The organism is Acinetobacter sp. B-6, assembly GCF_056930735.1.
In genome coordinates this window covers 1-55,027 of sequence record NZ_JBXPBY010000012.1, presented here as the reverse complement: position 1 = coordinate 55,027, position 55,027 = coordinate 1, and the positions used below count along the sequence as shown (strand labels likewise).

Below are 55,027 nucleotides of genomic sequence, written 5' to 3'. Positions count from 1 at the left end.
AGCACTATTAAAAAATCCATGTGCAAATTGAATACGTGCAGGCTGGTCTTTTGTTGCAGGAAAATATTCAGGTTCAAAATCACCACGAACAAGTATTACATTTAGGTGGGAAAACCAACGATTAAAGTGTAAGATAAGCCAATCTACTTGCTGGGCTTCTGTTTGCAAATTCTCCCATTGGGAGCGTTGCACATCGGTCACTTCCAATGTGTTTTCAGAGGTTAAGCGGGTGTTAAATTGTAATGAAGTAGTGACTTCAGGTTGCGGCTGCAACTGATGCATGGCTTGTATTACTCAAGAGATCTGTCTAAATAAGTACAAAATTGTATCTTAATCTTTGACAGAGTACCTATGAATTTGTAGAATTGCCGCCTTAATTATGTCAGCAAATACCTTTCCGGCACAGATAGAGCCGTTTAAATGGGCTGAACAAGGCTTTACATGGTCAGGTACACTGCCATTGTCTCGCTTTGTTCGTATTTCCCGTGAAGCTGTTGGATCAATTGATGATCAATTGATCAATATAGACTGTAAGCTATCAATGGATGCGTATCATCGTATCGTATGGTTGGATGGTCATGTAGATACTAAAGTTCCAATGGAGTGTCAGCGTTGTCTGGATTCTGTTGAAATTCCTCTGGTTTCTGATTTCCATTTGGCTTTAATAGATGATGAGTCACTGATAGAGCGCTTGGATGAGGATGCTGATTTCATCGTATTAGGTGAAAGTGAAGCAACAACCAAGGGAGATTATTTAACCAATACTCCTGCAACTGTTGATTTACTCGCGCTTTTAGAAGATGAATTGTTATTGTTGATGCCTTTGTCTCCTAAGCATGACGCTTGTGAACATAAGCATCAGCCAGCCGTTCAGGACATTGTTGAAGAAAAACGGGATAACCCGTTTGATGTTTTGGCAAGTTTGAAGGGTAAACTTAACTAAATTTTGTGTTATACTGTTAAGTTAAGACAACCGAATTTGTTCTGATCCATTTTTTCGATTTGTAAGGAGCCATCATGGCCGTTCAGCAAAACCGTAAAAGTCGCTCTCGCCGTGACATGCGCCGTTCACATGACGCTTTAACCGAGAATGCATTAACTGTAGACCAAACTTCAGGTGAAACTCACCGTCGTCACCACGTGACTAAAGATGGTTTCTACCGTGGTCGTCAATTATTCGCTAAAGCAGCTGATGCTGAATAATTGTTGACGCATTAGGCGTAAGCTTAGTGAAAAAATGGGAGCGAAAGCTCCCTTTTTTTGTTTTGTATAAGCGTATTTTTTGTTGTATTTCGCAATTAAATAAATTTTTTTTTTCTGTAAAATTGCCGCATCGGAAACGATCAAGATTAAATAAGGGACTTTTTATATGTCTGCCAAACGACTCGAACAAGCAGCTCAAGCAACAAAAACTGCATTTTTGTTTCCAGGTCAAGGGTCACAAAAAGTAGGTATGCTTGCTGAACTTGCAGAACAGTTTAGTGGTGTACAAGAAACCTTTGCTGAAGCTTCAGATGCCATTGGTTTTGATTTATGGCACATTGCGCAAAGTGGTGAGGGTTTAGATCAAACTGAAAACACTCAACCTGTACTATTAACAGCCAGTATTGCGCTTTGGCGTGTATGGTTGGATCTTGGTGGTGTTGCACCAAAGTATCTTGCAGGTCATTCATTGGGGGAATACAGCGCCTTGGTTGCTGCAAATGCAATGACATTAGCTGATGCAGTTAAATTGGTCAATCTACGTGGTCAGTTGATGCAATCTGCAGTACCTCAAGGGCAAGGCGCAATGGCTGCGATTCTCGGTTTGGAGGATGCAAAAGTCATTGAACTGTGTGAACAAGCCAATGTGCAAGGGCGTGGCTCAGTTGAAGCGGCAAACTATAATGCACAAGGTCAAGTTGTGATTGCAGGGGATAAGACGTTGGTTGAAGCGGTTATGGTTGCGGCAAAAGAGAATGGTGGCAAAGCGATTGCTTTACCAGTATCCGTACCATCTCATTGTTCGTTGATGAAACCTGCTGCTGAACGGTTTGCAGAAGCTTTGGAACAAACTGCCATTGAGCTTCCAAGTATTCCTGTAATACAAAATGTCAATGCTGAAATTGCCACAGATACCACACAGTTACGTCAGGCGTTAACAGCGCAATTGTACCAATCTGTACAGTGGACCAAAACCATGCAATTCATACAAGATCAAGGTATCCAGTATGTTGCAGAGTGCGGACCTGGTAATGTACTGGCAAATTTGGCAAAACGTTTACCTAATATTGAAAAAGCATTTCCACTTGATACGCAAGCACGTATGGAAGATGCACTGAATGCTATCTTAGTGGCTGAAGGGAAAATTGCATGACACAAGAACGTAAAGTTGCATTAGTGACAGGCGCAAGCAGAGGAATTGGTGCTGCCATCGCTCAACAATTAATTCAAGATGGTTATTTTGTTGTCGGTACAGCAACATCTGAAGCAGGTGCAGAAAAACTTTCTGTGACTTTTGCAGAGCAAGGTGTAGGCGCAGTACTTGATGTACGCGACGGTACAGCCATTGATGCATTGGTATCTGACATTGAACAAAAATATGGTTCAGTGATGATATTGGTCAATAACGCAGGGATTACCAAAGATAATTTATTATTGCGTATGTCTGAAGATGATTGGGACGATATTCTCAACATTCATCTCAAGGCTGTTTTCCGTTTGTCTAAACGTGTATTGAAAGGTATGACCAAAGCTCGCTTTGGACGTATTATCAATATTAGTTCTGTGGTTGCTCATTTTGCTAATCCAGGTCAAGCCAATTATTCAGCGGCAAAAGCAGGTATTGAAGCGTTTAGCCGTAGCCTTGCAAAAGAGATGGGTAGCCGTCAAATTACAGTGAACTGCATTGCTCCAGGTTTTATTGCGACTGAAATGACTGAGCAGTTAAGCGAAGACATTCGTAAAAAAATGAGTGATCAAGTTGCCTTAAACCGCTTTGGTCAACCACAAGACATTGCGGATGCTGTGAGTTTCTTGGCTTCTGACAAAGCTAGTTACATTACAGGCACAGTATTACACGTAAATGGTGGTTTATACATGGCGTAATGCGATGTATAAACTTTGAAAAAAGTAAATATTCAATTAAACTATCAGGCAATTAAAAGCCGCCACAAGCAATGAGGAGAATTCCTGTGAGCGATATCGAACAACGCATTAAACAAGCTGTTGCAGAACAATTAGGTATTAAAGCTGAAGAAATCAAAAACGAAGCATCTTTCATGGATGATTTGGGTGCGGATTCTTTAGACCTAGTAGAACTTGTTATGTCTTTCGAAAATGACTTCGACATCACTATTCCTGATGAAGATTCTAACGAAATCACGACTGTTCAATCAGCAATCGACTATGTAACTAAAAAACTTGGTTAATGTGTTGATTGTATAACACGTCGTTGTTATGCGTAAAAACCACCGTAAAGGTGGTTTTTTTATTGCTGGATATTTTTAAAGATGAAATCAAGCTTAATCACCTAAACAAAATATTTGATCATGCTGAAATAATTCTAAAATCAAAAAAATAGTGGTTACATACGGTTACTTTTCTGTCACTAATGACTACGCATTTCGCTGTGTTTTTTCGCTATAAAAATAGAGTTTATAATTTTTTATAAAAGTTCACAGTAAAAACAAGTTCCAAATAAAATATGGAGAACATAAATGGGTCTTTTTGATTTCGTAAAAGGTATCGGTAAAAAAAATACAGCGCCTGCTGAGCCCCAAGCTGCACCAGCAACACCAGCAGAACCTTCTGCACAAGAAGTTGCGAACAAACTCCTTGGACTCGTGAAGAGTTTGGGTCTGTCTATTGACGGTTTATCGGTGAGTTATAATTCTCAAACAGACTTAGCTACTGTTCGTGGACAAGTACACAGCCAAGCAGATAAAGAGAAAATTGTTCTTGCGATTGGTAATGTTGATCATGTTGCTCAAGTGGATGATCAAATGACTGTTGCTACACCAGAGCCAGAAAGTAAATTCTATACGGTGAAGTCAGGTGATAATTTGTCAAAAATTTCAAAAGAATTTTATGGTGATCCAAATCAATACAATAAAATTTTTGAAGCAAACCGCCCATTACTGAAAAATGCAGATGATATTTTTCCTGGACAAGTTTTGCGTATTCCAGCTTAAATGCTGTCGATAGAATTAAAGGCACTTCGGTGCCTTTTTTTGATTTTAGATTCAGTCTGGTTTTAATAAGGAGTGTCTTGGACTTGAATAGAAAAATGGCATAAAAAAGATCACATATAAAATGTGATCTTTTGAAAGAGTAGTTAGTTTAAATAAATGACGTAGTTGCGGGTTATTTTATTTGTTCGGTTGTGGTGTAAGACGTAAATAAGGTTTAACCGCCGTATAGCCTTTTGGGAAGCGCTCTTTCAACTCCGCTTCATCTTTGAGTGAAGGCACAATGACAACATCCTCACCATCTTGCCAGTTGGCGGGTGTTGCTACTTTATAGTTGTCTGTCAGTTGTAATGAGTCAATCACCCGCAAAATTTCATGGAAATTACGCCCAGTTGATGCTGGGTAGGTAATAATGAGGCGTACTTTTTTATTGGGATCAATAATAATTAAAGAACGAACGGTTAAAGTTTCACTGGCATTGGGATGGATAAAATCATAAAGCGTTGAAACTTTACGATCTTTGTCTGCAAGTATCGGAAAGTTCACCTGAGTATTTTGTGTTTCGTTGATGTCGTTAATCCATCCGCGGTGTGATTCAACATCATCTACTGAGAGGGCAATAGCTTTTACGCCACGTTTTTCAAATTCACTTTTTAACTTTGCAGTATAGCCAAGTTCAGTAGTACATACAGGTGTGTAGTCTGCTGGGTGCGAAAACAGAATTCCCCAACTCTCGCCCAAATAATCATAGAAGTGAATGGGTCCTTCACTGGATTCTTGGGTGAAATCTGGTGCAATGTCACCTAGTCGTAGCGTCATGATAAAAACCTCAAAATTAAAAAATCATCTGTTATTTAGCTCGTCCAAAATACTATTGCGCAGTTTTTTTATAATTAAAAATAGTGTTTTTTTATTTCTTTATGAAAAAAACAGATATGTTGGTGTGTTGATGTGAAAAAAACACAGAATTGCGCACGACCTCGCTGTAAATATCGGTTAAATTTGCTACATTAAGGCGCTTTAACTCATGCGTACCCAACTGGTCGTCAGATTTTTTTGATTGGATTTGTGCAAAACCCTTGTACTTCAAATTTCTAACACCATAATATCGTCTGAGAAAAATTTATTTTACAAGATTTAGAGAGTTTATATGTTGGCAAGTCTGATCGGAGGAATCTTCGGTACTAAAAACGAGCGCGAACTAAAACGTATGCGTAAAATTGTCGATAAGATCAATGCGCTCGAGCCGACGATATCTGCACTCAGCGATGCAGACTTATCTGCAAAAACTGAAGAATTCAAACAAAGATATAAGAATGGTGAAAGCCTAGATAAATTAATGCCAGAAGCATTTGCCGTATGTCGTGAAGCAGCAAAGCGTGTTATGGGTATGCGTCATTATGATGTGCAGCTCATTGGTGGTATTACTTTGCACGAAGGTAAAATTGCTGAGATGCGTACAGGTGAAGGTAAAACCCTGATGGGAACTTTGGCTGTTTATCTCAATGCAATAAGTGAGCAAGGCGTTCACGTTATTACGGTTAACGATTATTTGGCACAACGTGATGCTGAATTAAACCGTCCGCTTTATGAGTTCTTAGGTTTAACGGTTGGCGTGATTTATTCAATGCAATCACCAATCGAAAAAGCTGAAGCTTATCGTTCAGATATTACTTATGGTACTAATAACGAATTTGGTTTCGATTATCTTCGCGATAACATGGTTTTCTCTATGGCAGAGAAAAAGCAACGTGGTTTAGTTTATGCGATTATTGATGAGGTCGATTCGATCTTGATTGATGAAGCGCGTACTCCGTTGATTATTTCTGGTCAAAGTGATGACTCATCACAATTGTATGTCGCAATCAATAGTATTCCACCTAAGCTTCATGCACAGAAAGAAGAAAAAGTTGCAGATGGTGGGCATTTCTGGATTGATGAAAAACAACGCCAAGTGGAAATGACTGAAGTCGGTTATGAAACTGTTGAAGATGAATTGATCAAAATGGGCTTGTTGGCTGAAGGCGAAAGCTTGTATTCACCATCAAATCTTAACCTTGTTCATCATGTCTCAGCAGCAATTCGCGCGCATTTCTTGTATCAACGCAATGTTCACTACATCGTACATGATGGTGAAGTGATTATTGTTGATGAAAATACAGGTCGTACCATGCCGGGACGCCGTTGGTCAGAAGGTCTACATCAAGCAGTTGAAGCAAAAGAAGGCTTGGATGTTCAACCTGAAAACCAAACTTTAGCGACAACAACTTTCCAGAACTATTTCCGTTTATACAAAAAGCTTTCAGGTATGACAGGTACTGCTGATACTGAAGCTGCGGAAATGAAAGAAATTTACGGCTTGGATGTTGTACTTATTCCAACGCATCGTCCAATGATTCGTAATGACCAGAACGATTTAATTTATTTAAACCGTAATGGTAAATACAACGCGATTATTGAAGAGATTCAAAAAATCCATGAAGCTGGTGTTGCTCCAATCCTGATCGGTACTGCAACGATTGAAGCTTCTGAAATTTTATCGGATAAGCTTAAAGAAGCGGGCATTGCGCATGAAGTGCTGAATGCTAAACAGCATGAACGTGAAGCTGATATTATTGCACAAGCAGGTTCACCACGTGCTGTTACGATTGCGACAAACATGGCAGGTCGTGGTACAGATATTTTGCTTGGTGGTAACTGGAAAGCTAAATTAGCCAAAATTGAACAACCTACTGCTGAAGATGAAGCACGTCTAAAAGCAGAATGGGAACACAATAATGAAATGGTGTTGAGTTCAGGTGGTTTACATATCATCGGTTCTGAACGTCATGAATCTCGTCGTATTGATAATCAGTTGCGTGGTCGTTCTGGTCGCCAAGGTGACCCTGGTGTTTCACGTTTCTTCTTGTCTTTAGAAGATGATTTGATGCGTATTTTCGCAGGTGATCGTGTTGTTGCAATGATGCGTGCAATGGGTTTACAAGAAAACGAAGCTATTGAACATAAGATGGTTTCTCGTTCGATTGAAAATGCGCAGCGTAAAGTTGAAGCACGAAACTTTGATATTCGTAAAAATTTATTGAAATATGATGACGTCAATAATGAGCAACGTAAGATTATTTACTCTCAACGAGATGAGATTTTAGAAGAGAGTTCACTTCAAGATTATATTGAAGAAATGCATCGCGAAGTTGTAAAAGGTTTGATTGAGACTTATATTCCACCAGAATCCATCCATGATCAATGGGATATTGATGGTCTGGAAAATGCATTAAAAGAAGATTTAGGTATTGATCTTCCTGTTAATCGTTGGTTGGAAGAAGACCGCCGTCTTGATGAAGAAGCTTTGGTTGAGCGTATTTCTGATGAGATTGTTGAACGTTATCGTGGTCGTCGTGAGCAAATGGGTGCTGAAACAGCAGCGACTTTAGAACGTCACTTCATGTTGGGTTCATTAGATCGTCATTGGAAGGATCATTTGGCTGCGATGGATTATCTACGTCAAGGCATTCACTTACGTGGTTATGCACAAAAGAATCCTGAGCAAGAATACAAGAAAGAAGCATTTAACTTATTCGTTAATATGTTAGGTGTAATTAAGTCAGATGTGGTGACTGATATTTCTCGTGTTCATATTCCAACACCTGAAGAGCTTGCTGAAATGGAAGCTCAACAACAAGCACAAGCAGATGCAATGCGCTTGAACTTTGCTCATGATGAAGTAGATGGTTTAAGTGGTAATGTGACCAATGATATCGTTGATGCACAATTTGCAAATGACGATGTGGTTGAGCCACCAGAAAGTCGCAATGCACCATGCCCATGTGGTTCTGGACTGAAATATAAGCAGTGCCACGGTAAAATTAATTAAACCGACTGAAAATTCAATAAAAAAGCAGAACAATTGTTCTGCTTTTTTTACAAGTTATTACGGTGAGTTAATTTTGATTGCAGGAAATATAATAAAATGGTATTAAGTTGCTCAATTGAATAGATATTCGGAAAGACAATGAAAAAACTATTACAACCTTTATTTGTTGCAACTTTAGCCCTTCCAGTATTGGCATTTGCAGATACAGCACCACAAACCACCACTGTAGAAAAAGTACAAGCAGCGACAGGTGCGGTAACAGCGCAAGCAGAAGTTAAAAACGAAACAACCACAGTGATTAGCCCACGTACGGGTATTCGTTATACGTTGGGGAATACGGGTGGACGTCCAATTATTCTCAAAACAGCAGCAATTGCGGCAGTGACACCTGCGACAGTAAATCGAGTTGTTGCATCAAATCCAGCACTTTCAGCATCTAGTCAAGAAAAAGTGAAACAAGCGTTATTGGCTGTGGATACCACAGCTCCAGCGCAACAATAACAAGCGATAGCAAGTATGAAGCCAGTAAATTTACTGGCTTTTTTATTTTATATTCAAATGAATAAACATTTCTTATAGTAAAAATAAATAAGCTTTTTAATAAGCTCGATTTTTAGCGAGAATTCTAATAAGCTGTGGTTCTTATTTAACTCATATGGACATTTAAAAATGGCTGTTGGTGACGTGTCTATGCCACATATGCATGTGGTGCAAGGTGTAAAAATTGGCTCTGCTGAGGCGTATGTCCGTTATCCAAATCGACGAGATTTAGTTATTTTTGAATTTTCACAAGGTACCAATGTTGCTGGGGTATTTACCCAAAATGCATTTTGTGCAGCACCTGTTCATGTCTCTAAAGCGCATTTGGCACAGGCGAATCCTCGTTACCTCGTGATTAATACAGGTAATGCCAATGCGGGTACGGGAAAATTAGGTATGCAAAATGCTCAATTGACCTGCTTAAAGCTTGCTGAATTGGCACAAGTAGAGGCTTTTGAAGTCCTGCCATTTTCTACAGGTGTTATTGGTGAACAATTACCAATTGAGCGCCTAACTCAAGGATTACAACCTGCTTTAACGAGTTTGAAGGGGGATGCTTGGAACGATGCCGCAACTGGAATCATGACCACGGATACCACACCTAAAGGTGCTTCAGAGCAATTTGAGCTGGATGGTATTACTTATACCATGACCGGCATTTCTAAAGGTGCAGGTATGATTCGTCCAAATATGGCAACCATGTTGAGCTTTGTAGCAACAGATATGCCTATTGCACGAACACTTGTACAAAAGATGCTGAAAGTTAGTGCAGACCAATCATTTAACCGTATTACGGTGGATGGTGATACATCAACCAATGATTCATGTATTTTTGCAGCAACTGGATGTGCTGGTGGTGTAGAAATCACTACAGAAGATGATGTCCGCTATACGGTAGTGCTTGAGGTTTTATCCCGTGTAATGAAGCGTTTGGCGCAACTGATCATTCGTGATGGCGAGGGAGCAACCAAATTTATTACTGTGGCGGTTGAGGGTGGTCATAATACACAAGAGTGCTGTGATATTGCATATAGTATTGCGCATTCACCACTTGTAAAAACGGCAATTTTTGCATCTGATCCAAACTGGGGACGTATCCTTGCAGCAATTGGTTATGCAGGTGTGAAAGATCTAGATGTTGAAAAAATTCAAGTTTGGTTGGATGACGTACAGATTTGTAAAGATGGTGGTGCTGCAGAAGATTATACTGAAGAAGCAGGCGCGCGTGTGATGTCACAAACTGAGATGACTATCCGTGTAGATCTTGGGCGAGGACCAGCCAAAGATACCGTCTATACCTGTGATTTATCCTATGACTATGTAAAAATTAATGCAGACTATCGCTCTTAAACATTGATATTTGAATTGAGCCTCATTCGTGAGGCTTTTTTATAACAAAACATTTTTCGAGGTGAATTTGTGTGCAGTAAAAAGTACAATAAATTCACACAGGTATACCGCTAGCATGATGCCAGCGACAAGGGATGAGAAGACCTCTTATGAATGATGCGAATAATTTAATTGCCAACGAAGCAAAATCGATTGTGCAAGCGCATTTAGATCGTTTGGGTGAGCCAAAGGACAATCGTTTAAGTCCAGAGCTGAAACAACAAAAGTTTGATCAAATCAAGGCTGAACTGGAAAAGCAAAATGCCGTTTTAGTGGCGCATTATTACTGTGATCCAGAAGTGCAAGAACTTGCAGAAGCGACTGGGGGATGTGTTTCAGACTCTTTAGAAATGGCACGCTTTGGTCGAGATCATGAGGCATCCACACTGGTTGTCGCTGGTGTTAAATTTATGGGAGAAACTTCAAAGATTCTTTCCCCTGAAAAAAGAGTATTAATGCCAACACTAGAAGCGACTTGTTCACTGGATTTAGGTTGCCCAGTAGATGAGTTCACAGCATTTTGTGATGCACATCCTGAGCACACGGTTGTGGTTTATGCCAACACATCGGCAGCAGTTAAAGCACGTGCAGATTGGGTTGTGACTTCAAGTTGTGCTGTTGAAATTATTGAACATTTAGATAGTCTGGGTGAAAAAATTATTTGGGCACCAGATCAACATTTAGGACGCTATATTCAAAAGAAAACGGGCGCTGATATGTTGTTGTGGGATGGTGCTTGTATCGTGCATGAGGAGTTCCGTGCGCGTGGTATCGAAAAGATGAAAGCCTTGTATCCAAATGCTGCTGTTTTGGTGCATCCTGAGTCACCTGAGTCGGTGATTGATATCGCAGATGCTGTAGGCAGTACTTCACAATTAATCAAAGCAGCGCAGACACTACCGCAAGATACCTTGATTGTGGCTACAGATCGTGGCATTTTCTATAAAATGCAACAAGCCGTACCTCATAAAACATTAATTGAAGCACCAACAGCAGGTGAAGGAGCCACATGTCGTTCTTGTGCACATTGTCCTTGGATGGCAATGAATGAACTCGATGGAATCTTGGCAGTTTTACAAAATGCTGATCAAGAAATATTTATTGATCCAGCCTTAGCAGAGCGTGCAAAATTGCCATTAGATCGTATGTTGAACTTCAGTGCGCAATTGAAACGTTAAAAATTGTATAAAAAACACCTGAAATGCTTGATTAATATACATTTGACTTGTTTTTTTAACTTTTTTTCAAGATAGGTGTTGACGTCTTGTGGCGTCACGCCTAGAATGCACACCGTACCGCACGATGTGCGATACACTAAAGCTGAGATGAACGGAGCATAGCACAGCCTGGTAGTGCACCTGGTTTGGGACCAGGGGGTCGTAGGTTCGAATCCTACTGCTCCGACCAATTCTTCAAGGCAAGGTAACGGTGATATCAGTATCATTGGTCATGCGCCTGTAGCTCAGTTGGATAGAGCATCCGCCTTCTAAGCGGATGGTCACAGGTTCGAATCCTGTCAGGCGCACCATATGTTGCTTGATATTGTAGAGCCTAAAACTTAATGTGACGGTGGATGTAGCTCAGTTGGTAGAGCCCCGGATTGTGATTCCGGTTGTCGTGGGTTCGAGCCCCATCATTCACCCCAATTCCTTAAGTTCGTTGTAAATTCGGAGCATAGCACAGCCTGGTAGTGCACCTGGTTTGGGACCAGGGGGTCGTAGGTTCGAATCCTACTGCTCCGACCATTTATTTGATTTTAATAACAAAATATTCAATTTTTTACCTTCACTATATTCACTACTGTTTTTATAAATGTTTTTTAATTTATTTATGTGAGTGAATTAGCCTTACTAACACGTTCCCATATCACTCCCAGACTAAAATTCATAACAGAGTGAAAAAACATCGAAATCCCCTATTTTAAGAGTGATAGAAATAAAATGGTGGTATCTAATTTTTGAAGTAATAAAGTAATATTTTATAATTAACTATTTATTTTCAATTATTTACTAGCATTTTTAAAAGCAATTTTGAAGTAATAAGATAGTAATAAAATACTGTATAAAAGAGTATTCTTTTTAATAAATCACTATCAATTAAATCAACCACTTATAAAATATTACTCTTGAAATTACAAAATATTACTAATTTATGTAAGGTTTTTATAATATAAAATTCAATAGCTTAGATTGAGTTATTACTTTATTACTTCAATGTTGAGCGAAAACATATAAAGACTTAATTTTTGTTCTTTTCTAAATATTGCGGTGATTCATATATTCGAATTATTCAGATGTAAAATTCTTTGATATATTGTCAAAAATGCTAATGGATGAAATATGATGATCATGTGTATTGGAGGGAAAAATGATGGGAAATTAATCTCATATATGGATTCATATATATCAATTCCTATTCCAGAGCCAATGCCAGAAAAAATGAACCTTGATCCGAGTCCTCCTATATCTCCAGTTATTAGTAACGATGAGCGTTATCGTTTGGAAAAATTCAGATTTAATAATGAATCAAAATTCGTATATATATTTTCAAAATTAACGAACGAAGAAGTACTGGATGAAGTCCAAAAAAGATGGCATCAAATGGATTTGTCTTGAATTGTATTTTTTGCAGTGAAATGCAGTATTAAAAAATTAGCCTAAGCATTGAAACAACCTAATAACAACGCACATTGGCATTATTATTTATTTTGACTGTCTTTGTAGTAAAACAGGCACATTTAGAGTGGGCAGGTGGGGTGGGGCAACTGCGCGCCGAGAGGCTGACCTTAGATTATTGTAAATGATAATTATTATCATTTATTCAATAGATATAAAAAAACCTGCGATTGCAGGTTTTTTTATATCTGATTTATTTAAGCAATAATGACATCGATCTCTTTGCCCAATGCATTGAAAGCATTCTCCAAAGATTCAATTTTTGTTGAATGCTTCAAAGATAATAAGCGATCTGCTTGTTTCTGAATCCAACCTAATCGTCTAGCTAATTCAGCCTTAGTTACATTCTGTTCAAGCATTTCATTATAGAGCTGAATTTTAGATGCAACCAAAACAGGAAGAGCAATTAAATACTCTCCATCTTCTGCAGCCGTTGGTAAAGGAATAGCCTTACGATCTTCCATATAGATCATAAAAGTTGTTTCAATACCATCTAACGCTTGTGTTAATGCATCTTCTAATGAATAGCCGACACTATTCAATTCAGGTAAATCCCTACTGGTAATAACGAATGCATCGCCATCAGGTAAAATCTGCACAGGATATTTCATTTTTATCTACTCCAAGTTTGCAACCGTGTGTTGCTGTTCGTAGTACAAAGAGTTTGAGCTTAAAGGTCTGGGGGCTTAAAGCCCCAAGTCCTTTTTGATTTTTAAACGGGTGGGTTCTGGTATTTCTTTACTACCATGATTCGGGAAAACACTTCGTCTATCGTTTAACTGAATGATCCAGTGAGATCCCTTACCTTTTCTCACAAATATTACACCTTGTGAGATTAGCCACCGTTTAAACTCGTTATAGCTCATTGCTAACTCCTTGTTTAAACAATAAATATATAATAAGACAAATATGTCTTATTGTCAATTAAAATAGGACATATTTGTCTTAATAATTACAAAAAATAAGACAAAAATGTCTCATATTTTGCTTGCATTACTGTATCGTTCGAGCGAAAATAATTACATAAGATATTAATTTAAAAGGGTTAATTATGAAATCAGAGCATAAACAAGTCGTATCAGAAGGTATTTTGAGAGCACAAATGAAATTAGTAAAAATTAATGATGATTTAATGAAACTCAAAGAAAGCAATTGCGACAGTATATTTGCAGAAATGGCTATGAATCATATCAATGAAGAATTAGCCAAAATTATGAAATTTATAAATCCATAAATATAAGCCCTCAATCGAGGGCAAGTTTTTAAAAATCAATTATTGAAAGGACGTTACAATGGAAATTATCAAAATCTCAAGACCATTTGCAAAAACATTTGAAGTTTGGGCTGAAGGTCCTGTTTCTTACTCACCTCGAGCACTCAAAATTGCGATTGGGCTTGAGGCATTTAAAGTTTCAAAAGAAACAATGGATGAGATTGTTAATACTTCGAATTTTTATGGTGAACAATTTTCGTTAGTTGTTAAACTTTGGAATAATGCTTATTGGACACTACAAGATAAGTTGAACGAACAAAATAGCTAGATTGATTAAAGCCCTCAACTGAGGGCTTTTCCTATTTAGAATTTATTAGTTCATATTCTTTGAATCTTATCACTTCATCACCGACTAGCTCGTTTAACTGAAGCATCTTTGCTTTCAATGGTCCACCCTCATTAAAATTATAGGCTTCAGATGCAGACTTAATATCACCAAAACCGCCAGCATTATTTGGAATAATGCCTAATAATTGAGGATAGACTCGCATCGATGCAAGCATGTCATCTCGGCTTGTACCTTTGATACTGACAAAATCATCTTTTGCAGCAATCTCGGAAGTTGGGATGACTTGGATTCCATCTTTTTTCCCATTTGGACTATAAAAAAATAAATTTCTAAAGTTCCCTGGTCCTTTACTTTCTTTCAAGGCTGTTCGTAATGATGTAATGTCATTTGGATCTGAAGCAGGGTCATTCACATATAAGATAAAACCAGCATGCGACCCATTGTTATAGTATTTACGACGGAACAAAGTAGCAGAATCATTAAGCCAAGCACTTTGTAATGCAGACAGATACTCGGGAACACCATAAATTTCCTGATCTATATCAGTTTCTCGAACATGAAATATTCGACCATTCATAAATTCATATTCAACATAACCCTTGTGATCATTTGACAGATAAAAATATTGACCAGGTAAATCACCGACTCGAGTATATTTAGAAAGTGCTGCTTTTAACTGAATACGATTATTTAAACGAGATCGAATATCTTCTAAGTAAAAATTTCCGCTCCAGAGAATATCTAAAGCAATTTGATCAAAATCTTTTTTACTTAAATGAGGATGAGGAATAAACAAATTAGATAAATAATTCTTTTTAAAATTTATCGCACTGCTTAAATACGGTGTGCCTTTTACAGTTCGTGAAAGCCCATTAAGATCGGCTTGAGGTTCATACCAACGCCCATTGAACCAACATTCCATATAATTTGATAAATCATGACCATCCAATATTGGAGTTGCATCACCAAAAGTAAAAGCTTCAGTCTTAGAACCCGATAGCATAGGTACATTAGGGTTCGGTAATAATTTTAAGGCATTTGAAGCAATGCTCATTGCTTTAGAAAATGGATTCATGAATATATCTCGATCATAGATGTGTTGGATTCAGTAATTCCAGCCAGCGGTTCATTGTAAATTGCATGCATGAGTGCCCACGCTAGATCTGCGTGTCCGACTTCATCAGAACGCCCAGCTGTAAATGTGATTTGTTTTTGAGAAGCGGTTAATGTTTTTTTAATGCTCATAAGTGATTGAGCGAGATCTTTGTTGCCTGCATCAAATTCGAGGCGACCATTTCGAGTGACATCTAATGTTTTATAGACAAGATTCGATTTGACCTCAGGTGAATAAGTAAATGTTGTGAGTGCAGGGAAAAATTGCCGTACAAGTTCGGCTACCCCATAACCCATACCAGTTACATCTATGCCGATGTAGGTGACGTTATACCGAAGAGTTATATTCTTTATATGTTCGGCTTGTTGAGCAAAGTCATCACCTTTAAATTGATGACTTTCTAAAACTCGAAATTTACCGCCTGCTACAGCTGGAGGAGCAACGACAACCAATCCAGCATTATCACCAGTTCTTGCAGGATCATAACCGACCCAAACAGGCTTATTACCGAAAGGTCTATTGTGGAACGGTTTGAAATCATTCCAGACGTCCCATGTATCAACCATACAAGATAGCAACATACCAAGTGGGAACATGGATTGACCATCATCCACGAACTCACACATAAACAAGTTTCTAAAGTCTTCAGGGGAATATTCAAACTTCAAACGATCAATATTAAATAAATTACAACCGCCTGCCTGAGCATCTTCAACAGTAACAATCTGACGCCACATGAGATCTTCACACACTCGACCATCTTTTAATGCCTCATGACTAATATCGATTTTTAAATGTTGATCTTTGGGTTTTCCCTTATTAAATCGTGTACCCGTCCAAAACTCATAGGCTTCATGGGTAATGGAGGATGGTGTAGAAAAGTAAGTTTTTCGCCAAATATCATGAGTTGCCATTGCTGAAGCAACTTTTTCTAATTCAGCGAAACCATGCGTCCAGAAAATTTCATCAAAATATAAATTGCCGTGATGACCTTGTGCTGTACGATAATTTGTACCTAAAAATCTAAGTTCTGCCCCATTCGATAGAACGATTGGATCTCCTGTAAGTTCGACTCCGCAAATTTCTTCAGCGTATGTTTTGATGTAGTGTTTAAAAATATGTGCTTGGGCTTTAGATGCCGATAAGAAAATTTGATTTCGTCCAGTTTTAAGCGCATCGATCAAAGCTTCAAAAGCGAAATAATAAGTCGCACCAATTTGACGACTTTTTAAAATCATACGAGAGCGTTGATCCATTGCTCGATACCAAGTCCATTGGTATTCGAACAAACGTTCTTCAAACGCAAGTACCATTTCTTCAATCTGTTCTTCAGTAAAATGATTGGGTACTTTTTTCCGTGGTGCTGTATTTCTTTTTCTGATTTCAGGATTGAGATCTGCTTCAGATCCATCCAGTCGATATTTTTCAATTCGAGCAAATTCTTTGTAGGCTCGCATTAACATATCGATTTCTTTGATATCGCCAGATGTTTTTTTATTTTTTAAAATTAATGTCATCAAGCGAACAGTGAGCGCATTTTCAACACGGTTTTCGGGTTTTTCTTTTTCCCATTCTTCTCGTGTTTTCCATGCTTGAACTGTTCTTTCATTTTCCTCAAGTACTTCCGCAATATCGACAATCTTCCACCCGAGCCAATAAAGGAACTTGCCTTTTAGCTTGTTGTCCATGATCAAATGTAGATTTGCGATAGGGGATAGATCGTTCATTACCAATTACGATTGCTTTTTCGCAAACATTGGCAGTCATCTTTATTTTTATCAGTCTTATTCCGTTGTAGTGCTTAGGTCTACAACTCCCTTTCATTGATAGATACATGCTTCATTGCCCATTCTGCACTTATTCAAAACGAGATTGTTATCCGTCCATTTTTATGAATAGGTTTGCAAATGAGCAAAGATGAAAAGAAATATAAATCGAAGTGGTTTCGTATCGCTGTAGCAGGCGACACCACTGACGGTCGTGAAATTCAAGCCGATTGGATCATCCAAATGGCACAGAACTATGACCCAAACACATACGGTGCTCGTATCAATATTGAGCACTTCCGTTCTGTTTTCCCCGATGGCGTTTTTGGTGCTTATGGTGATGTACTGGCATTAAAAACTGAAAAAGTCACCATCGATGGCGAAGAAAAAGATGCTCTCTTTGCTCAAATCGAACCGACTCAAAGTTTGATTGAACTCAATAAGAAAAAACAAAAAGTTTATACATCAATTGAAGTTGATGAAAACTTTGCAAATAAAGGTTCGGCTTATTTAGTTGGATTAGCTGTGACTGATTCCCCTGCTTCATTGGGTACCGAAATGTTGGCATTTGCTGCAGGCGCAAAAGTCAATCCATTTGCAGACAAAAAGCAACGTCCTGAAAATTTATTCACTGCAGCAGTCGAAACCACACTCGAATTCGAAGAAGTAAAAGAAAAACAGTCTTTTGCTCAGGGTTTGAACGAAAAAATCAAAAGTATTTTTTCAAAGCAAGACAAAGCAGAGAAAAAAACGGCTGAATCTTTTTCTGAACAAGAACAAGCCATTTTAACCATTGCAGATGAAACATCGAAGCAAGGCGAAGCGGTGACGGACTTGGAAAACAAGTACAACGCTTTGAATGAAGAGCACACACAGCTCAAAAAGGATTTTAACGAATTCAAAACCAAGCTAGATGGCGAACCTGATCATCAAGAACGTCCAAAATCGGGCAATTCGAAATTCACTGAAGTTGTTGACTGTTAATTCAACGCTATAAATATAAAGAGTAATTCACATGCTTTTAAATACACGTAAAAAATACAATGCTGCAATGGTTCAACTTGCATCAGTCAATGGCGTTGAAACAGTGAGTACGCAATTTAATGTGTTGCCCTCAATTCAACAAAAGTTAGAAACCAAGATCCAAGAATCATCAGCATTTTTGAGTCTCATCAATGTATTTCTTGTTGAGCAAATGTCTGGTGAACGAATTGGAATGGGGATTTCGGGTCCGATTGCATCTCGTACCAATACAGACAAAGAAGACCGCCAAACCAATGATCCTACAACACTCGATAGCCGTAAATACTTGCTTCAAGAGACTGATTTTAATACTCACATTAAATACAGCAAGTTAGACCAGTGGGCTAAGTTCCAAGATTTCTACGTTCGTTTCCGTAGTGTCATCGTTCAACGCCAAGCTTTGGACCGTATCATGATCGGTTTCAATGGTGTAAAAATTGCCGAGAAAACCGATATTGTTGCGAATCCAATGCTTCAGGATGTCAACAAAGGCTGGCTACAAAAGCAACGTGAGGAAAACCCTCAGCGTATTTTATCTTCAGGTGCAACGGTTGGAAAAATTACGGTTGGTAAAAATGGTGACTTTAAAAACTTAGATGCATTGGTGATGAATATTACCGATGAATTTATTGCACCGTGGCACCAAAATGCGGATTTAGTCGTGATTTGTAGCCGTAAATTACAGTCAGACAAATATTTCCCATTGGTCAATAAAGATCAAGAAAACACAGAAAAATTGGCTGCAGACATCATTATCAGTCAAAAACGTATGGGTAACTTACCTGTCTATGCTGTGCCGTTCTTCCCTGAAGATGCTTTGCTTGTAACAACGTTTGATAACTTATCAATCTATGTTCAAGAGGGTGCTCGTCGACGCACAATTATTGACAATGCAAAACGTAAACGTATCGAAAATTATGAATCTTCAAACGAAGATTACATGATCGAAGATCTCGAATTGTGTGCAATGGCTGAAAAAATCGAAATCTTGTCAGAGTAATTATCATGAAAAACTTTGCTCGAGAACATTATCAAAAGCATTGTGCAAAAGCAGCTGCAGAAACAGCAGCTGCTTTTGGTGAAATGCAAAATATGACCGCTTTTGAGTTACAGATGGTTCAATTGAACAATGACCGCCAACGACTCAAACAAATACAAGCAAATGCTGGCAAGATCGTCCTTAAATCTGCTTTGTTACCGAACTATTTACCTTATATCGATGGAATTCTTGAAGCAGATAAATCCAATCAAGATGAAATCTTTATGACCATTCTCGTTTGGTGTATCGATGTAGGTGACTATAGCAAAGCATTAGAAATGGCTGAATTTGCATTGCGTCATAACATGCTTATGCCTGACGCATTTAAACGTAATACAGCAACCTATGTTGTCGAAACTATTTCAGAAGTATTTCTTAAACAGCTCAAAACCAATGTCTCGGTCGATACTTCAGTATTAGAACAAGTTGAACAATTGATTCTAAATCCTGATTTAGATCCTAACGTTTTGGATATGCCCAACCAAGCCAAAGCAAAACTTTATGTTGCTTTAGGTAAAGCACAAAGCAAATCAATTCTAAGTCCAGATGATCCAAGTGATGCAGATTTAGTTTTAGCGCAATCTGCGCAGGCTTATTTAACTTTTGCTTATGACCTTGACGAAAAATGTGGCGGTTTAGGAGATCTAAAATCGATTAATAAACTGTTAGACAAATTTGCAGATCGATTACCTAAAACCGAAACCAACACAGAACAGAATGCTGGAGAGCAATCTCCAACATAAGAGTGCCCACGCACCGCATGGGCGAACAATGGTGATGTCATTACAAAGTAATACACATTAAAGCCAGTGTTCCCACCCATGCACTAAATATTCAAAGAAAACACGGCAGGGGACAGCATGGGATTTGTAGCTAATGGCAATTCATCAAAAAGCGGAATCAAAATCGAAAGTGACTCGTTTTATCCGATTATTGAGCTTGATCAAATCCGAGAGATTGTGCGCATCGATGGGGCAGTTACAGATCAACGTCTTCAACAAATCATCATTGAAGAAGTCATCGATGTAAATCGCCTATTGAGTCGTTTAAAAGAAAAAGCGTCTTCACTTGCTGATTTAGCAACAACGTTTATCAATGATGAACCTGATACCGATTACCTGTATTTGTCTGCAGTTTCGAATGGTGTGTCTGCAAAGGTTAATGAAAATTATCGCAACTATGACAGTTCGAATTCGGGTGCGAATAAAGCAGAAAAAGCCGAGTTGACTGTGGATGACTATCGTCGAAACAAACAATGGGCGATCCAGCAATTATTAGGTGAAAACCATACGATTGTGGAGCTGATATGACCAAAACCATCATCGCAATTCAAAACGACACCATTGATTCAATATGCTGGCGTGAATACGGACGTAGTTCTGGTGTTGTTGAATTGGTTTTAGAAGCAAATCCCAAACTTGCAGCACTTGGAGTATTTCTCCCTATGGGAACTCAAGTCATTCTGCCTGAAATTGAAACGCCAACACAAACCAAACAAACCATTAATTTATGGGACTAAAACAAATGGCAGAACCTACAGCAACAACAGCAGTGACCTTTGGCGCAGTATTTTCCCTTTTACCTTTTGTAAATGGTAATGCGCTGTTGGGTGCTGTTTTTGGTGCAGCATTATTCGCAACAACAAGAAAAGATTTAAAGCCGATGCAACGCTTAGTCACCATGCTTTTAGCAACAGGCATTGGCTACTTGCTTTCTCCAGAAGTTACATCACGTACATTTATTTCAAATGATGCAACTGCAGGCATGATTGCTTCGATTTTCTCATTACCCATTATTTTGAAGATTATTGTCTGGGTAGATCAATCAAGCCTATCTGACATTCTAAACAAAATTTTTCGTGGTGGAGGGTCATCATGATTGAACTATTCTTTCAAATCATAGCTTTGATTGCTTATCTCATTTGCGGATTTAGAATCATCTGCTTTGATGCAACAGGACTAAGACATCGCCAAGGTTATTCAATCTTGGCGACAATTCTGATAGGGGCATTTTTAGGACAAAGTGTTCATATTCTATTTTTTAAAGATCCTGTGACACTTTGGGATGCCATATTTTCAGTTCTGCTTGCTGTTCTGATTTGGAAAAGTAAAGGCAATGTAGCAAAACTGATCTGGAGTACATCATGACAATTATAAAATTTGGTGCAAAGGGTGATGTTGTCATCACAATACAGAAGCAATTAATCAGATTAGGCTATAAAGGTCTAAATGGAAAGCCTTTGAACCCTGACGGTGATTTTGGTAATAACACAGAATATGCGGTCATGCAGTTTCAGAAAAAAACTGGACTTGTCGATGATGGCAAAGTCGGTGACAAAACACGGATTGCCTTACAAGGTGGGAACACAGATAAATTCTTAAAGGGTTCTGACTATATAAAAGCAGCACAGCGTCTCAATGTTCCTGAACTTAATATTCGTGCTTTTGGTGCAACAGAATCTCAAGGTGTAGGGTTCTTGCCAAATGGAAAAGCAAAAATTTTATTTGAACGCCATAAAATGTATGCGTACCTGGTCAAGTTCAAAGGTAAAGCATTTGCCAATGAACAAATGAGACTTTTTCCGAATCTAGTCAATACGGTTACTGGTGGATACAAAGGTAAAGAAGCCGAATATACTCGTCTCTCACTTGCTAAAAATATCCATGAAGAATCCGCCTTGATGTCTTGTTCTTGGGGACAATTTCAAATCATGGGCGAAAATTGGCAGGATCTAGGCTATAAATCTGTCTTTGATTTTGTTGAACAAATGCAAACATCTGAAACCTTACAGTTAGAAGCATTCATCCAATTCATTGAAACCAAAAAAGGCTTATTGGCAGCACTACAAAAAGAAGATTGGGACACCGTTTTTCGCTTGTATAACGGTCCAGCATATAAAAAGTTGGGTTATGAAGCGAAGTTCATCAAAGAGCGTGCACACCTAGAACCGATATATGGAGTTCAAAAAAGCGCATGAATATTTTGAATTTACTTAAACCCTTTGCGAAGCCTATTTTGACTTTGCTTGTGCTGATCTGTTTATATTTTGCCTTTCAGTATTACAACCATATTCAGCAAAAAATCGGTCAGCTAGAACAGCAACTTATACAAAAACAAGAGCAGCTGCAAACGCAAAACCAAAACATTGAAAATATCCGCACTCAAGTGTTGAAACAAAACCAAGCGATCGCAGATTTACAGAAAGTACAAAGCGAAATACAAACAAGCGCAGGACAACGCCAAGTCATACTTAAAGAGATTTTTTCAAATGATGAAACCAGTAAAATTTGGGCTAGTCAGCCTGTGCCTAATGCTGTTCGTGGCATGTTCAACAGCCCCAAAACAACAACTTCAGCAACTTTATCCAATGCTTACACCATGCCTTAAACCAATTTTTATCATCAACATCAATCAAGACTTGGTTTTTGCTTTGGAGCAGACTGAGCTTGCACGTTCATTATGTGCAGCCCAAGTCGATGCGGTCATCAAGATTCAGCAGGATCAATTATGAAAAAACCTGACAGTCTAAAAACACACATGATCAATGCTGTAAAAGAATTACAACGTGATCCTGATCGTATGCTTATTTTTACAGATAAGGGCAATATTCGTTGTACCTTGGCAAACGGACTGTCATTTGAGTATGTATATGATTTAAATTTTATTTTGACTGAATTTGCAGGCGAATTGGATGCTGTCATGATTCCTTTGCTAGATTGGATTCGATTCAATCAACATGAACTTTTAGCAAATTTAGAAAAAAGCGAAGACGCATTTAAATTTGAAACGGTGATTTTAGACAACAACACAGTCGATTTATCACTCACATTTACTTTAACCGAGCGTGTGATTGTAAAGCGCCAAGACGACGGTAATTTGAAAGTAACATTTCCAGATGAGCCACAATACGACAAAGCCACACCACCACAGCCGTATAAAATGATCGATCATAAAACTGGTGAAGTACTGGCTGAATGGATGTCGGCAGAACCTGAAGAGAGATATTTCTAATGGCAGAACTTCAAGCTTTAACGGATCATTTAAACGTGATGCTGAATCAACTCAGTGAAGCTGAACGTCGTAAGCTTGAAATGGATATTGCCCGAAAACTTAGAACAACTCAAAAAACAAGAATTACCAAACAAACAAACCCGGACGGATCTGCTTATATTCCTCGAAAATTCCGTCTCCGGGACAAGAAAAATAAAATCAAAAATAAAATGTTTAATGCCATCAAAAATGCAAAATATATGCGTATTGAACGTACACCCGAGGGGATCGCTATAGGCTTTACAGGTCGAGTGGCATTTATTGCGAAAATTCACCATTTTGGTTTAAGAGGTAAAGTCGATAAAGATGGTCCGACAGTCCAGTATGCCCGTCGTGAACTTTTAGGTTTTACCCCCGAAGAAATCAACATGATTGAAAATGAAGTGCTCAACTACATCTCAAAAAAATAAAAATCGAGTTGTAAACATAACCACTACAACAGCAAAAGCATGAAATAAACAAATGACTGCAACACGATTGCAGACATGAATGCAGATATCTTACGACGTCTTGAAAACCTGATTCGTTTGGGAACCATCAAGACTATAAATCCGTCTGAACCTTACCTGACTGTGACCGTCGAAACTGGCGAGATCACAACGGGTCAGCTTCGCTATGTCAATTTAAGGGCAGGGGATGACAAAACATGGGATCCTCCATCAATTGGTGAAGAAGTCATTATTTTTAGTCCGTGCGGTGTGCTTGAAATCGGTTTTGTTTTGGGTGGCTTAAATAATCTTACACATCCCGTAATTTCCAAAGATCTCAATAAAAATATTCGATTATTTGCAGATGGTTGTTCAATTTCTTATGACACCAAAAATCATGCTTTAGATGTCATTTTACCAGCCAATGGAACTGCCGTGATCACTGCACTAGGTGGATTAACCATCAATGCAAATACAACCATAAATGGCAATGTTCAAGTCAATGGTAGTACCGCAATGACTGGAAATAATACCGTTGGCGGTAGCCAATTGGTGCAAGGCAGCAGCCATTCAACAGGTGAATTCAGTACAGATGCAGACGTCAAAGCAGGGAATATCAGTTTAAAACAACACAAAACATCGGGTGTCAAATCTGGTGGCGATACTTCAGGAGTGCCAATTCCATGATGTCACGTTATGACGCTTCAACTTTGACAGAACAACAACATATAGAGCAGTCGCTTGAAGACATTGCTACAACCCCGATCGGATCTCGAACCCATCGTCGAGAGTACGGTACCAGTTTAGCCGATTTGATCGATCACCCTTTGAATGAAGTCCTGATTTTAAAGTGTTACAGCACACTCTATAGCGCATTTACACGTTGGGAAGATCGTATAGAAATCAATCAAATCCAAGCTGTAGAAATTGGCGAGGGGAATTTGATGATGGACATTTCAGCCATTTATTTAAGTACAGGAAATCCAATGAATTTCAAAGTACCGTTCTATCTCGGAGCTATAGCATGAGTGTTGTTGACTTTTCACAGCTTCCTGAACCAAAGCTGATTAACGATCTTGATTATGAAAAGCTGTTCAATCAACGCAAAGAAAATTTCATCGCTTTGTATGAAGAAAAAGACCAGGAGAAATGGCGGTTAATTCTTAGCCGTGAATCAGATCCAGTCGTCAAACTCTTACAAGAAAATACGACTCTAGAACTCAATTACAAAGCCAAATGTAATGAGGATGCTCGTTCATTATTATTGGCTTATGCAACAGGCGCAGATTTAGACCATTTAGCACTGACTGAATACGGCTTAATTCGCTTAATTGTTACCCCTGCAAACAATACTGTCGTACCGCCATTGCCTGCGGTTTATGAATCAGATGAACGACTTAGAGAACGTTGTTTATTGTCATTTGAAGCAATGAATACCGCTGGATCTGCAAACGCATATCGATTCTTTTCGTTGTCTTCAGATGGGCGTGTTTATGGTGTTAAAGTTTATTCACCTGAAGAAAATCCATATTTGCTGGACATCATCATTTCACAGATTGATAGCTTTAACGCTGAAGCTTCAGTCGAGTTAATTAATATTGTTCAAAAAGCTTTAGATCCTGAACATGTACGTCCTGTATGTGATCGTCCCATTGTTAAATCTTCAATAGCCACCCCATTTCAAATTGTAGCCAGACTGTTTATGGGGAAAAATGCTGAAGATTCTTTGATGCTTGAAGCAGCCAACATTCGGATTAATAAATACATTGAACAAGTCAAAAAGAATGGATCAAGCATTCGATTATCCGCAATTTATGCTGCATTGCATGTCGATGGGATAAGTCGAGTCATCATCGATCAACCCACTGCAGATATTGAAATTGACACTTGGCACCATGCTTATTGCAATTCCGTCAATATCAGCATAGGAGGTACAGAATGAAATCATTACTTCCACCAAATGCGACTCAACTTGAAAGAAATCTAGCTGAAGTCAATAAAAAAGCTTTTGACATTCAATCAATTCGTATCATCAAAGATATTGATCACGTTCCTCCGCAATTTCTTCCATTTATTGCATGGCAAAGGTCCGTTGATTATTGGGATGACAATTGGCAAGACAGTTTAAAACGTACAGTAATTAAAAATGCCAAAGAACAGCACAAAATTAAAGGCACAGCGACATCGATTCGTCGAGCACTTGAGCCATTCGGCTATGAAGTCAAATTAATTGAATGGTTTAAGACAACGCCAAATCTTAGACCAGGAACATTCAATTTAGAACTGGACCTGATTGGTAAAAGTCTCAGTTCAGAAGTGTTTTATGAAGTTAGACGTCTTGTCAATGATGCAAAGTCAGCCTCGCGCCATTTAGCGAATTTAACGATTACATCGAATCCTGTGTTGATTGTAACGAATACGCTTGTACACCAAACCGCACTTACTTATTCAAGTCTTCCGAGAAATTAATAATGGCAGAATACTATAATGTCACCACAACGATAGGTGATGCAGAAATTGCAAAAGCGATTGCAACCAATACTAAATTAAATATCACCCACATTGCCTTTGGTGATGGTAATGGTGCAGTACCAACACCATCCAAAACTCGATCAACTCTAGTGAAAGAAGTACATCGGCAAGCGGTCACAAAGTATGAACGTCATCCAACAGTAGGTAACTGGATAGTTGTAGAAACCATTATTCCCTCAAATATTGGAGGGTTTTGGATTCGTGAAATGGGGGTCATTGCAGATGGAAAATTAATTTCACACGGTTCGCATGCCCCATTTGAAAAAGTTGCAGATCCATCTGGCGTTTCAGAATATCGCTTAAAATTCACCCTTGATATTCGAGATGGCAATGTTGTAGCGATCACTTTAGATCAATCATTGATTTATGCTACTCAGGCTTGGGTGGAAGAAAACTATATTAAACGTGCCGAGATTGTAGATAATCTGACTACAGATGCCTTTAATAAGCCTTTATCTGCAAAACAAGGGAAATATTTAGAGGAGAATAAACTTAATCGGGCTATTAAAATTCCTGAAAATGCTGATTTAAATGATTACCAAGCTCAAGGAAGTTATTTAGTCGATTATAATCTTACTGCAGAAACGATAAAAAATAGCCCAACAAAGTTAGCTTTTTCTTTGAATGTAGAAATAACTGCTGGCTGTATTCAGCGTTTAACGACTTATAAAGATGCTGGTACACTTCAATATATTCGTTCTCAATATACTGGTGGATGGACACCTTGGTACAAGATCTATAGTGAACTAGATCCACAACCATTGGTTGCAGAGGCAAAACAATTACAAACAGAATTGACAGCCTACACAAATGATCAAGACTTTGTTAAACATTTTTCAGGAAAATCGAAAGCATTTTTTGATAATGGCGCAGGAAAGTTTTTTACTCAGTATTCAACAGGACTAGTATCATCTTTTTCTGAAGGTGGTACATTCATGATTGCTTGTGATGTACTGACTGGTAAGACAAAAATTATAAATTGCGTAGTGCGTCAGAATGGTAGTGTAGATAACCTAATAAAAAAAGAACTTGCATATACAGATTCAAATATAACTGGAAATGCAGCTACTGCTTCTAAATTACAGATTGCCAGAAATATCACGATTGCAGGCGATGCAAATGGTACAACTTATTTTGATGGAACATCTAATGTAACTATCAATATGGTATTGGCAGTGGCAAATACCAGTGCCGGGACTTATGGAGCGAACTCATTACAAATTCCCGTTTTCACTGTTGATCAAAAAGGGCGAATTACAAGTGCCGGCAATAGAATTTTGCCTTCAGCGTCAACGACAACGCAAGGAGCTGTACAACTAAACAATACACTAACCAGTACGTCTACAACTGAAGCACTCACTGCAGCACAAGGCAAAACCTTATTTGATACTAAATTGTCAAAATCAACAAAAATATCCAGTGGTGATTTAAATAATTATCAAGAGCCAGGACTGTATTGGTGTGATGCAGATGCTGAAGCTATAACTATGTTAAATTTACCCACACCATATGCTTTTTCACTCTTTGTTGAGCGCCATGCAGGTACAAAGCAAACATTTACTGAATACAGCACAAATCGCACTTTCATTAGACGGTTTTATAATGGATGGTGGACATCTTGGAAAGAAATAGCATTTACCGAAGACCAGATATTTAAAGGAACCAGTAAGTTTAATGGTGATATTCAAGTTACTGGGCAAATATATGCACAAAAGTTTAGATGTGAAGGTGACTTTTGGTTTACTTCAAATGATGAAAATACTGCTAAAAGATTATTAACTGGTGGTTTACTTGCTTCAAATAACTATTCAGATGCAGACAAAATACCTGAGTTTGGGATTTATTCTAAAGGTCTAATTCAAACTGCAAAAGGCTTTTATAGTTCAAGTAATGAATTGAATATTTTTCACGGAATTTCAGGTCGGTATTTATATTTACATGGTGAAGCTTGGGGGTGTTACTCTCCTCAAGGCATTGTTCCACTTTTGGTCCAAAATGGAGGAACGGGAAATACTGAAGGAATAGCACCATCAGCAAATAAGTTACAAAATGCAAGAAATATCAATAATGTACTTTTTGATGGTACGGGCGATATTAATATTACAGCACCTATGCGTTATTTAGGTAATGTAAATACATCAAGTATTAATGATGCGATCAGTGATGGTTTTTATCTAGTTGCAGATGTGAATATTTTAGGTCTTTATCCATATGGCATTTTAGAAGTAAGAGTTTCAGGAAATACAATCCATCAAACTTATTATTCACATAATGACAGCCTGAATGGATCTGTAGCGGTGCGTCAAAGTTGGGGTGGGAAAGGTGCATTTACGCCTTGGCGAGTCCTCGACAGCCATGTTGCTGAAGTTTCTCCCATTCCATTTGCTGGAGATGCCATTCCTACAGGTTACATCGCAATGATGGGGCAAGCAATTTCTCAATCCAGTTATCCAATTCTTTATTCAGTCTATGGGGCTTATTTACCTGACATGCGCGGTGAGTTTATTCGTGGTTGGGATGCTGGGCGAGGTGTGGATGCAGGTCGTGGTTTAAGAACTTGGCAAGGTGATGCTATGCGTAATATTACAGGCACTGTGGGTGGCGGTGCTAATGATTATAGTAGTGGCGTTTTTTATGAATCTTATAAAAGTAATGATGGTCAAGAAGGTTCACGATTTAGACAAACAGTTTACGGATTAGATGCTTCGCGCCAAGTTCCAGTAGCAAACGAAATTCGACCACGTAACATTGCATTCAATTATATTGTTAGAGCGATTTAATTATGAGTATTAAGTTTTCAGAAAAAGATCAAGTCGTTACAGTCTATTCTTATGATTCAGATATGATTTTTTGTGGTTCATTTGAATATAAATGGTTAAAAGATACTGGGCTTGCTGCAAATAGCACGGACATTAAACCGCCGAAAATCCCTAAGTCTAAAATTGCAGTTTTTGATTTAAGTGCCCAAAAATGGTCTATTGTAAATGATTATCGCAATATGACCGCTTACAACATTATTGATCAAAGTGAAGTCAAAATCGATTATGTGGGTGATATTAAAGATGGGTTTACATTGCTTAAACCTAACTCAATTTATGAAACATGGTCAGATAATACTTGGGTAGACCAACGAACAGAAGAAAAAATTATCAGTGACGAAATAGCTATATTACCGCCTTTAACAAGAAGGCAGTTCCGTTTAGCATTAGTTCAAAATGACTTTGATCTCTCATATATTGAGGAAAAAATCAAAAGTATCGATGATTTAAAGCAACGACAAATAATCCAGATTGAATGGGAAGATGCTCAAATCTTCGAGAGAACAAGCACAAGCTTAAAAGTTATGGCAGATATATTGGAATTAGATGACAAGAAAATTAATGAGCTATGGAAACAAGCTTTAACTTTTTAGTGCTTAATTAAGTTGTAAACATCACCACTACAACGGCAAAAAATAGCGGTATAACACACAATTTGTAAGCCTGTGATCTGAATACAAAACAACAGATCACAGGCTTTTTATATGGCTACAGATTATTTTCATGGAGTCCGAGTTTTAGAAATAAACAACGGCTCACGTCCAATTCGGACTGTATCAACTTCTGTCATTGGTATGATTGCCACAGCTGAAGATGCAGATCCTTTAGTTTTTCCACTAGATACGGCTGTACTGATTACAGACATACAAGGTTCAATCGAAAAAGCAGGCGAAAAAGGTACACTGGCACGCTCATTACAAGCCATTGTTGACCAAACCAAAGCTGTCGTTGTTGTTGTTCGAGTTGCTCAAAAAACCGAAGAAGCTGAACAAAAAACGGCTGTAATTGGTGGGCAAGTCAACGGCAAATATACAGGCATGAAAGCCTTACTCACTGCTGAACAACACTTAAAAGTTAAACCACGAATTTTAGGTGCACCAGGACTCGATTTTCCTGAAGTTGCGACGGCATTCGGTGCACTTGCACCTAAGCTTAAAGCCTTTAACTACTTGTCAGCCTATGGCTCTGAAACCAAAGAAGAAGCTGCAGCGTATCGAGATTCAATTGGTTCTCGTGAAACGATGCTGATTTATCCTGATTTCTTAGGCTGGGACACAGCAACATCAAACACAACCACATTTGAAGCTACAGCACGGGCTTTAGGCTTACGAGCAAAAATTGATAATGATATCGGTTGGCACAAAACAATATCAAATGTTCCAGTCAATGGCGTCACAGGCATTTCAAAAGATGTGTCTTGGGAACTACAAAGTATGGACACCGATGCTGGCTATCTCAACTCCAATGAAATCACCACATTGATTCAACGTGACGGATACCGTCTATGGGGTTCTCGTACATGTTCGGAAGATCCATTATTCCAGTTTGAAAACTATACACGTACCGCTCAAGTGATCTCAGACACGATGGCAGAGGGGCACATGTGGGCAGTCGACAAACCACTTCATCCGACTTTGGCCAAGGATATTGTTGAGGGGATTAATGCCAAATTCCGAGATCTAAAAACTCAAGGTTACATCATTGACGCTGAGTGCTGGTTCGATCCAGACGCAAACAGTAAAGAGACTTTGAAAAATGGTCAATTAAGACTGGATTATGATTATTGCCCAGTTCCACCGCTTGAAGATTTAACGCTTCGTCAACGTATCACGGACAAATACTTAACTGAATTTGCCTCTCGTATGACTTCATAAACAGGACATATATCATGGCTTTACCTAAAAAATTAAAAAAGATGAACCTGTTTAACGAAGGTAATTCGTATCTTGGTGAAACAGGTGAAGTGACTTTGCCAAAGCTCGGTCGTAAGTTTGAGGACTGGCGAGGCGGTGGCATGAGTGGAAACATCAAGTGGGATGCTGGTCTGTCAGATGACATGATCGAATTCGCTTGGAAGCTTGGCGGTATCGATCCATTGGTCATTGGTCAATATGGTGCTGCAACAGTGAGCGCATTAGGTTTGCGTTTTGCTGGATCTTATCAACGTGACGATACAGGTGAAACCACTGCACTCGAAATCGTAGTGCGTGGACGTCATGAGGAAATTGATCTTGGTAACGCCAAAGCAGGCGATGACACTGAACTTTCAATCAAAACCATCTGGTCATATTTAAAAATCACCATCGATGGCCAGGAATACATCGAAATCGATATTCCGAACATGATTGAAAAAGTGAAGGGTGTCGACATGCTTGCCGAGCATCGTAAAAACATAGGTATTTAGTTTTTCCTACCCTTCTGTAGTTTCGTACTGCAGGAGGTTTTTTTACATCAAATTTATTTAAGGAATTTGCTATGCAAACTCAAAAAACAGAACAAACTTCTGAACAGATTCAAAACTTACAAGCCATCCAGCCTGATATGGAAGTTGTAGAGCTAGACTCTCCATTCAAAGTTGGCAATACAGAAATCACTTCGGTTGAAGTGCGTAAACCGAGTGTGCCTGCTTTGCGAAAAGTGCGTATTGCAGACATCTTGAATGGTGATGTCAACTCCATTTGTACTTTATTACCTTTGTGTACAACCAACCCAACATTAACTAAACAACAACTCGATACGCTTGTGGATCCTGTCGACATCATTCAGATGGGGGCGGTCATCATTGGTTTTTTGCAGACGAAATCAGTACGTGCGGAAATTGCACTCCAACAATAGAAGATGCCATCGCCAATATTGCGGTTGTTTTTCACTGGCAACCGCAGGCGTTTACAGATATGTCACTCAGTGAATTGATGGAATGGCACCAGAAAGCCATTGAGCGGAATGGGGCGGATGATGAGTAATAAGTTAAAATTAGAAGTGATTTTCGGGGCTAAAAATACATTAAGCCCTGCACTTAAAATGATTATTGGTAGCAGTAATGCTGCCAGTAATGCTTTAAAAAAAACGAGAAACGAAATTAAAGCATTAAATGATCAACAGAAAAAAATAGACGGCTACCAAAAGCAAAAGAAGGCTGTTCAAGATCAAGCAAAATCAATGCAGGATCTACAAAACCATATCAAAAATTTACGTCAACAGATGAAAGCAAATCCATCTGCAGACTTGACCAGGGAATTTGATAAAGCAACAGCCAAAGCCAAAAAGTTAAAACAGGAATACGAACGCAACCGCATCGAACTGCAACGTATGCGTACAGAAATGAACAATTCAGGGCTTTCTACCAATCGGCTTGCAGAACATCAGCAAAGATTACGAACACGACTCAATCAAGCCAATCAGTCCATGCGTGAGCAAGAGCAACGGCTTAAAAGGATGGCTCAACTCCAGCAAAACTATCAACGTCATGCAGGGCAACTAAGAACAGCCAGCATGTATGGGGTCGGGGCAGTGGCTACAGGGGCAGGAATTGCTTATTCCATGCGCAAACCGATCGAAGAAAATAAGAGCATGGATATTGCTCAAAACAAAATTGGTTCTTTAGGTCTAGGCAAAGAAGCAACAAAAGAAGCAACAAAATATGCTAAAGCGATGAAAACCTTTGGTACATCAACTCTAGACAATATGAATCTGGTCTTAGATGGTGTTACTGCATTCGCAGATGTCCATCACGCAAAAATGGTTGCACCGATGTTGGCGAAAATGAAATTTGCCAATGAAGCCATGTACGGAAACGAAGCAGGGGCAGAAAATGAAAAAAAATTCATGGACATGCTCAAAGTCATTGAAATGCGTAACGGCTTAAAAAGCGATTCTGCTTTTAAAGAACAAGCCAATATTATTCAACAGGTGATTACCGCAACAGGTGGACGTGTTCAAGCTGAAGAATGGCTCAATGTGATTAAAACAGGCGGTATCGCAGCCAAAGGCATGGACAACAAAGCCTTTTACTACAAGATGGAACCGCTTGTTCAAGAAATGGGGGGATTCCGTGTCGGTACCGCCATGATGTCTGCTTATCAAAACTTGTACCAAGGTCGAACAACGCAACGAGCAATGGGGAATTTGGATAAGTTTGGATTGATTGGAGATCCAACAAAGGTTAAACACAATAAAACAGGTGATTTATCATATCTAGATATTGGGGCAATTAAAGGCGCAGATCTGTTTAAAAAAGATCAATTCGCTTGGATGGAACAGGTTTTAGTTCCTGCTTTAAATGCTAAAGGCATTACCAAAGAGGGTGATGTCATCGATGCAATCGGGAGCATTTTTTCTAACCGAACTGCATCAAACTTATTTGCCCAAATGTATCAGCAACGTGACCAGATCCATAAAAATGCTAAATTAAATGCTGGTGCTGAAAACATTGATCAATTAAGCGATCGGGCAAAGGGAACCACGACAGGTAAAGAACTCGAAGCAAAAGCCAAACTTCATGATGCATATTTACGCTTTGGACAAACCATTTTACCGATTTATACCAAAGCCATTGAAATGGCAACAGGTGCATTGGCGACGTTTACAGGTTGGATGGAACGCAATCCAACCTTGGCAAAAATGCTAGGTACAGGGTTAATTGTAATAGCGGTTAGCCTGGTCGCCATCGGTGGTGCTTTGGCTATCTTTTCCCCACTGATATTAGGCTTACTTAGTATGCGTTTAATCATGGGGACATTGAGTGGAACAACGACAGTATTCTCAAAAGTATTCAGTAAATTACCGTCTGTATTCGGAATATTAAGAACTGCAGTATTTGGGGTCGGTCGTGTTTTCCTATGGGTAGGTCGAGCACTTTCTATGACCCCGATTGGTCGATTAGTAACAGTAATTGGATTGGCAGCATATTTCATTTATAAAAATTGGGGACCGATTAAAGCGTTTTTTATCAATCTTTGGAATGGTGTAAAAAATGCATTTAACACAGGTGTTTCATTTATAAAAGGCATTATTCAAAGCATCGATCAAACCTTTGCAGAAAACCCGATTTTAAACTTACTTGTTCCGATTATTGGTATCCCACGTTTAATTATTGCCAATTGGGAACCGATCAAAGCCTTTTTTAGTAGTGTATGGACACATATTTCAGCTATTTTTGCCCCAATTGGTCAGTGGTTTTCTGGGCGAATGAGTGAAGTAAAAAATGCCTTTTCAAATGGTATTAATATCTTAAATTCAATAATCAATAATTGGTCGCCTTTAGGATTATTTTATAAAGCATTTGCAAAAGTCTTATCTTGGTTCGGAATAGAGTTGCCTGCCAAGTTTACAGGCTTTGGTAGCATGATCATTGATGGCTTGGTTAAAGGGATTCAGGCAGGCTTTGAAAAACTAAAATCGCTTTGGGCTACGATTAATGGTTGGATGCCCGACTTTATGCGAAAAACAATGGATATCCATTCCCCAAGCCGTGTAATGGCAGGCTTGGGCGGTCATATCATGTCTGGCTTAAATGTCGGCTTAGATCGAGCATTTCCAAACCTAAAAGCCAAGTTTGCCGATGTCGTCAGCATATTTAAACCCGATGCCGAGTTATTACAAAAAGTTGATGTCGCCCCAGCACTTGGAAAAATTAAGTCAGCACCAATGCTGGCTGGATCAAGTTCTGGAAGCGTAGTAGTTCAAGGCGATACGATCACCATGAATTTTAATGTTGCACCAGGACAAGATATTCGCCAGATCCAGAGCATGATTGAAAACGTACTTGATCGTCGTGATCGGGAGAAAGCCACCCGTATTCGTTCAAACTACCGTGACCAGGATTAAAAAATATGATGATGATTTTAGGCATGTTTGTATTCTCTATACCAACAGCCACATATCAAAGCTTGCAACGCAATAATAGTTGGAATCATGCATCGAACAATCGAGTCGGTGATATGCCAGCTTATCAGTTCACAGGCAAAGGCGAAGATGTGCTTACACTTGACGGTTCAATAGTTCCCGAGTTTGGATCTCAAATCTCATTAACCGCTTTACGCTTGATGGGGGATACAGGCAAATCCTTTCCATTGATTGCAGGCAACGGGAAAATCTATGGCTCATGGGTAATCGATAGCTTGAGTGAAACGCAGACATATTTTTATAGAAATGGTACCCCCCGAAAAATTGAGTTCAGTTTAACTTTAAAGAAAACCAAGTCGGCTGGAAGCATTATTTCTAATGTTGTTGGGACTGTCGCAGGGAGATTTTTATAATGTCTTTGACAAGCTTGGCGAAGAACACAATTTCAAATGTATCGGGACAATTGGATGACAATTATCCTCATGCCATCTTTAAAATTTTGGTCAACGGTTTGGATATCAGTGAGAAAATTCAGACCAGGTTAATTCGGCTCAATATTACCGATAATCGGGGCATAGAATCAGATTCAGTCGAAATTGAACTGTCAGATCATGACGGAACTTTAATGATCCCACCTAAAGGTGCCGAACTTGATGTTTCTATCGGTTGGAGCAATCAAGGCTTGGTCTACAAGGGCAAATATAAAGTCAAAGAACGTGAATACTCAGGGGTTCCCGATGTACTTACAATTCGGGGTGAGGCTGCAGATCTCAAAGCAACATTTAAAAAGAAAAAAGAACGCAGTTTTGACAACAAAACCATTGCAGATATTATCAATACAGTAGCAACAGAACATCAACTGAAAGCCATGATCAATGATCAACTCGGGCAGATCACACTGGCGCATATAGACCAAAACGAATCAGATGCAAACTTAATCACCCGTATTGCCGACGAACACGATGCTATTGCGACCGTAAAAAATGGACATTTATTGTTTATGCCTAAGGGCGAGGGCAAAACAATCACTGGACTGGATCTCCCCATGTTTTTTATTACACGGGCAATGGGAGATTCTCATCGTTGGGCGGATACAGACGGGGCAGATGAGGTCAGTGGAGTAACGGTTTATTATTATGACAACGACAAAGCCAAACGCCAAAAAGTCACCATCGGCATGTCAGATGAAAACACTCGAGAACTTCGTAATATCCAAAGAGATGAAAAATCCGCAAAACGTATTGCCCAAGCTGAATACAATCGCATCAAATCCAAGTCAGCAACATTCAGTTATAAACTCGCCTATGGCAAACCTGAATTAATTCCTGAAATGCAAATGCAGTTCATTGGCTTAAAATCCGAAATCGACGATATAGTTTGGTTAGGGACACGAGTTGTTCACACCCTGTCTTCAGACAATGGCTATACGACCGATCTCGAACTTGAAGTTTATTTACCCGACTCAGATGATCTTTCAGAACTTATCGATGAAGATTCAGGAAGTTACACAGGCATCTTGGCGTATTATCAGGATGGTAAAAATACAGGAAAAATTACGCAAGGTGATCAAACAATACCAAAGCGCTTAACTTATCTCTATAAAAATAAGCAAACCGCTACGACTGCAGCCATACGAGAGTACAAAGCCATGCAAGCGGAAAAGGATAAAGATGACTCTCAATAGGACCAATATTGGTTATTATAGAAAACGCTTCTGGCTTCGGCATTCAATTTAATTTCGTTGCCGTCCCAATCAAAGACTTTGACTACTTTTCCTTTGTTATCCATTAGACAATACAGATCGATCATTTGGCTATCGGCTTTACTGATTCGAATCCAGCCTTTTTTTAGATTTTCATCAACCATAAAATAATCCCTCATTTGAGGGATTATTGTAGCTTAAAAATTGGTGATAATGAGTTCATTACCGTTATGATCTTCATGTGCAGATTTATTGTTGACTGACCAACGAATTTTTTTATGTTGAATTTTATAGTCTTTAAACAATGCTCGGATCTCTGGAGTATCATTCAAACTTAAAATAAATTTTCCCTGAATTTTATCCAGCGCATTTTTTAAGTCATAAAAATCCTGTTTTGACCAGATTCCTTTCCCATATACATTCTCACAATCCCAATATGGTGGATCTAAATAAAACAAAGTATCAGGACCATCTACACGCTTCAGCATATAATCATAACTTGCATTTTCAATTACGACATTCTGCAACCGGGTATGAATCGATTGCAGATGTTGGCGCAGATCTTCTCCAAGTTTTAATCTTGCTTTTCGGTCACGGCTATAGCTAAAAGAACCGTCTAACTGACAACCGAAAGAAGCCCGAAGCATATAATAAAACTTGGCTGCTCGTTGAATATCAGTTAAGCCCCGATCATTCTTTTTCATTTCATTAAATACAGTTCGAGAGAACAAAGTATTTTCAAATTCAGTTAAAAATGCTTCAAAGTGGTATTTCAGGATTCTATACAGATTAATCAGATCGTCATTAATATCGTTAATGATTTCTACTGGTGATTCAGTCTTTTTAAACAGTACCCAGCCAGCCCCTCCGAACACTTCAACATAAGTTTTATGTTCAGGCATGAGGTCAATAATAGTACGTGCAAGTTGAGATTTCCCCCCAAGCCAGCCTGAAAAGCTATGACCCTTAGGATTGTATTGTGGAATTACAGAAGTGTTGCTCATCGATCTTACCTGTTTCGATAATAGGTAAGGCACTCGAGGTGCTCTGGAAGTTATTTAACGTTTTACAGCGTGGACATTTAATCTCGATTTGATTAAATTTGCTCGTTTTGGCTAATAGCTTAAAACAGCATTTACATTTCAGATTTTGCATTAAATTTTTCTACATCAGAAAAACCAAGCAAATATTATAAAAATTCGATAAAAAGAACAAATATTTCACCGAATTATCTATAATGATATTATTATTTGTGCTTTGAGGTTTGTCGTGGCTGGAGTACAGGACACAATTAAACTAAAAATGATTTGTCCCCATTGTGAGGCAAACACGTTGATGATTCGGTCAAGTAAACAACAACATCCACTTTTTAAAGTTATTTATTTTCAGTGTCGTGATGTACTTTGCGGTTTTACCTGTCAAGCCCACCTTGAAATTAAATACCAAATATCACCGCCAGCCTTAGAAAATCCTGAAATCAGTCTACCTTCAGTAAAAATAATTAAACCTAAAAGGAATCATCATGATTTTAAAAAAAATATTTAAGTTAACTGGTTTTGCAATGATAGCTATGTTCCTTTCTACCATAACAATTATATCTGGATTGAAAGCTGGCTATTCTAAAGAAGTTGTTTGGATTGGCAGTCTCTTGAGTTTTAGTCAAACCATTTTATTTTTATTTCTATCGGAACAATTAGATTCCATATCAACATATTTAAAAGATAAGGCAAATAAATGAAAAGTTTTTTAATTTTTGTTGCAGCTATTGCTTTGCTTTTTCCATCTAAAGACTTGGGAGGGCTGATTTCATTATTGCTATTTCTCGGTTGTATGACTTTAGCAGTTATTTTGACCATTTATGGCAAATAATTCATGACTTTTCAAAGGAGACATAAAGATGTCTGATCAAGCAGTTTCTATGATTTGTGGAACATTTATTTTGATTTTTTTACTTTCAAGACTTTTGTAAGGAAACGATTATGGCGCTATGTAAAATATGTGGAAAACGTTACTGGTTTTTTTCTCATCATCAATGCCCAGTAAAACCACGCCAAACAAGTTCATCAACAACCCGATCTTACAATACAAATAGATCTATTATTTCAGATTCAAATGACCTTTATCTTCAACAACAATTATTACAACAGATGACAGCATCATCAAATGAAGAAAGCTGTCGATCGACACCTATTGAAGTTTCAGGATCATTTCATGGTGATTCAACTAATGTCACCACTTCCAATCATTGTCACTCTTCAAATGATCCTAGTAATTCTTATTCAAGTGAGACTTCATCAAGTAGTTATGACAGCGGATCTTCATCTAGTTCTAGCTGGGATTAATATGAAAAATATTCACCATTTCAGCCCAATCTATAATCAACTAAATCTAAATCGATTGATCTTTGGTGGACGTTATCAGTCAAAGAAATATTTGATTCTACGTTTATTGGATCAACAGCTTCCTGAATTAGAGTTTAATATTTGGCTCGATTTTCCATTTATACCTAAACGCATCAAGAAAGTGAAAAATCGAAAGGTTCGGAGAGCGTGTTACCAATCTTTTAAACTCTATAAAAACTCTTTTAAACCGATTAGACACCCTCGTTTAAGAATGATTATGGATGAATACCCTAGATATGAATCAAATGATCATATTGATGCACTTGCATATGCATTTACAAATTCTCTTTTTTATAGCCAATATAATATGGCTTGGGATAGAGACACAGAAAATAGTTTTTCTAAAGGAAATATTCAAAATGACGAATGATCCTGAACAACTCTTCGAACTATTCTACAAAAATATCCGTGATGATATGCAGCCATCTTTTATATGGAAACATAGTCGAGAAGCCAAATATCATTTTTGGCATGTACGCTTTATGAATGCTTATTATGGAATTCAGGAGCCTTATAGCCTAAGAAGTTGGTCAGAGGCTCCTCAAATGTGGTTAGCAGGATTAAAAGAATTTTTAAAAATAGGGGCTTAATCTATTTTCTCTTTAATCTTTTTATCAAATGAAAAATACATTGGCTCTTTGGTTGATACTTTTTCTGTTTCGCTAAAATCAATCCATTCTCCATTTGTTGGAAACCCTATCTTATATATGTATGGAAGATTTAGTTTAGATGAAGAGTTAGTATCAATCATATATCGTAGTTTTGAAATACTTAAGTCTGTGAAAATTGGGAATTCAAAGACAATATGTCCAAATCTTAAGTATGCTATAAAATCAAAATCTTCATTAGGTGGAAGTTCTTTTTTAAATTCTTCAAAATCTGTAGTTTCTTTATTCAGAATTATGACATCTAATACACTTGTACTAAATCCGTCTAAACGAGTTTTCATAGCCATTAAAGGAGAAAATGGAATAAAACTATTATCTTTACTAATTATCCATTTTCTAAGGATTTCAAATTTGGGTAAATATTCCCTTGGTAAAAGACCATAAAATATCTTCATTAATGCTTTGTAAACTAGCATTGGACTGTATTTATTCTGATTCAAATTGAAAGTTACGATATTCGAAGCATCATCAAATGAAATTTCATCCTCATGTAACTCTCCTATAAATATATTTCTTGATTGGTCAAACCTAAAACTTCTATTTTTACCCATTTCAGTTTTAATCAAGTTTCCTGCTCTGTTTTTTAATTTATTAAGAGTTCTATATGGAGTTAAGTATTTATCAAGTTCACATTCAAGAGTTTGCCCAAAAAAATGATTACATTCATCACACTCTTCATGATGCAATAAAAAATTATTTCCTAATAAATATGGAATAACATGAGGAAATTTATTGAAACTAACTTCACCTGAGCTTTTTAAACAAAAAATACAGTTTTTATCCTTATGATTATCTAAATTATATAAATAATAATTTTCTGTTATGTCTTTAAAATCATAATAATTAAATAAGACATTATATGTGCTAGTATTTTTTAAAATTTGATATATTGAAACTATTCTTTCTTTATTCCATAAGGATAGATTGAACTTAAAACTTTTAATCCTATAGCTAGATAAATACACAAATTTCATTATCTTAACACCTGATATCGACACACCATAGCGCCACAACGAGCACTCTTGATTTCGGTACCATCCTTTAAAATTAAAGAATCAATCTTGTTGCCTTTTGAAATCTTGTCATATAGATCAGAACCATCTTTACCACCAAATAGTGCACGAGTAATTTGTTGGCCAGCTTCAAATGCTGCATTTGCTTTATTAGGATTTTGAGCATCATACTTCCAAGCTACATCGATAAACTCACGACTTAAAGTAATATCTAATCCATTCTGCAAATCATCACTAAAGTAATATATGGTCATTGGCTCACCATTTTGGTTTGTTCCTTTTTCTTTTTCTACTACTGGTAAACCAACTGCAGCAATAATTTCTTGGTCATTAGTTAGATCAACTTTAGCAACAGGGGAGGTATAATCGACACCAGGCACTTCAAATTGTGGACGATCTTCATTTCGCAATGCTTCTAATTGCTTCTTATTTTGTTCCTGAAACTCTATTCTCGCTTTGTCAGGTTCAGCAGTTTTTTGAGCTTCGTCTTTTTCTATTTTAGTCGGGGCTGTATGAGTAGGGATGCTATCATCTGCAGCTGGTTTTGGAGGTGTAGGTAGTAGAGCAAATACCACAATGCCAAGAACCATCCATGAAAAACTTATGATTCTTGCTTTTTTGCTAAAACCTTGTTTTAAAGTAAACCATGCAAAAATTATAGGTACAAAAATAATTCCGATGATGAGCCACACAGGAAGCTTTTTTCTTTCTAAATTATTCATTAAGTCAATTATTTATAAAAAATAGTACATCAGTATTTTTACATAACTATGTACTATTTCGCAACCAACAAAACTCTGATTATCTATTCTCGTCAGATTTGTTAGAGTTTTGACTAATTTTAACTTCCTTAAAAGCATTTACAAATGTTTCAGCTAAATTTCGTGCAAATTCCGGAGCTGCAACTTCATCACCTTTTGCTGAATATTTACTGTCATTTGCTTGATTAAAATAACTAGGAATTAAATTTTTTCTTATCTCTTTTTGTTCTTCTGGTGTCATACGTGCCATAAATGGTTCAAGTGCAGCTAATTGTAAGAAAGTTCTATGGTTTTCTTGATAACATTCGTAGTGTTTAGCCGATAATTTTGAAGCATAGACTGCCAAAACAAAAAACATAAGTGAAATAGTTAATCTAGCTAAAATTGTGAAATAGTTTGTATCTGGTTGTGGAATTAATCCCCAGAATTCATATATCGGTAATGCAATGATTATAATAGTAGTTAAAATTGCCAAAAAAATTGAACCCATTGTTATCCAACTATAAAATCTATATGAGTCTTTTTCTTCGACTGATTTTTTTTTATAGTTATCCGTTAAAACATAATTTCCTGACATTTCAACTAATTTAGTAAAATCGGCAAAGTTTGATTTTGCATTTTGATATGAATTATCAATCTCCTCAATTTTGCTACTATTAATTTTTTCGAGTGTTCCTAGCTTTTCTTCTAGTAAAAATTGAATATCATTTGTTCGCGTATTAGAAATATCTTTCAATCTATTATCGAAATTTGTATATTCTAACATTAAACCTTCAGTTTGCTTTTCAAAGTCATTTATTGTTTTTTTAAAATTTTCACATTCTGACTCTATTGCCTTAAATTCAGAATTTATTCTTTTAGATTCATGAACAAAACCACTTAAAATTTTACTTGAAGATATTTTAAACTCTTTGAAAAGTATTTCAGATTCATTTTTAAATCTTTCAATGTAGATGTTTTCTAGAACATCTACATATTTATATTTTATGGAGTGAACTATTAATATTATTTTTTTTAAAATTATGCTTATTCTTTCTAAAATAAATAATAATGCCTCCGATGTTTTTGTTAATGAATTAATACGTTTACTCATACTAAAATTATAGTTTTTTTCAAATTCATTAGAATCTATAAAATCAGAAAATAATATGGCAGAACTGTGAAATGAATGAACTGTAGTGTTTAATTCTGTGAATTCGATAGATAAATCTTTAAGATGCTCATTCAAATCACTGTTATTGAGATGTACATTATTAAAAAGATTATCATAATATGTAAGAGAGATTATCTCTATATTTAAATCTATAGCATTTTTAATTTTATCAAAAAAAATAAATATTAACTTTGCCTCTTCTGGAATGCGTTTTTTAATTTTTTTCAGATTTAATTCATACTTACTTTCTAAGTCTGAAAGATGAATGTTAACCTTTAGCCCTGAAAAAATTGTTTTGAAATTATCAAATTTTTCTATTAAATTAATATTTATGTTCGAGGTCTCAGCCATAACTTACTCAAAAAACAATATCTTATAAAAAATAGTACATCACTATCTTGACATAACACCTCACTATCGAGCAACATGTATTTACTCAGCAAAATCTGAGTACAAGCCTAGGAAACTTGTTTTTACTCTACGAGCGCATAAATGATCGTCGCTTAAGCGACTTTTTTTGTGCCAAATTGTCTGATCGGCTATACTTGTTATGGTAGATCGGACAGGGCAGCTTCGCGCTGGCAGTACTCGTAGGGACTGTTTTCCTAGCCTTGTTCGGTCTGCCACCATTACACATAGGAAATGTGATGGTGGTAGGTGAAATTGTTTACCTACGAGTAATAAATCATGAAAAGACAAATTCCAGCACGTCTATCTGCATACATTCAAAATAACCATATCATTGAACACACGCCAATTTACGACTTAGTCGCCTACGAAAAACGCCTCAAACAACGAAAAAATGCACTTTTATTTCAAAAAATATTTAAAGCCATCTCTCTGTTATGCATGTTCTCAGTTACATTTTCCATATTATTTTTAGGGGAATAACAATGAATGAGAGCATTATTCCATACGTACCGATTGCAGATCGGGTTCAAGCCACAAACGAAAAAAGCCAGCTTCTTTGCCAGCAATTATTTGCGGTGATTGATAAATGTGTCAAAGCGCAGATTTCGTTTAATCACGATACAGAGAAAGGTTTTTTGTCTATTTCTCCCGATCAAATTAATGATTTAATGCAAGAAATAACAAAAACTGATCATTTAGACAAACTTATCGATATAAACCTTTTAAAAGAATCACTAAATGATTTAATTTACCCAAAATTCAATGGAGTACATATACTCACCAGCCCAATCTGGAACAAAGAAAGGGTTACAGTCTGGCAATTTCAATTAAATCAAATTGCCACAGGTGATAATATGGATAAAAACTCAATAGACGCCGAGCTTTTATTAGATATGACTTTAAGTTCAATTCGTGTTTGGAGAAATTCTCTCGAGACAGGATCTGATAATAGAGATGTCATTTATCAAAAAAATGATCTGATTTATAAATTATTGGATCTAGAGGAAAAACTTAAAGGCGTTCAAACTGTATTTGACGAATAACAAAAAAAGCCCATTGCAAAATGGGCTTTTTACTTTTTAAACATTCTATCACTCCCTTTCTTTCGCCATCACCGTACTAATACCGAGTAAAGCTTCCTGAGCCTCAGGACTTAACTGTCTATAGGCTTTCAATAACAAACTTTCTTCGCTAGTTAGACCTGAGTAATCAGGGTCTATTCCCAACAAAACATAACGAATATCAATACCTTGTTGATGAAGATTTGCCAAATAAACCCATTGATCGGGTACTTTTTCAGTCCGTATATAGTTGCCTAGCGTATTTTCATGCGCTCCTATCTCACGGCTCATCGTTTTTGCTTTGAAATGATTCCGTTCCATTTCCTCTTTAAATCTTTTTGCAATGACCGTTGATGGCTCATCATGAACTACGGACATATTTGTCACCTTTATCTATTGAAAGACTAAATATTTATGCTATAGTGAGTCATAGCACATCACTATAACCGTTAGGATAATCTATGAGATCGAATATTTCACCTCAAAAAACCGAATCACCACAAACCAGTCGAACACGGTCCAAAAAAATTGGTGGTGGGCGTGTTCAATGCATCGTTTATTTGCCAAAAGATGAAGTCGATCAAATCGACGAAACCGTTGAAGCAACAGGTTCTAGTCGTTCCCATGTAATTGCTCAAACATATTTTCAAGGTAAGGGCAATCAAAAGAAAAATAGCAAACAGATAGAGGGCTAAATCTTATGTCTTTAAAAAAGCAAAAACGAGATAACCGTTACAACCTCAATCTAACCGATGATGAAGCACAGTTAATTCAAATCATATCTAAATTAACTGGAATTAATCCTGGTGTGATCATGAGACAGCTTGTAATGAAACAGGCACTCGCCACATTGATCGCAGAAGATATTCAACAAGACTTTAATTTAGACGAATTCTTAAAAAAAGGCGCATCGGATCACCTTTCAAGGAGCTGAAGCTATGCCCACACAAGAAATCGTACTCAGCGACAAAGAGAAAGAAATTATAAAGGAAGTGCAACAGTTACATGGTTTTGCAACTGAAGCAGAAACGATGGAATACCTAGCTAAACAAAGAATTAAAAAAGTTCTTTACAAATTAGCAGGGCAAGAAATCAAAAATTCACGGCATTTATTTTAGGTAGTTTATTAAATGATGTTTCCAGAGACTCAGGCTTTAATTTTAGACAGACTAGAAAACCAATATGGTTTTAAAGCTAAGAGTAATAATAAACTGCGTGGTAGATGTCCTGACTGTAATCACAAAGAAGCTTCGGCATGGGCTTTTGCTGACGAACCGTGGGTAATTTTCTGCCCACGTAAAAACGAATGTGGTCATGAAAACCACATTCGTGATTTATTTCCAGATTTGTTTGAAAAATGGGAAAAACGATTTGAACCTACGCCACAGGATCCTTTACGCACAGTAAATGCTTATTTAGTTGAAAGCCGAGGCTTCCCACTTGAGCAATTAAAAGGCTTATATACACAAGAACTTATTACCCGTTATAAACCTAAAAAAACCACATCAATCACTTTACGATTTCCCATTACAGATGAAGAGGGCAATCATGGTTGGTGGCAACGTGTATTAGATCAACAAGAAGTATTACCCAAAACAACATTTAAGGAAGAGTGGGCATCTGGTGGACATGCTTGGATGACACCAAATACCAATTACTTAGAATCTAAAGAAATATGGATCACCGAGGGTATATTTGACACCATCGCATTGTGGCTTTCAGGAATTACCAGTTTTTCAGCTTTAAGCTGTAACAACTATCCTTCGATCTTTTTAAATCGTATTGCACAAAAATGTACTGAAGCAGAAATCCCATTACCAAAGTTGGTATGGGCATTTGATAATGATAAAGCCGGTCATGATGGTATTTTAAAAAATATAGCTTTAGCTGAAGCAGACGGCTTTGAATGTGAAGCAGCCTTGCCACCATCAAGTCGTAAAAAACAGGATTGGAATGATCTTTACAAGCAAAACCGACTTAATTTTACCGAACTCGAAACCTATAAATATTATGGCGCACTGATCACAGCGAAATCGGCTGTGGATAAAGGCACACTTATCTACAAGCGCTATGGGACAAAATCTTTCCCATTTGATTTTAATAATCAAGTCTTTTGGTTCAAATTAGACATGGACAAATATGATGACTACATGAAAGACATCGATCGGGAACCAAATGACAACGAAGATTGGGCACAAGAAGAAAAAGAACTGGCAAGCAGTGAGCGTCGTGAAAAAGCCCTAGAAAGTGCTTCTGAAGCAAAACTGATTATGGACTGTCGACCTCGTGGTTTGTATTACCAATACATGGAAGAAATCGACGAAGCCGACTATTTTTTCCAGATCGATTTCCCTCGAGGCGCTAAAACAATAAAAAATACATTTAGTGCATCACATATTGCATCGGCATCCGAGTTTAAAAAACGTTTATTGCATATTGCACCAGGTAAATTCTACAAAGGAAATAGTACGCAATTGGACGCTTTTCTTGAACGTGAATTAACCGACATCAAACGTGTTCAATTAATCAATTATTTAGGTTACCACTGTAGCCACAAAACGTATGTTTTGGGTGATATTGCATATCAATCTGGCAAGCAATACACAATCAACAAAGAGGAGTACTTCGAACTTCCTCGTCATGTAAATCTAAAATGTAATTCGCCATTTTCTTTATCTATCAATGCTCAACAAAACGAATATAACAAAAATTGGGTTACAGACTTGATAGATGCCTATGGTGTGAAAGGTTTAATCGGTTTGACGGCATTTTTTGGAAGTTTGTATGCGCAACAGATCCGTAGAACCCACAAATCCTTTCCATTTTTAGAGCTAGTCGGAGAACCAGGAACAGGGAAATCCACACTTATTCAATTCTTATGGAAATTATTCGGACGTATCAATTATGAGGGGGTAGATCCAACCAAAACATCCAAAGCCGGTCTAACCAGAACATTACGCCAAGTTTCTAACTTCCCTGTGGTTTTCATTGAGTCCGATCGACAAGGTGAAAGTGCATCTAAACAGTTTAATTGGGATATGTGTAAAACCATGTTTGATGGGGGATCACTAGGGGCAATGGGTGTCAAGAATGGGGGCAATGAAACCTATGAACCACCATTTATGGGAACACTCATTATCAGCCAAAACGCTGAAGTACTTGCTTCAGAGGCAATTATGGGACGTATTGTTCACGTCAAATTTTTTAAAGATCAATTGAGTAAAGCGAGTTTATACGCTTCCCGAAACTTATCTAAATACGAACCCGAAAACGTTAGCCAGTTTATTTTAGATTGTTTAAGTAAAGAGAAAGATATTTTAGAAGCTTATAACATTGGCTATGAAAAATACGATGCGATGTTGCACCAGGAACAACACAATATTCAAAGTTCTCGAATCGTTCACAACCATGCTCAACTCATGTCTTTATTTGATGCCATGTGTCGCTATGTCATTGAAGTACCAGTACAGATCCAAAAACAAGTCCATGCAGAATTTTTAATCATGGCGCAAAACCGAGATAAGGTACTCAAGTCAGATCCAGTCATTGTTCAAAACTTCTGGAACACCATTGAAGAAATGGAATCTTCAATTAAAAAAGTCGAACATCATGAAAGTGTGGTCAATCATTCAAACAAACCAGATCGATTCGCTATCAACTTTGCTCATTTATATAGAGTCGCTGCAGATTACAGGTACCAATTGCCTGAAATAAATGAATTACAAAATGCCTTACGTCACAGTATGCATTACCGCTTTATCGAAGCGAACAAAGCTATACAAAGCAAATTAACCAGTTCAACAAAACGCTGTTGGATATTTGAAAAACCAACATCACAACGGGACTAATCCCATTTTTAAAGGAAAACACTATGTATAACCTAAAGATCACATCAAATTTTGGCATGCAAGCCATAGCTGTATTAGACAAATCTATCGTGGAGCAATTGCCAAGCAAGGCTTTCAGTAAAGAAAAAATTAAACGTGAAGAATTACTTAAAATTTTTGGATATCCAGTTGAAGTTGGAAATTCGAGAAGTAATTTAAATAATCTTTATGAATTCGTTGACAACGTATTAAAGGAATCAAGTTCAAATCATTTTAAAGTCACGATTGAAGCGATCCCTGTAGAGCCAAAAATAAACCCAATATTCAAAGATTCATTTCAAATCCCCGAAGTGGATAGAGATGTGACAGTCATCTTTAAAGATAAAGAAATTATGTCTGGTGTGGAGTACTGCGCAAAATGTGAAGCATGGCATACAAGCCGTGGGGATATCAAAGTGCATAAGATCCACCAGTGGGCTTATTCGGATGAACTATATCCGCAATTAAATTTGCCAGAAATCACTGAAGAGCAAAAAACTGAAAAAGAAAGAAAAAAAGATGAAATGCCAAATGAACTTTTAAAAATGCTTCTTTTAGCAGCACTTTTTTCTGAGAAAAAATCAAATTCTATTTTTTCCGACTTCCCATTTAAACATTAAGTAAAGCACACATACAGAAGCGGTCACTTCTGTATGTGTCACACAATCACCGGAGAGCAATTATGCAAAACGATTCTAACGTACAAACTGCAGAAGCAGAAATTTCAAAATACCACTGTAAGTGTGGTGGCTTAATTCTTCCAGACTTTGAGTCTTATAAAGTCGATGATGAAGTCAACTTCATGCAACAGCAGGTTAAGCAATTAGGGGGAGGATTAGTAAGTGTAAATCAAAAAGCTTACAGAGGAATTATCACCAAAATAACAGGTGATGATATTCAGGTGAAATCAGGTAATAAGCTATATGACCTTTACCGTTTTGGAGTGACACCTATCGATGCACCAGGACCAATTGAATATTCTCGTATTGGGAAATGCCGTTGTGAATTAGATCAACAACCAAGGGTTGAGGGTTAAATCATGACTGAACAAACCAATTTATCAAAAGTTATGGCTATTCATACAGAAATGCTTCAAACAAATCATTACTGCTATTTTGAACTTGCGTTCACACGTTATACAGATTGGATGGTATGGATTTGCAGTAATCAACGTGAACAAGATCCAAATCGAAAAGTTTTATTACGTGGACAAGGTTCAACACCAGAAGAAGCATGTGCAGATGCATTGGCGAGTTACGATCAGGAACAATCAGCATGAACTTTAATTTTAAAAACGCAATGTTCATCAACCTGATTGCTTCAATTTGTATGAGCTCATTTATTTATTTGATTGGAGAAAACCAATGAAAAGAAATAAATTTTTAGGACTCAAAGCCAAACGTGATGCAGAAACCCAAGTTAAACAGCAAATAGCTGTGGCAGGACCTTATACACTTAGCATGTCTTTTTGTGTTGATGAAGTAAATCAAGTTGTAGAGGAATATCGAGTCGAAGCAGGCTTAAAAGATGCTGAAATGACTCCAGAGCACATTGCATATTCTGTATATCATGGTGATTTGATTATCTGCCTTAAAAATATTCTTATTCCTTTGGAACAAGAGTGGCATCTCGGTGTAGACAGTCATTACTACAATATTGAAACCGATCAAGTGATGACGGTTCCTGTGCAATTTCAAATGCCAAAAATGTCGTTTAACGAGTTTAAGTTTGGAAGTGCTTTGGCTGTAGATCGTGGACATGGTTTAAAAACACGTTGGAAAGGAATCAATGCTGAACTCAACGAAATTTTACTTGCCGATGTTCCTGTAGGTTTTGAACGAGTACGAAGTGATGCAAAGCTGACCTGTATCACAGGCTTTACAGACTATAACTGCTTAAAAGAATTTAATTTTGTGAAAAAAATAATCCGTAAAGATGGGTTAGATGGAATCAAAAAGTTAAATCGTTTCATAGATCAAAATAAATTACAGGTGGCATGATGGATTTTCAAAATATTATTAAAGCTCGTCAGGCAATTACCGATAAACATGGAACCAAAAAACCTCAATTAACATTTGGTGCCGAAATGTTATGCCCAATCTGTAATTCAGGAATTTTGAGTTATCAAATTTCTGCAGTGAATGGTCATATATCTGCTCGATGCATGACTCAAAATTGTGTGCAATGGATGGAATGATCATGACAGCATTAATTTTTGATACGGAAACGCATAAATTACATGGCGACATCATTGAAGCTGCAGGAATTACACTTGATAGAAATTTTCTGGAAAGAGCCAAGATTTCACCAAGTTTTACAGCATATCCTGAGTTAATAATCGGAGAAGCATTTAAATTTGAAGAACGCTTCAAGCCAAGTGAACCCATTAGTTTTGGTGCAATGGCAGTACATCATATTGTGGATGAAGATCTGGTTAAATGCCTGCCTTATACAGCATTTAAATTTCCAAAAAATTTAAATATTAAGTATTTGATTGGACATAATATTGATTACGATATTGCTGCAGTCAATCGAGCAGGCACTATGACAAGTGGTATTAAAGCTATTTGTACATTAGCTATATCCCGTTTTCTCTGGCCTAAGTTAGACTCACATACTTTGTCTGCAGTTGCACTTTATGTGAGTTCAAGCCGTGGTCATACAGCTCATCAGTTGCGGTTTGCACATTCGGCTTTAAGTGATTGCCGTACAACAATTTCTGTATTAATTGCCATTATTCATGAAGCTGGTATTTCATCTTTTGAAGAGTTGTATGAATTTTCAGAGAAAGCAAGATACCCAACCCATGTATTTTATGGAAAGTATCGAGGGTGGGCGATTAAAGATCTAGACGATCGGGATTTACATTGGCTATTCAACAAAACTGAAGACGATTATCTTCGTATTTCATTAGAAAATGAAATACTTTCACGTAATAGCATAAACGAAGACGAAGAGCTTCCATTCGTCTAATTGCACACCTCTAAAGCACCTCCGCTCGGAGGTGCGAACCTCTAAAATATCCCCAATATATTAAAATACTTAATTGTAGGTTTAGTTATGTCTGCAGGACTCGAAATACGTGGAAAAAGCATGAGGATCTGGATGAAACCAGTACCAAATGAACCACCAATAAAAGAAACTCTCGATTGGGCATATACGCCTGAAAATGTTGATAGAGCACAAAAACTAGCGGATCTGATCAAGTTAGAGATCCAACTCGACCAATTTAACTTGGTCAAACATTTCCCCAACTCAAAGCATTTAAAAAAGAATCAAATGTCATATTACATCGAACAATATAAGGAACTCATACGCAGAGAAGTTGCGCCAAGCACGTTCGACGGCTATGAAAGCAATATAAAAACCCATGTTTACCCACGTTGGGCGAAAGTAAATCCAAAGGACATCGATACAACGATCGTACGAAAATGGATAAACCAACTCAAAGACCGGCTTGCGCCAAAAACCATTCGAGAAATTGTCACAAGGCTAGCATCGATCCATGAGTTATGGCGACAAGAGAACCGTATTGCATATAACCCATTCGAAACGATTGTTATCCAACAATTAGATGGTACCGAACCTGATCCGTTTACAAAGACTGAAATCGCAATGATTTTGAACACAGAATCAGATTATGACATCGGTAATTTATTGCCGTGTTTATTCTGGACAGGCTTTTCTATTTCAGAACAGATCCCGATTGCTTGGGAAGACATAGATCTCGAAGCAGGGACAATTACCATCAAGCGAAACTACGTGAAAGGCTTTTATAAAGTTACCAAAAACAGGAGGAGAAACAGAAAAATCAAGCTGCTCGATCCAGCGATCGCAGCACTCAGAAAACAATACGCTATAACAGGCAATCGCTATCCTAAAGTAGTTGATGTTTTACAACGTGATAACCGTACTTACAAACAAGAAAAATTACGCTTTGTATGGATTAATGAAGAACAAAACAGCACCTTTGAATATTACGAACTTCGCTATAGATGGAATAAACATCTACAAAAAGCAAAAGTAAGAGGACGAGGAATCAATCACGGTCGACATACGTTTGCCAGCCAACTTTTATCCAGTGGTCAGGTACCACCAGAGTGGATCGCTGAACAACTTGGTCATAGCGATACATCAATGATTTATAAGCACTATGGAAAGTTAATAGCAGAGGATATTCCAGATTATTTGAGCAAAATAAATAACTATATTCGGCAGTAATAATACTTACTGGAACCTTACTCTAAATCTTACATCAAAAAACATATATAAGTGCCTAATAAAAAGGCACTTTTTTTATTTATTACTCCATTACTCGATATACGAGCATAAAGATAATTTTGTCATTTTGGTCAATTCTGCCTAGTTTCTAAATCAATTATGAAATTAGTCATTGAAAGCCATTCAAACAGTATAAAAATTTAGAAAAGCCTAAATAATTCCCATATTGAGCTATTTGAACAAACAGATATTACTTAAATCACTAATTTATAAGAAAAACAATGCTGGATTATCTTGGGTTCGAGCCCCATCATTCACCCCAATTCCTTGAGTTTGTTGTAAATTCGGAGCATAGCACAGCCTGGTAGTGCACCTGGTTTGGGACCAGGGGGTCGTAGGTTCGAATCCTACTGCTCCGACCATTTAAGTTAAAGCTTAAATATAAATTATCCGCTTTGAAGCGGTTTTTTTATGCCTGAAATTTGTATTGCTTCAATCCATATAAAAAATGAAGACAAAAAATAGACCTCTGTTGAGATCTATTTTGAATAAAAGAAAATGATTAAGGAATAATAATCACAGCTACGCGACGATTTTCAGCCTTATGCTCTTCAGTATCATTGGATTTAAGAGGTTGATCAGATCCCTTACCAATGATTTGAATATTTGCAGGATTAAATTTTTCTGCAATAAAAATATCAGAGACATTTTGAGCACGTTCTTTGGACAACTTTAAATTGTATTCAGGATTACCGACATTATCAGTATGACCTACAATTTTTAGTTTATCTAAGTGATATTTATTGAGTTGTTTCGCTAAACGAATCAACTCAACTTGATGTTCTGGCTGAATATTGGATTCATTAAAACCAAACAACAAGCGTTCAGGTAAGCCTAAGCTCCAACCTTCATCCGTCAATACGAAACCTTCTTTCTTGAGTACGCGTGCTTGCTTATAGCTTAGACCACCCAGGTTCATACAGCCTGTGAGAGCTAAGCAAACGAAAGCAAGAATAGAAAGACGTATATTTTTTGCAATCATAACAATCCTCTAAACATTAAGAATGATAAATGAACCAATGGTGTTGTAGCGATTTTGCTTTATACATAGCTTGATCTGCTTGAGAAATTAAGTCTTCTGGACTAGAGGCTTTACTTGAAATAGCAATGCCTAGACTGAAACTAAAATAAATCTCTTGTCCTTTGTAAATTAAAGGATCTTCACAACATTTAATGAGATTTTCTGCAATAGAAATTAAATGCTCAATTTTAGAAATTGAACGTAAAATTATTGCAAATTCATCACCGGCAAGACGTGCAACGAAGTCATCTTGACGAATATGACGTCTTAAACGAACCGCCATCTCTTTTAACACTTCATCACCAACCAAGTGTCCATACTGATCGTTAATGGCTTTAAAATTATTATTATCAATAAACAGTAATGCTAAATTTTGGCGTTGATGAGCATCATCAAATAAACTACAGAGCACTTGATAAAAATAACTACGGTTTGGCAGTTGTGTTAAGTGATCATGTTGAACTTGATATGAAAGCTCGCTATTTTCATTTTGAAGATGTGTATGCCAAGACTGGATTTCATCAAGGAGTTGGTTAAAAACACTATTTAACTCTTGGAACTCTTTAACATCACTTTTAGGGAATCTTAAGTTATAAGCTTTTTGATTTCTTAAAAGTTGCGCGATTTGGATAATTGGAGAAAATGAGCCCATGATATGACGGTAGGTGAGATTAACAGACCACCATACCGCAAAAACCATAAACAGCATTCCAAATGCTAGACCTAGAAAAATTTTAAAGATAAACATTAAAATTTCATTCGAGCTACCATATAAAACAACTTGTCCAACAAATTGTCCTTGGTGTTGCACATTCAATTTAATTGCATCTTTTAAAAAAATATGATCAAAAATATTTTGAATATAAGAATAGTGTTCAATATTTTTTAAACTTTGTGCAACCTTTTGTCCTTGCGCATCGTATACCTCAATAAGACGTACAGAATGCTGGAAAGTATATTCATTGATAATTTGTGAAATCGCGATTTTGTCTGAGAATACGAGTGCTGGTTGCACACGTTCAGAAACTGTACGACTGATTAATAGTAAATTTTGTTTTGCATAAGACTCAACTGTAAAGACTGAAATCGTGACAAAAGTTGATGTGCAAATAAATAGCGTGATTGCAAAAGTTGTAAATTGTGATTTACGAAAAAGCGTTTGCAAAGAGCTCGATTTAAAAAACTTATTGATCATGATTTTAATCCGAATTTTTTGCGAGTAACAAAACACGCGGATCAACATGTATTTTAGATCGAGCTAAGCTATCTAAATTAACTTTAAAAATAGTATTCCCTGTTTTGTTGGTAGAGAGGCAAAAAACACTTCCTATTTCACACTCAGCATTATTTGAGCTAAATGATAAAATTGTGGAGTTCAAGGATTTATCTATTAATGTCTGCTCAGCTTGCGCGGTGATATTCGAAAAGAATACTGCATCGCAGTGACGACTTTTTAAATCCGTTGCATGAATAGCATTTACACTAAAAGATGATTTGTTGGATTTTGCGTAATTAGAAAATTGAGTAGCATAATTTGGATTGTCTGCAACACATAATTCAGGTGAGGGTGTATTCCACTTTGCATAACTCAAAATGGATAAGGTCATCACAAAAATATTATGCGACGAGTTGGCCCAGGAATAATTGCAGCACAAGAGCAAAATTCCTAAACAGAATGTTTTTCTATTTATAAGAAGGGCCATATTTTACTTAATTTATTTAATGATAAAATCATTTGAAGTAGTTTAAAGAAAAAATTCAAATATAAATAGGTCAAAATTTAAATAAAAATTTTAAAATATGATTAATAAAAATACAACTGAGCACTAAAATCAAAAATAATTAAAAAAAAGGGTTGTGTTGGTTG

The 55,027-nt window shown here is 37.2% G+C and carries 71 protein-coding genes and 5 tRNA genes (1 of these 76 cut by a window edge); 60 read left to right on the top strand and 16 right to left on the bottom strand.

What is annotated here, in order from left to right; genetic code table 11:
* Positions 1–282, bottom strand: the 5' portion of a protein-coding gene (locus AC1Z3T_RS15150) for an elongation factor P hydroxylase (RefSeq protein WP_004830244.1). The gene continues 384 nt to the left of window position 1, outside the view; the window shows 282 of its 666 coding nt (coding positions 1–282); it begins with the start codon at positions 280–282; its stop codon lies off the left edge, out of view.
* 97 nt (positions 283–379) lie between these two features.
* Between AC1Z3T_RS15150 and AC1Z3T_RS15145 the strand changes: the two genes are divergently transcribed.
* The 6 genes from AC1Z3T_RS15145 to lysM all read left to right on the top strand — a co-directional run bounded on the left by AC1Z3T_RS15145 (position 380) and on the right by lysM (position 4,172).
* Positions 380–943, top strand: a complete 564-nt coding sequence (locus AC1Z3T_RS15145; protein ID WP_005031131.1) for a YceD family protein — start codon at positions 380–382, stop codon at positions 941–943.
* Positions 944–1,017: 74 nt separating this feature from the next.
* Positions 1,018–1,203: a 50S ribosomal protein L32 gene (rpmF, locus tag AC1Z3T_RS15140; protein ID WP_004830240.1), complete on the top strand. Its 186-nt coding sequence runs from the start codon at positions 1,018–1,020 to the stop codon at positions 1,201–1,203.
* Positions 1,204–1,369: 166 nt separating this feature from the next.
* Positions 1,370–2,356: an ACP S-malonyltransferase gene (fabD, locus tag AC1Z3T_RS15135; RefSeq protein ID WP_004830238.1), complete on the top strand. Its 987-nt coding sequence runs from the start codon at positions 1,370–1,372 to the stop codon at positions 2,354–2,356.
* On the top strand, positions 2,353–3,087 hold the full coding sequence (gene fabG / locus AC1Z3T_RS15130; RefSeq protein WP_005031128.1) for a 3-oxoacyl-ACP reductase FabG: 735 nt from the start codon (positions 2,353–2,355) through the stop codon (positions 3,085–3,087). Before fabD ends, fabG begins: the two co-directional genes overlap by 4 nt.
* Before the next feature lie 86 nt (positions 3,088–3,173).
* On the top strand, positions 3,174–3,410 hold the full coding sequence (acpP, locus tag AC1Z3T_RS15125) for an acyl carrier protein (protein WP_004723957.1): 237 nt from the start codon (positions 3,174–3,176) through the stop codon (positions 3,408–3,410).
* A 288-nt stretch (positions 3,411–3,698) separates the two neighbouring features.
* Complete coding sequence (gene lysM / locus AC1Z3T_RS15120) at positions 3,699–4,172, top strand: peptidoglycan-binding protein LysM (RefSeq protein WP_004830234.1); 474 nt, start codon at positions 3,699–3,701, stop codon at positions 4,170–4,172.
* A 177-nt stretch (positions 4,173–4,349) separates the two neighbouring features.
* On the opposite strand, the gene AC1Z3T_RS15115 is transcribed toward lysM, so the two are convergent.
* A complete protein-coding gene (locus AC1Z3T_RS15115) occupies positions 4,350–4,988 on the bottom strand; it encodes a peroxiredoxin (protein WP_100885949.1) in 639 nt (212 codons plus the stop codon).
* A 331-nt stretch (positions 4,989–5,319) separates the two neighbouring features.
* On the opposite strand from AC1Z3T_RS15115, the gene secA reads away from it, so the two are divergent.
* The 9 genes from secA (at position 5,320) to AC1Z3T_RS15070 (ending at position 12,584) form a co-directional block, all read left to right on the top strand.
* The gene (gene secA / locus AC1Z3T_RS15110; protein ID WP_009584669.1) at positions 5,320–8,040 is read left to right on the top strand and encodes a preprotein translocase subunit SecA; all 2,721 of its coding nucleotides are present in this window, start codon (positions 5,320–5,322) and stop codon (positions 8,038–8,040) included.
* Between the two features lie 138 nt (positions 8,041–8,178).
* On the top strand, positions 8,179–8,541 hold the full coding sequence (locus AC1Z3T_RS15105; RefSeq protein ID WP_004830228.1) for a hypothetical protein: 363 nt from the start codon (positions 8,179–8,181) through the stop codon (positions 8,539–8,541).
* A 168-nt stretch (positions 8,542–8,709) separates the two neighbouring features.
* Complete coding sequence (gene argJ / locus AC1Z3T_RS15100; protein ID WP_100885948.1) at positions 8,710–9,930, top strand: bifunctional glutamate N-acetyltransferase/amino-acid acetyltransferase ArgJ; 1,221 nt, start codon at positions 8,710–8,712, stop codon at positions 9,928–9,930.
* Between the two features lie 149 nt (positions 9,931–10,079).
* Complete coding sequence (gene nadA / locus AC1Z3T_RS15095) at positions 10,080–11,147, top strand: quinolinate synthase NadA (protein ID WP_100885947.1); 1,068 nt, start codon at positions 10,080–10,082, stop codon at positions 11,145–11,147.
* A 152-nt stretch (positions 11,148–11,299) separates the two neighbouring features.
* Positions 11,300–11,376 (top strand) — tRNA-Pro (locus AC1Z3T_RS15090).
* 44 nt (positions 11,377–11,420) lie between these two features.
* Positions 11,421–11,497: transfer RNA gene (locus AC1Z3T_RS15085), tRNA-Arg, on the top strand.
* A gap of 41 nt (positions 11,498–11,538) precedes the next feature.
* Positions 11,539–11,614, top strand: a tRNA-His gene (locus AC1Z3T_RS15080).
* 23 nt (positions 11,615–11,637) lie between these two features.
* Positions 11,638–11,714 (top strand) — tRNA-Pro (locus tag AC1Z3T_RS15075).
* A 594-nt stretch (positions 11,715–12,308) separates the two neighbouring features.
* Positions 12,309–12,584, top strand: coding sequence for a hypothetical protein (locus AC1Z3T_RS15070; RefSeq protein ID WP_414435456.1), 276 nt, complete (start codon positions 12,309–12,311; stop codon positions 12,582–12,584).
* Positions 12,585–12,841: 257 nt separating this feature from the next.
* Here AC1Z3T_RS15070 and AC1Z3T_RS15065 read toward each other — a convergent pair whose 3' ends face one another.
* Together AC1Z3T_RS15065 and AC1Z3T_RS15060 are read right to left on the bottom strand one after the other, a co-directional pair.
* Positions 12,842–13,255: a type II toxin-antitoxin system HicB family antitoxin gene (locus AC1Z3T_RS15065; protein ID WP_483396758.1), complete on the bottom strand. Its 414-nt coding sequence runs from the start codon at positions 13,253–13,255 to the stop codon at positions 12,842–12,844.
* A 75-nt stretch (positions 13,256–13,330) separates the two neighbouring features.
* Entirely contained in the window at positions 13,331–13,510 is a 180-nt protein-coding gene (locus AC1Z3T_RS15060; protein WP_414435454.1) for a type II toxin-antitoxin system HicA family toxin, read from the bottom strand.
* Positions 13,511–13,695: 185 nt separating this feature from the next.
* Here AC1Z3T_RS15060 and AC1Z3T_RS15055 point away from each other — a divergent pair, with 185 nt between their 5' ends.
* The gene (locus AC1Z3T_RS15055; RefSeq protein ID WP_483396756.1) at positions 13,696–13,878 is read left to right on the top strand and encodes a hypothetical protein; all 183 of its coding nucleotides are present in this window, start codon (positions 13,696–13,698) and stop codon (positions 13,876–13,878) included.
* A gap of 58 nt (positions 13,879–13,936) precedes the next feature.
* On the top strand, positions 13,937–14,185 hold the full coding sequence (locus tag AC1Z3T_RS15050) for a hypothetical protein (RefSeq protein ID WP_483396755.1): 249 nt from the start codon (positions 13,937–13,939) through the stop codon (positions 14,183–14,185).
* Between the two features lie 31 nt (positions 14,186–14,216).
* Here AC1Z3T_RS15050 and AC1Z3T_RS15045 read toward each other — a convergent pair whose 3' ends face one another.
* Entirely contained in the window at positions 14,217–15,281 is a 1,065-nt protein-coding gene (locus AC1Z3T_RS15045; protein ID WP_483396754.1) for a phage portal protein, read from the bottom strand.
* The gene (locus AC1Z3T_RS15040) at positions 15,278–17,047 is read right to left on the bottom strand and encodes a terminase large subunit domain-containing protein (RefSeq protein ID WP_483396753.1); all 1,770 of its coding nucleotides are present in this window, start codon (positions 17,045–17,047) and stop codon (positions 15,278–15,280) included. The genes AC1Z3T_RS15045 and AC1Z3T_RS15040 overlap by 4 nt, the downstream gene beginning before the upstream one ends.
* 180 nt (positions 17,048–17,227) lie before the next feature.
* On the opposite strand from AC1Z3T_RS15040, the gene AC1Z3T_RS15035 reads away from it, so the two are divergent.
* From AC1Z3T_RS15035 to AC1Z3T_RS14915, 25 genes are all read left to right on the top strand, one after another.
* On the top strand, positions 17,228–18,070 hold the full coding sequence (locus AC1Z3T_RS15035) for a GPO family capsid scaffolding protein (RefSeq protein ID WP_483396752.1): 843 nt from the start codon (positions 17,228–17,230) through the stop codon (positions 18,068–18,070).
* Positions 18,071–18,101: 31 nt separating this feature from the next.
* Positions 18,102–19,109, top strand: a complete 1,008-nt coding sequence (locus AC1Z3T_RS15030; RefSeq protein ID WP_483396751.1) for a phage major capsid protein, P2 family — start codon at positions 18,102–18,104, stop codon at positions 19,107–19,109.
* Between the two features lie 5 nt (positions 19,110–19,114).
* Positions 19,115–19,891 (top strand): phage terminase small subunit, encoded by a 777-nt coding sequence (gene gpM / locus AC1Z3T_RS15025; RefSeq protein ID WP_414435447.1) that lies wholly within the window; start codon positions 19,115–19,117, stop codon positions 19,889–19,891.
* A gap of 117 nt (positions 19,892–20,008) precedes the next feature.
* Positions 20,009–20,458: a head completion/stabilization protein gene (locus AC1Z3T_RS15020; protein ID WP_414435446.1), complete on the top strand. Its 450-nt coding sequence runs from the start codon at positions 20,009–20,011 to the stop codon at positions 20,456–20,458.
* Complete coding sequence (locus tag AC1Z3T_RS15015; protein WP_414435445.1) at positions 20,455–20,667, top strand: tail protein X; 213 nt, start codon at positions 20,455–20,457, stop codon at positions 20,665–20,667. Before AC1Z3T_RS15020 ends, AC1Z3T_RS15015 begins: the two co-directional genes overlap by 4 nt.
* A gap of 5 nt (positions 20,668–20,672) precedes the next feature.
* Positions 20,673–21,026, top strand: coding sequence for a putative holin (locus tag AC1Z3T_RS15010; RefSeq protein ID WP_414435444.1), 354 nt, complete (start codon positions 20,673–20,675; stop codon positions 21,024–21,026).
* Positions 21,023–21,295 (top strand): phage holin family protein, encoded by a 273-nt coding sequence (locus AC1Z3T_RS15005; protein ID WP_414435443.1) that lies wholly within the window; start codon positions 21,023–21,025, stop codon positions 21,293–21,295. Before AC1Z3T_RS15010 ends, AC1Z3T_RS15005 begins: the two co-directional genes overlap by 4 nt.
* A complete protein-coding gene (locus AC1Z3T_RS15000; RefSeq protein ID WP_483396750.1) occupies positions 21,292–22,125 on the top strand; it encodes an N-acetylmuramidase domain-containing protein in 834 nt (277 codons plus the stop codon). The genes AC1Z3T_RS15005 and AC1Z3T_RS15000 overlap by 4 nt, the downstream gene beginning before the upstream one ends.
* The gene (locus AC1Z3T_RS14995; RefSeq protein ID WP_483396749.1) at positions 22,122–22,535 is read left to right on the top strand and encodes a hypothetical protein; all 414 of its coding nucleotides are present in this window, start codon (positions 22,122–22,124) and stop codon (positions 22,533–22,535) included. The genes AC1Z3T_RS15000 and AC1Z3T_RS14995 overlap by 4 nt, the downstream gene beginning before the upstream one ends.
* Positions 22,417–22,659: an Rz1-like lysis system protein LysC gene (gene lysC / locus AC1Z3T_RS14990; RefSeq protein ID WP_483396748.1), complete on the top strand. Its 243-nt coding sequence runs from the start codon at positions 22,417–22,419 to the stop codon at positions 22,657–22,659. Before AC1Z3T_RS14995 ends, lysC begins: the two co-directional genes overlap by 119 nt.
* Complete coding sequence (locus tag AC1Z3T_RS14985) at positions 22,656–23,159, top strand: phage tail protein (RefSeq protein ID WP_483396746.1); 504 nt, start codon at positions 22,656–22,658, stop codon at positions 23,157–23,159. Before lysC ends, AC1Z3T_RS14985 begins: the two co-directional genes overlap by 4 nt.
* Positions 23,159–23,608 (top strand): phage virion morphogenesis protein, encoded by a 450-nt coding sequence (locus AC1Z3T_RS14980; RefSeq protein ID WP_483396744.1) that lies wholly within the window; start codon positions 23,159–23,161, stop codon positions 23,606–23,608. Before AC1Z3T_RS14985 ends, AC1Z3T_RS14980 begins: the two co-directional genes overlap by 1 nt.
* Positions 23,609–23,683: 75 nt before the next feature.
* On the top strand, positions 23,684–24,313 hold the full coding sequence (locus tag AC1Z3T_RS14975; protein ID WP_483396743.1) for a phage baseplate assembly protein V: 630 nt from the start codon (positions 23,684–23,686) through the stop codon (positions 24,311–24,313).
* Positions 24,310–24,654 carry a GPW/gp25 family protein gene (locus tag AC1Z3T_RS14970; protein WP_200004415.1) on the top strand — a complete coding sequence of 115 codons (345 nt, stop codon included), beginning with the start codon at positions 24,310–24,312 and terminating at the stop codon, positions 24,652–24,654. Before AC1Z3T_RS14975 ends, AC1Z3T_RS14970 begins: the two co-directional genes overlap by 4 nt.
* Positions 24,651–25,568, top strand: coding sequence for a baseplate assembly protein (locus AC1Z3T_RS14965; protein ID WP_483396742.1), 918 nt, complete (start codon positions 24,651–24,653; stop codon positions 25,566–25,568). The genes AC1Z3T_RS14970 and AC1Z3T_RS14965 overlap by 4 nt, the downstream gene beginning before the upstream one ends.
* Entirely contained in the window at positions 25,565–26,095 is a 531-nt protein-coding gene (locus AC1Z3T_RS14960) for a phage tail protein I (RefSeq protein ID WP_414435435.1), read from the top strand. Before AC1Z3T_RS14965 ends, AC1Z3T_RS14960 begins: the two co-directional genes overlap by 4 nt.
* Before the next feature lie 2 nt (positions 26,096–26,097).
* Positions 26,098–28,938: a phage tail-collar fiber domain-containing protein gene (locus AC1Z3T_RS14955; RefSeq protein WP_483396741.1), complete on the top strand. Its 2,841-nt coding sequence runs from the start codon at positions 26,098–26,100 to the stop codon at positions 28,936–28,938.
* A 2-nt stretch (positions 28,939–28,940) separates the two neighbouring features.
* Complete coding sequence (locus AC1Z3T_RS14950) at positions 28,941–29,570, top strand: hypothetical protein (protein ID WP_483396740.1); 630 nt, start codon at positions 28,941–28,943, stop codon at positions 29,568–29,570.
* 111 nt (positions 29,571–29,681) lie between these two features.
* Positions 29,682–30,851 carry a phage tail sheath protein gene (locus AC1Z3T_RS14945; protein WP_483396739.1) on the top strand — a complete coding sequence of 390 codons (1,170 nt, stop codon included), beginning with the start codon at positions 29,682–29,684 and terminating at the stop codon, positions 30,849–30,851.
* 14 nt (positions 30,852–30,865) lie between these two features.
* Positions 30,866–31,381 carry a phage major tail tube protein gene (locus tag AC1Z3T_RS14940; RefSeq protein WP_414435431.1) on the top strand — a complete coding sequence of 172 codons (516 nt, stop codon included), beginning with the start codon at positions 30,866–30,868 and terminating at the stop codon, positions 31,379–31,381.
* Positions 31,382–31,452: 71 nt separating this feature from the next.
* On the top strand, positions 31,453–31,812 hold the full coding sequence (locus AC1Z3T_RS14935; RefSeq protein ID WP_414435430.1) for a phage tail assembly protein: 360 nt from the start codon (positions 31,453–31,455) through the stop codon (positions 31,810–31,812).
* Positions 31,779–31,940, top strand: coding sequence for a GpE family phage tail protein (locus AC1Z3T_RS14930; RefSeq protein WP_414435479.1), 162 nt, complete (start codon positions 31,779–31,781; stop codon positions 31,938–31,940). The genes AC1Z3T_RS14935 and AC1Z3T_RS14930 overlap by 34 nt, the downstream gene beginning before the upstream one ends.
* On the top strand, positions 31,933–34,803 hold the full coding sequence (locus AC1Z3T_RS14925) for a phage tail tape measure protein (protein WP_483396738.1): 2,871 nt from the start codon (positions 31,933–31,935) through the stop codon (positions 34,801–34,803). The genes AC1Z3T_RS14930 and AC1Z3T_RS14925 overlap by 8 nt, the downstream gene beginning before the upstream one ends.
* 5 nt (positions 34,804–34,808) lie before the next feature.
* Positions 34,809–35,234 (top strand): phage tail protein, encoded by a 426-nt coding sequence (locus AC1Z3T_RS14920; protein WP_483396737.1) that lies wholly within the window; start codon positions 34,809–34,811, stop codon positions 35,232–35,234.
* Positions 35,234–36,505: a contractile injection system protein, VgrG/Pvc8 family gene (locus AC1Z3T_RS14915; RefSeq protein WP_483396736.1), complete on the top strand. Its 1,272-nt coding sequence runs from the start codon at positions 35,234–35,236 to the stop codon at positions 36,503–36,505. Before AC1Z3T_RS14920 ends, AC1Z3T_RS14915 begins: the two co-directional genes overlap by 1 nt.
* Here AC1Z3T_RS14915 and AC1Z3T_RS14910 read toward each other — a convergent pair.
* Genes AC1Z3T_RS14910 through AC1Z3T_RS14900 form a run of 3 tightly spaced genes read right to left on the bottom strand, consistent with a single transcriptional unit; the run spans position 36,499 to position 37,678 of the window.
* A complete protein-coding gene (locus tag AC1Z3T_RS14910; protein WP_414435426.1) occupies positions 36,499–36,687 on the bottom strand; it encodes a hypothetical protein in 189 nt (62 codons plus the stop codon). The genes AC1Z3T_RS14915 and AC1Z3T_RS14910 overlap by 7 nt on opposite strands.
* A gap of 33 nt (positions 36,688–36,720) precedes the next feature.
* A complete protein-coding gene (locus tag AC1Z3T_RS14905; RefSeq protein WP_483396735.1) occupies positions 36,721–37,527 on the bottom strand; it encodes a DNA adenine methylase in 807 nt (268 codons plus the stop codon).
* On the bottom strand, positions 37,490–37,678 hold the full coding sequence (locus AC1Z3T_RS14900; RefSeq protein ID WP_414435424.1) for a Com family DNA-binding transcriptional regulator: 189 nt from the start codon (positions 37,676–37,678) through the stop codon (positions 37,490–37,492). The genes AC1Z3T_RS14905 and AC1Z3T_RS14900 overlap by 38 nt, the downstream gene beginning before the upstream one ends.
* 147 nt (positions 37,679–37,825) lie before the next feature.
* Here AC1Z3T_RS14900 and AC1Z3T_RS14895 point away from each other — a divergent pair, with 147 nt between their 5' ends.
* The 5 genes from AC1Z3T_RS14895 to AC1Z3T_RS14875 all read left to right on the top strand — a co-directional run bounded on the left by AC1Z3T_RS14895 (position 37,826) and on the right by AC1Z3T_RS14875 (position 39,515).
* Positions 37,826–38,068: an ogr/Delta-like zinc finger family protein gene (locus tag AC1Z3T_RS14895; RefSeq protein WP_414435478.1), complete on the top strand. Its 243-nt coding sequence runs from the start codon at positions 37,826–37,828 to the stop codon at positions 38,066–38,068.
* On the top strand, positions 38,046–38,261 hold the full coding sequence (locus AC1Z3T_RS14890) for a hypothetical protein (RefSeq protein ID WP_483396734.1): 216 nt from the start codon (positions 38,046–38,048) through the stop codon (positions 38,259–38,261). Before AC1Z3T_RS14895 ends, AC1Z3T_RS14890 begins: the two co-directional genes overlap by 23 nt.
* Positions 38,258–38,392, top strand: a complete 135-nt coding sequence (locus AC1Z3T_RS14885; RefSeq protein WP_483396733.1) for a hypothetical protein — start codon at positions 38,258–38,260, stop codon at positions 38,390–38,392. Before AC1Z3T_RS14890 ends, AC1Z3T_RS14885 begins: the two co-directional genes overlap by 4 nt.
* Positions 38,393–38,734: 342 nt before the next feature.
* The gene (locus tag AC1Z3T_RS14880; RefSeq protein ID WP_483396732.1) at positions 38,735–39,295 is read left to right on the top strand and encodes a hypothetical protein; all 561 of its coding nucleotides are present in this window, start codon (positions 38,735–38,737) and stop codon (positions 39,293–39,295) included.
* Complete coding sequence (locus AC1Z3T_RS14875) at positions 39,285–39,515, top strand: hypothetical protein (RefSeq protein WP_483396731.1); 231 nt, start codon at positions 39,285–39,287, stop codon at positions 39,513–39,515. Before AC1Z3T_RS14880 ends, AC1Z3T_RS14875 begins: the two co-directional genes overlap by 11 nt.
* Here the strand turns inward: AC1Z3T_RS14875 and AC1Z3T_RS14870 are convergent.
* From AC1Z3T_RS14870 to AC1Z3T_RS14860, 3 genes are all read right to left on the bottom strand, one after another.
* Positions 39,512–40,567: an HNH endonuclease gene (locus AC1Z3T_RS14870; RefSeq protein ID WP_483396730.1), complete on the bottom strand. Its 1,056-nt coding sequence runs from the start codon at positions 40,565–40,567 to the stop codon at positions 39,512–39,514. The two genes, AC1Z3T_RS14875 and AC1Z3T_RS14870, sit on opposite strands and share 4 nt — an antisense overlap.
* On the bottom strand, positions 40,567–41,328 hold the full coding sequence (locus tag AC1Z3T_RS14865) for a hypothetical protein (protein WP_483396729.1): 762 nt from the start codon (positions 41,326–41,328) through the stop codon (positions 40,567–40,569). Before AC1Z3T_RS14865 ends, AC1Z3T_RS14870 begins: the two co-directional genes overlap by 1 nt.
* Before the next feature lie 79 nt (positions 41,329–41,407).
* The gene (locus AC1Z3T_RS14860) at positions 41,408–42,871 is read right to left on the bottom strand and encodes a hypothetical protein (protein ID WP_483396728.1); all 1,464 of its coding nucleotides are present in this window, start codon (positions 42,869–42,871) and stop codon (positions 41,408–41,410) included.
* 542 nt (positions 42,872–43,413) lie between these two features.
* On the opposite strand from AC1Z3T_RS14860, the gene AC1Z3T_RS14855 reads away from it, so the two are divergent.
* Complete coding sequence (locus AC1Z3T_RS14855) at positions 43,414–43,974, top strand: hypothetical protein (protein ID WP_414436085.1); 561 nt, start codon at positions 43,414–43,416, stop codon at positions 43,972–43,974.
* Positions 43,975–44,022: 48 nt separating this feature from the next.
* Here AC1Z3T_RS14855 and AC1Z3T_RS14850 read toward each other — a convergent pair whose 3' ends face one another.
* A complete protein-coding gene (locus AC1Z3T_RS14850; protein ID WP_483396727.1) occupies positions 44,023–44,370 on the bottom strand; it encodes a hypothetical protein in 348 nt (115 codons plus the stop codon).
* A gap of 83 nt (positions 44,371–44,453) precedes the next feature.
* On the opposite strand from AC1Z3T_RS14850, the gene AC1Z3T_RS14845 reads away from it, so the two are divergent.
* From AC1Z3T_RS14845 to AC1Z3T_RS14790, 12 genes are all read left to right on the top strand, one after another.
* On the top strand, positions 44,454–44,687 hold the full coding sequence (locus AC1Z3T_RS14845; protein WP_414436084.1) for a ribbon-helix-helix domain-containing protein: 234 nt from the start codon (positions 44,454–44,456) through the stop codon (positions 44,685–44,687).
* A gap of 5 nt (positions 44,688–44,692) precedes the next feature.
* Positions 44,693–44,926: a hypothetical protein gene (locus AC1Z3T_RS14840; protein ID WP_200004392.1), complete on the top strand. Its 234-nt coding sequence runs from the start codon at positions 44,693–44,695 to the stop codon at positions 44,924–44,926.
* A gap of 4 nt (positions 44,927–44,930) precedes the next feature.
* A complete protein-coding gene (locus AC1Z3T_RS14835; protein ID WP_414436083.1) occupies positions 44,931–45,110 on the top strand; it encodes a hypothetical protein in 180 nt (59 codons plus the stop codon).
* A gap of 12 nt (positions 45,111–45,122) precedes the next feature.
* A complete protein-coding gene (locus tag AC1Z3T_RS14830; RefSeq protein WP_483396725.1) occupies positions 45,123–47,840 on the top strand; it encodes a toprim domain-containing protein in 2,718 nt (905 codons plus the stop codon).
* Between the two features lie 23 nt (positions 47,841–47,863).
* Positions 47,864–48,478, top strand: coding sequence for a hypothetical protein (locus AC1Z3T_RS14825; protein WP_483396724.1), 615 nt, complete (start codon positions 47,864–47,866; stop codon positions 48,476–48,478).
* Between the two features lie 62 nt (positions 48,479–48,540).
* On the top strand, positions 48,541–48,894 hold the full coding sequence (locus AC1Z3T_RS14820) for a hypothetical protein (RefSeq protein ID WP_483396723.1): 354 nt from the start codon (positions 48,541–48,543) through the stop codon (positions 48,892–48,894).
* Between the two features lie 3 nt (positions 48,895–48,897).
* A complete protein-coding gene (locus AC1Z3T_RS14815) occupies positions 48,898–49,137 on the top strand; it encodes a hypothetical protein (RefSeq protein ID WP_004723855.1) in 240 nt (79 codons plus the stop codon).
* Between the two features lie 85 nt (positions 49,138–49,222).
* Entirely contained in the window at positions 49,223–49,858 is a 636-nt protein-coding gene (locus AC1Z3T_RS14810; protein WP_483396721.1) for a hypothetical protein, read from the top strand.
* Entirely contained in the window at positions 49,858–50,055 is a 198-nt protein-coding gene (locus tag AC1Z3T_RS14805; protein WP_414436078.1) for a hypothetical protein, read from the top strand. The genes AC1Z3T_RS14810 and AC1Z3T_RS14805 overlap by 1 nt, the downstream gene beginning before the upstream one ends.
* 2 nt (positions 50,056–50,057) lie before the next feature.
* A complete protein-coding gene (locus tag AC1Z3T_RS14800) occupies positions 50,058–50,831 on the top strand; it encodes an exonuclease domain-containing protein (protein WP_483396720.1) in 774 nt (257 codons plus the stop codon).
* An 87-nt stretch (positions 50,832–50,918) separates the two neighbouring features.
* On the top strand, positions 50,919–52,079 hold the full coding sequence (locus tag AC1Z3T_RS14795) for a tyrosine-type recombinase/integrase (protein ID WP_483396719.1): 1,161 nt from the start codon (positions 50,919–50,921) through the stop codon (positions 52,077–52,079).
* A gap of 345 nt (positions 52,080–52,424) precedes the next feature.
* Positions 52,425–52,501: transfer RNA gene (locus AC1Z3T_RS14790), tRNA-Pro, on the top strand.
* Positions 52,502–52,641: 140 nt separating this feature from the next.
* Here the strand turns inward: AC1Z3T_RS14790 and yfiB are convergent.
* From yfiB to yfiR, 3 genes are read right to left on the bottom strand one after another with little or no spacing between them, the layout of a single operon-like run.
* A complete protein-coding gene (gene yfiB, locus AC1Z3T_RS14785; protein ID WP_004830223.1) occupies positions 52,642–53,121 on the bottom strand; it encodes an outer membrane lipoprotein YfiB in 480 nt (159 codons plus the stop codon).
* Between the two features lie 16 nt (positions 53,122–53,137).
* Complete coding sequence (gene dgcN / locus AC1Z3T_RS14780; RefSeq protein WP_004830220.1) at positions 53,138–54,355, bottom strand: diguanylate cyclase DgcN/YfiN; 1,218 nt, start codon at positions 54,353–54,355, stop codon at positions 53,138–53,140.
* A 4-nt stretch (positions 54,356–54,359) separates the two neighbouring features.
* Entirely contained in the window at positions 54,360–54,863 is a 504-nt protein-coding gene (yfiR, locus tag AC1Z3T_RS14775; RefSeq protein ID WP_004830218.1) for a regulatory sequestration protein YfiR, read from the bottom strand.
* Positions 54,864–55,027: the final 164 nt, after the last annotated feature.

Coding starts and splice junctions, on each gene's coding strand:
- AC1Z3T_RS15035 (WP_483396752.1), top strand. CDS start 17,228: ATGAGCAAAGATGAAAAGAAATATAAATCGAAGTGGTTTCGTATCGCT.
- AC1Z3T_RS14840 (WP_200004392.1), top strand. CDS start 44,693: ATGTCTTTAAAAAAGCAAAAACGAGATAACCGTTACAACCTCAATCTA.
- AC1Z3T_RS14800 (WP_483396720.1), top strand. CDS start 50,058: ATGACAGCATTAATTTTTGATACGGAAACGCATAAATTACATGGCGAC.
- AC1Z3T_RS14835 (WP_414436083.1), top strand. CDS start 44,931: ATGCCCACACAAGAAATCGTACTCAGCGACAAAGAGAAAGAAATTATA.
- AC1Z3T_RS14905 (WP_483396735.1), bottom strand. CDS start 37,527: ATGAGCAACACTTCTGTAATTCCACAATACAATCCTAAGGGTCATAGC.
- AC1Z3T_RS15060 (WP_414435454.1), bottom strand. CDS start 13,510: ATGAGCTATAACGAGTTTAAACGGTGGCTAATCTCACAAGGTGTAATA.
- AC1Z3T_RS14815 (WP_004723855.1), top strand. CDS start 48,898: ATGACTGAACAAACCAATTTATCAAAAGTTATGGCTATTCATACAGAA.
- AC1Z3T_RS14910 (WP_414435426.1), bottom strand. CDS start 36,687: ATGGTTGATGAAAATCTAAAAAAAGGCTGGATTCGAATCAGTAAAGCC.
- AC1Z3T_RS15050 (WP_483396755.1), top strand. CDS start 13,937: ATGGAAATTATCAAAATCTCAAGACCATTTGCAAAAACATTTGAAGTT.
- AC1Z3T_RS14805 (WP_414436078.1), top strand. CDS start 49,858: ATGGATTTTCAAAATATTATTAAAGCTCGTCAGGCAATTACCGATAAA.
- AC1Z3T_RS14860 (WP_483396728.1), bottom strand. CDS start 42,871: ATGGCTGAGACCTCGAACATAAATATTAATTTAATAGAAAAATTTGAT.
- AC1Z3T_RS15070 (WP_414435456.1), top strand. CDS start 12,309: ATGATGATCATGTGTATTGGAGGGAAAAATGATGGGAAATTAATCTCA.
- AC1Z3T_RS14940 (WP_414435431.1), top strand. CDS start 30,866: ATGGCTTTACCTAAAAAATTAAAAAAGATGAACCTGTTTAACGAAGGT.
- AC1Z3T_RS15000 (WP_483396750.1), top strand. CDS start 21,292: ATGACAATTATAAAATTTGGTGCAAAGGGTGATGTTGTCATCACAATA.
- AC1Z3T_RS14935 (WP_414435430.1), top strand. CDS start 31,453: ATGCAAACTCAAAAAACAGAACAAACTTCTGAACAGATTCAAAACTTA.
- yfiB (WP_004830223.1), bottom strand. CDS start 53,121: ATGATTGCAAAAAATATACGTCTTTCTATTCTTGCTTTCGTTTGCTTA.
- AC1Z3T_RS15115 (WP_100885949.1), bottom strand. CDS start 4,988: ATGACGCTACGACTAGGTGACATTGCACCAGATTTCACCCAAGAATCC.
- AC1Z3T_RS14825 (WP_483396724.1), top strand. CDS start 47,864: ATGTATAACCTAAAGATCACATCAAATTTTGGCATGCAAGCCATAGCT.
- AC1Z3T_RS14890 (WP_483396734.1), top strand. CDS start 38,046: ATGATTTTAAAAAAAATATTTAAGTTAACTGGTTTTGCAATGATAGCT.
- AC1Z3T_RS14960 (WP_414435435.1), top strand. CDS start 25,565: ATGAAATCATTACTTCCACCAAATGCGACTCAACTTGAAAGAAATCTA.
- AC1Z3T_RS15040 (WP_483396753.1), bottom strand. CDS start 17,047: ATGAACGATCTATCCCCTATCGCAAATCTACATTTGATCATGGACAAC.
- AC1Z3T_RS14915 (WP_483396736.1), top strand. CDS start 35,234: ATGTCTTTGACAAGCTTGGCGAAGAACACAATTTCAAATGTATCGGGA.
- AC1Z3T_RS14795 (WP_483396719.1), top strand. CDS start 50,919: ATGTCTGCAGGACTCGAAATACGTGGAAAAAGCATGAGGATCTGGATG.
- AC1Z3T_RS15005 (WP_414435443.1), top strand. CDS start 21,023: ATGATTGAACTATTCTTTCAAATCATAGCTTTGATTGCTTATCTCATT.
- AC1Z3T_RS14810 (WP_483396721.1), top strand. CDS start 49,223: ATGAAAAGAAATAAATTTTTAGGACTCAAAGCCAAACGTGATGCAGAA.
- AC1Z3T_RS14925 (WP_483396738.1), top strand. CDS start 31,933: ATGAGTAATAAGTTAAAATTAGAAGTGATTTTCGGGGCTAAAAATACA.
- AC1Z3T_RS14880 (WP_483396732.1), top strand. CDS start 38,735: ATGGTGATTCAACTAATGTCACCACTTCCAATCATTGTCACTCTTCAA.
- fabG (WP_005031128.1), top strand. CDS start 2,353: ATGACACAAGAACGTAAAGTTGCATTAGTGACAGGCGCAAGCAGAGGA.
- AC1Z3T_RS14945 (WP_483396739.1), top strand. CDS start 29,682: ATGGCTACAGATTATTTTCATGGAGTCCGAGTTTTAGAAATAAACAAC.
- fabD (WP_004830238.1), top strand. CDS start 1,370: ATGTCTGCCAAACGACTCGAACAAGCAGCTCAAGCAACAAAAACTGCA.
- AC1Z3T_RS15045 (WP_483396754.1), bottom strand. CDS start 15,281: ATGAATCCATTTTCTAAAGCAATGAGCATTGCTTCAAATGCCTTAAAA.
- AC1Z3T_RS14830 (WP_483396725.1), top strand. CDS start 45,123: ATGATGTTTCCAGAGACTCAGGCTTTAATTTTAGACAGACTAGAAAAC.
- rpmF (WP_004830240.1), top strand. CDS start 1,018: ATGGCCGTTCAGCAAAACCGTAAAAGTCGCTCTCGCCGTGACATGCGC.
- AC1Z3T_RS15020 (WP_414435446.1), top strand. CDS start 20,009: ATGGGATTTGTAGCTAATGGCAATTCATCAAAAAGCGGAATCAAAATC.
- AC1Z3T_RS14955 (WP_483396741.1), top strand. CDS start 26,098: ATGGCAGAATACTATAATGTCACCACAACGATAGGTGATGCAGAAATT.
- AC1Z3T_RS14965 (WP_483396742.1), top strand. CDS start 24,651: ATGAGTGTTGTTGACTTTTCACAGCTTCCTGAACCAAAGCTGATTAAC.
- dgcN (WP_004830220.1), bottom strand. CDS start 54,355: ATGATCAATAAGTTTTTTAAATCGAGCTCTTTGCAAACGCTTTTTCGT.
- AC1Z3T_RS14855 (WP_414436085.1), top strand. CDS start 43,414: ATGAATGAGAGCATTATTCCATACGTACCGATTGCAGATCGGGTTCAA.
- AC1Z3T_RS14870 (WP_483396730.1), bottom strand. CDS start 40,567: ATGAAATTTGTGTATTTATCTAGCTATAGGATTAAAAGTTTTAAGTTC.
- AC1Z3T_RS14845 (WP_414436084.1), top strand. CDS start 44,454: ATGAGATCGAATATTTCACCTCAAAAAACCGAATCACCACAAACCAGT.
- AC1Z3T_RS14970 (WP_200004415.1), top strand. CDS start 24,310: ATGATGTCACGTTATGACGCTTCAACTTTGACAGAACAACAACATATA.
- lysM (WP_004830234.1), top strand. CDS start 3,699: ATGGGTCTTTTTGATTTCGTAAAAGGTATCGGTAAAAAAAATACAGCG.
- AC1Z3T_RS15030 (WP_483396751.1), top strand. CDS start 18,102: ATGCTTTTAAATACACGTAAAAAATACAATGCTGCAATGGTTCAACTT.
- AC1Z3T_RS15055 (WP_483396756.1), top strand. CDS start 13,696: ATGAAATCAGAGCATAAACAAGTCGTATCAGAAGGTATTTTGAGAGCA.
- gpM (WP_414435447.1), top strand. CDS start 19,115: ATGAAAAACTTTGCTCGAGAACATTATCAAAAGCATTGTGCAAAAGCA.
- AC1Z3T_RS14850 (WP_483396727.1), bottom strand. CDS start 44,370: ATGTCCGTAGTTCATGATGAGCCATCAACGGTCATTGCAAAAAGATTT.
- AC1Z3T_RS14875 (WP_483396731.1), top strand. CDS start 39,285: ATGACGAATGATCCTGAACAACTCTTCGAACTATTCTACAAAAATATC.
- AC1Z3T_RS15015 (WP_414435445.1), top strand. CDS start 20,455: ATGACCAAAACCATCATCGCAATTCAAAACGACACCATTGATTCAATA.
- AC1Z3T_RS14900 (WP_414435424.1), bottom strand. CDS start 37,678: ATGCAAAATCTGAAATGTAAATGCTGTTTTAAGCTATTAGCCAAAACG.
- AC1Z3T_RS15065 (WP_483396758.1), bottom strand. CDS start 13,255: ATGAAATATCCTGTGCAGATTTTACCTGATGGCGATGCATTCGTTATT.
- AC1Z3T_RS14995 (WP_483396749.1), top strand. CDS start 22,122: ATGAATATTTTGAATTTACTTAAACCCTTTGCGAAGCCTATTTTGACT.
- AC1Z3T_RS14950 (WP_483396740.1), top strand. CDS start 28,941: ATGAGTATTAAGTTTTCAGAAAAAGATCAAGTCGTTACAGTCTATTCT.
- secA (WP_009584669.1), top strand. CDS start 5,320: ATGTTGGCAAGTCTGATCGGAGGAATCTTCGGTACTAAAAACGAGCGC.
- AC1Z3T_RS14895 (WP_414435478.1), top strand. CDS start 37,826: ATGATTTGTCCCCATTGTGAGGCAAACACGTTGATGATTCGGTCAAGT.
- AC1Z3T_RS15105 (WP_004830228.1), top strand. CDS start 8,179: ATGAAAAAACTATTACAACCTTTATTTGTTGCAACTTTAGCCCTTCCA.
- yfiR (WP_004830218.1), bottom strand. CDS start 54,863: ATGGCCCTTCTTATAAATAGAAAAACATTCTGTTTAGGAATTTTGCTC.
- AC1Z3T_RS15010 (WP_414435444.1), top strand. CDS start 20,673: ATGGCAGAACCTACAGCAACAACAGCAGTGACCTTTGGCGCAGTATTT.
- argJ (WP_100885948.1), top strand. CDS start 8,710: ATGGCTGTTGGTGACGTGTCTATGCCACATATGCATGTGGTGCAAGGT.
- AC1Z3T_RS14975 (WP_483396743.1), top strand. CDS start 23,684: ATGAATGCAGATATCTTACGACGTCTTGAAAACCTGATTCGTTTGGGA.
- AC1Z3T_RS14865 (WP_483396729.1), bottom strand. CDS start 41,328: ATGAATAATTTAGAAAGAAAAAAGCTTCCTGTGTGGCTCATCATCGGA.
- nadA (WP_100885947.1), top strand. CDS start 10,080: ATGAATGATGCGAATAATTTAATTGCCAACGAAGCAAAATCGATTGTG.
- AC1Z3T_RS15145 (WP_005031131.1), top strand. CDS start 380: ATGTCAGCAAATACCTTTCCGGCACAGATAGAGCCGTTTAAATGGGCT.
- AC1Z3T_RS14985 (WP_483396746.1), top strand. CDS start 22,656: ATGAAAAAACCTGACAGTCTAAAAACACACATGATCAATGCTGTAAAA.
- AC1Z3T_RS14885 (WP_483396733.1), top strand. CDS start 38,258: ATGAAAAGTTTTTTAATTTTTGTTGCAGCTATTGCTTTGCTTTTTCCA.
- AC1Z3T_RS14920 (WP_483396737.1), top strand. CDS start 34,809: ATGATGATGATTTTAGGCATGTTTGTATTCTCTATACCAACAGCCACA.
- AC1Z3T_RS14820 (WP_483396723.1), top strand. CDS start 48,541: ATGCAAAACGATTCTAACGTACAAACTGCAGAAGCAGAAATTTCAAAA.
- lysC (WP_483396748.1), top strand. CDS start 22,417: ATGATGAAACCAGTAAAATTTGGGCTAGTCAGCCTGTGCCTAATGCTG.
- AC1Z3T_RS14980 (WP_483396744.1), top strand. CDS start 23,159: ATGGCAGAACTTCAAGCTTTAACGGATCATTTAAACGTGATGCTGAAT.